The organism is Pseudomonas sp. Irchel s3f19 (genome assembly GCF_900187555.1).
GTDB classification, from domain to species: domain Bacteria; phylum Pseudomonadota; class Gammaproteobacteria; order Pseudomonadales; family Pseudomonadaceae; genus Aquipseudomonas; species Aquipseudomonas capeferrum.
In genome coordinates, this window is record NZ_FYDW01000010.1 from 60,162 (window position 1) to 117,832 (window position 57,671).

General features: G+C 63.2%; 46 protein-coding genes (1 of these 46 only partly in view). 20 read left to right on the forward strand and 26 right to left on the reverse strand.

The window, feature by feature from the left end; all coding sequences use genetic code 11:
- Positions 1-83 precede the first annotated feature (83 nt).
- Both CKW22_RS20515 and CKW22_RS20520 read right to left on the reverse strand, forming a co-directional pair.
- Complete coding sequence (locus CKW22_RS20515; protein WP_050506186.1) at positions 84-947, reverse strand: ABC transporter ATP-binding protein; 864 nt, start codon at positions 945-947, stop codon at positions 84-86.
- Positions 944-2,539, reverse strand: coding sequence for an ABC transporter permease (locus CKW22_RS20520; protein WP_256577326.1), 1,596 nt, complete (start codon positions 2,537-2,539; stop codon positions 944-946). The genes CKW22_RS20515 and CKW22_RS20520 overlap by 4 nt, the downstream gene beginning before the upstream one ends.
- 296 nt (positions 2,540-2,835) lie before the next feature.
- Here CKW22_RS20520 and CKW22_RS20525 point away from each other — a divergent pair, with 296 nt between their 5' ends.
- Positions 2,836-3,873 (forward strand): ABC transporter substrate-binding protein, encoded by a 1,038-nt coding sequence (locus CKW22_RS20525; protein WP_033703279.1) that lies wholly within the window; start codon positions 2,836-2,838, stop codon positions 3,871-3,873.
- Positions 3,874-3,909: 36 nt separating this feature from the next.
- Entirely contained in the window at positions 3,910-4,815 is a 906-nt protein-coding gene (locus CKW22_RS20530) for a TauD/TfdA family dioxygenase (RefSeq protein WP_095064941.1), read from the forward strand.
- Positions 4,816-4,892: 77 nt separating this feature from the next.
- Here the strand turns inward: CKW22_RS20530 and CKW22_RS20535 are convergent, their stop codons facing one another.
- Positions 4,893-5,807, reverse strand: a complete 915-nt coding sequence (locus CKW22_RS20535) for a LysR family transcriptional regulator (protein WP_095064943.1) — start codon at positions 5,805-5,807, stop codon at positions 4,893-4,895.
- 193 nt (positions 5,808-6,000) lie between these two features.
- Here CKW22_RS20535 and CKW22_RS20540 point away from each other — a divergent pair, with 193 nt between their 5' ends.
- From CKW22_RS20540 to CKW22_RS20560, 5 genes are all read left to right on the forward strand, one after another.
- Entirely contained in the window at positions 6,001-8,337 is a 2,337-nt protein-coding gene (locus CKW22_RS20540; protein ID WP_033703275.1) for a TonB-dependent receptor, read from the forward strand.
- A gap of 17 nt (positions 8,338-8,354) precedes the next feature.
- Positions 8,355-10,031, forward strand: a complete 1,677-nt coding sequence (locus CKW22_RS20545; RefSeq protein WP_047582885.1) for an aryl-sulfate sulfotransferase — start codon at positions 8,355-8,357, stop codon at positions 10,029-10,031.
- A gap of 340 nt (positions 10,032-10,371) precedes the next feature.
- A complete protein-coding gene (gabD, locus tag CKW22_RS20550; protein ID WP_027595154.1) occupies positions 10,372-11,814 on the forward strand; it encodes an NADP-dependent succinate-semialdehyde dehydrogenase in 1,443 nt (480 codons plus the stop codon).
- Between the two features lie 182 nt (positions 11,815-11,996).
- Positions 11,997-13,274, forward strand: coding sequence for a 4-aminobutyrate--2-oxoglutarate transaminase (gene gabT, locus CKW22_RS20555; protein ID WP_033703273.1), 1,278 nt, complete (start codon positions 11,997-11,999; stop codon positions 13,272-13,274).
- A gap of 136 nt (positions 13,275-13,410) precedes the next feature.
- Positions 13,411-14,673, forward strand: a complete 1,263-nt coding sequence (locus tag CKW22_RS20560) for a response regulator (RefSeq protein ID WP_095064945.1) — start codon at positions 13,411-13,413, stop codon at positions 14,671-14,673.
- Between the two features lie 174 nt (positions 14,674-14,847).
- Here CKW22_RS20560 and CKW22_RS20565 read toward each other — a convergent pair whose 3' ends face one another.
- From CKW22_RS20565 to desA, 3 genes are all read right to left on the reverse strand, one after another.
- On the reverse strand, positions 14,848-15,303 hold the full coding sequence (locus CKW22_RS20565; RefSeq protein WP_077068776.1) for a type II toxin-antitoxin system PemK/MazF family toxin: 456 nt from the start codon (positions 15,301-15,303) through the stop codon (positions 14,848-14,850).
- A 248-nt stretch (positions 15,304-15,551) separates the two neighbouring features.
- Positions 15,552-16,583, reverse strand: a complete 1,032-nt coding sequence (locus CKW22_RS20570) for a sensor domain-containing diguanylate cyclase (RefSeq protein ID WP_033703269.1) — start codon at positions 16,581-16,583, stop codon at positions 15,552-15,554.
- A gap of 100 nt (positions 16,584-16,683) precedes the next feature.
- Positions 16,684-17,868, reverse strand: coding sequence for a delta-9 fatty acid desaturase DesA (desA, locus tag CKW22_RS20575; protein ID WP_047582890.1), 1,185 nt, complete (start codon positions 17,866-17,868; stop codon positions 16,684-16,686).
- A 147-nt stretch (positions 17,869-18,015) separates the two neighbouring features.
- Here desA and dibA point away from each other — a divergent pair, with 147 nt between their 5' ends.
- Positions 18,016-19,911 carry a phosphodiesterase DibA gene (gene dibA / locus CKW22_RS20580; RefSeq protein ID WP_095064947.1) on the forward strand — a complete coding sequence of 632 codons (1,896 nt, stop codon included), beginning with the start codon at positions 18,016-18,018 and terminating at the stop codon, positions 19,909-19,911.
- Between the two features lie 4 nt (positions 19,912-19,915).
- Here the strand turns inward: dibA and CKW22_RS20585 are convergent, their stop codons facing one another.
- The 11 genes from CKW22_RS20585 to tcyJ form a co-directional block, all read right to left on the reverse strand.
- Positions 19,916-21,169 carry a HipA domain-containing protein gene (locus tag CKW22_RS20585; protein ID WP_095064949.1) on the reverse strand — a complete coding sequence of 418 codons (1,254 nt, stop codon included), beginning with the start codon at positions 21,167-21,169 and terminating at the stop codon, positions 19,916-19,918.
- A complete protein-coding gene (locus CKW22_RS20590; RefSeq protein WP_320327157.1) occupies positions 21,166-21,450 on the reverse strand; it encodes a helix-turn-helix domain-containing protein in 285 nt (94 codons plus the stop codon). Before CKW22_RS20590 ends, CKW22_RS20585 begins: the two co-directional genes overlap by 4 nt.
- A gap of 164 nt (positions 21,451-21,614) precedes the next feature.
- On the reverse strand, positions 21,615-22,259 hold the full coding sequence (locus CKW22_RS20595) for a methionine ABC transporter permease (RefSeq protein ID WP_033703266.1): 645 nt from the start codon (positions 22,257-22,259) through the stop codon (positions 21,615-21,617).
- Entirely contained in the window at positions 22,249-23,358 is a 1,110-nt protein-coding gene (locus tag CKW22_RS20600; RefSeq protein ID WP_095064953.1) for a methionine ABC transporter ATP-binding protein, read from the reverse strand. The genes CKW22_RS20595 and CKW22_RS20600 overlap by 11 nt, the downstream gene beginning before the upstream one ends.
- A 1-nt stretch (position 23,359) precedes the next feature.
- Positions 23,360-24,160 (reverse strand): MetQ/NlpA family ABC transporter substrate-binding protein, encoded by an 801-nt coding sequence (locus CKW22_RS20605; protein WP_033703264.1) that lies wholly within the window; start codon positions 24,158-24,160, stop codon positions 23,360-23,362.
- Complete coding sequence (locus tag CKW22_RS20610; RefSeq protein WP_033703263.1) at positions 24,153-25,544, reverse strand: LLM class flavin-dependent oxidoreductase; 1,392 nt, start codon at positions 25,542-25,544, stop codon at positions 24,153-24,155. The genes CKW22_RS20605 and CKW22_RS20610 overlap by 8 nt, the downstream gene beginning before the upstream one ends.
- Positions 25,544-26,725 carry an SfnB family sulfur acquisition oxidoreductase gene (locus tag CKW22_RS20615; protein WP_095064955.1) on the reverse strand — a complete coding sequence of 394 codons (1,182 nt, stop codon included), beginning with the start codon at positions 26,723-26,725 and terminating at the stop codon, positions 25,544-25,546. The genes CKW22_RS20610 and CKW22_RS20615 overlap by 1 nt, the downstream gene beginning before the upstream one ends.
- A 137-nt stretch (positions 26,726-26,862) precedes the next feature.
- Positions 26,863-28,104 (reverse strand): SfnB family sulfur acquisition oxidoreductase, encoded by a 1,242-nt coding sequence (locus CKW22_RS20620; RefSeq protein ID WP_095064957.1) that lies wholly within the window; start codon positions 28,102-28,104, stop codon positions 26,863-26,865.
- A 266-nt stretch (positions 28,105-28,370) separates the two neighbouring features.
- Positions 28,371-29,129 carry an L-cystine ABC transporter ATP-binding protein TcyN gene (tcyN, locus tag CKW22_RS20630; protein ID WP_095064961.1) on the reverse strand — a complete coding sequence of 253 codons (759 nt, stop codon included), beginning with the start codon at positions 29,127-29,129 and terminating at the stop codon, positions 28,371-28,373.
- Between the two features lie 2 nt (positions 29,130-29,131).
- Positions 29,132-29,800, reverse strand: a complete 669-nt coding sequence (gene tcyL / locus CKW22_RS20635) for a cystine ABC transporter permease (protein ID WP_033703258.1) — start codon at positions 29,798-29,800, stop codon at positions 29,132-29,134.
- Entirely contained in the window at positions 29,797-30,591 is a 795-nt protein-coding gene (gene tcyJ, locus CKW22_RS20640) for a cystine ABC transporter substrate-binding protein (RefSeq protein WP_095064963.1), read from the reverse strand. Before tcyJ ends, tcyL begins: the two co-directional genes overlap by 4 nt.
- A gap of 271 nt (positions 30,592-30,862) precedes the next feature.
- Here tcyJ and epsC point away from each other — a divergent pair, with 271 nt between their 5' ends.
- Complete coding sequence (gene epsC, locus CKW22_RS20645; protein ID WP_033703256.1) at positions 30,863-31,795, forward strand: serine O-acetyltransferase EpsC; 933 nt, start codon at positions 30,863-30,865, stop codon at positions 31,793-31,795.
- Positions 31,796-32,128: 333 nt separating this feature from the next.
- A complete protein-coding gene (betT, locus tag CKW22_RS20655; RefSeq protein WP_167334472.1) occupies positions 32,129-34,090 on the forward strand; it encodes a choline transporter BetT in 1,962 nt (653 codons plus the stop codon).
- A 121-nt stretch (positions 34,091-34,211) separates the two neighbouring features.
- Here the strand turns inward: betT and tauD are convergent, their stop codons facing one another.
- From tauD to tauA, 4 genes are read right to left on the reverse strand one after another with little or no spacing between them, the layout of a single operon-like run.
- Positions 34,212-35,045 carry a taurine dioxygenase gene (gene tauD / locus CKW22_RS20660; RefSeq protein WP_047582898.1) on the reverse strand — a complete coding sequence of 278 codons (834 nt, stop codon included), beginning with the start codon at positions 35,043-35,045 and terminating at the stop codon, positions 34,212-34,214.
- A gap of 43 nt (positions 35,046-35,088) precedes the next feature.
- A complete protein-coding gene (gene tauC / locus CKW22_RS20665) occupies positions 35,089-35,928 on the reverse strand; it encodes a taurine ABC transporter permease TauC (protein ID WP_033703249.1) in 840 nt (279 codons plus the stop codon).
- Positions 35,925-36,713, reverse strand: a complete 789-nt coding sequence (gene tauB, locus CKW22_RS20670) for a taurine ABC transporter ATP-binding subunit (RefSeq protein ID WP_033703248.1) — start codon at positions 36,711-36,713, stop codon at positions 35,925-35,927. The genes tauC and tauB overlap by 4 nt, the downstream gene beginning before the upstream one ends.
- A 13-nt stretch (positions 36,714-36,726) precedes the next feature.
- The gene (gene tauA / locus CKW22_RS20675; RefSeq protein ID WP_033703247.1) at positions 36,727-37,698 is read right to left on the reverse strand and encodes a taurine ABC transporter substrate-binding protein; all 972 of its coding nucleotides are present in this window, start codon (positions 37,696-37,698) and stop codon (positions 36,727-36,729) included.
- A 514-nt stretch (positions 37,699-38,212) separates the two neighbouring features.
- Here tauA and CKW22_RS20680 point away from each other — a divergent pair.
- The 8 genes from CKW22_RS20680 to CKW22_RS20715 all read left to right on the forward strand — a co-directional run bounded on the left by CKW22_RS20680 (position 38,213) and on the right by CKW22_RS20715 (position 45,295).
- The gene (locus CKW22_RS20680; protein WP_033703246.1) at positions 38,213-39,541 is read left to right on the forward strand and encodes an OprD family porin; all 1,329 of its coding nucleotides are present in this window, start codon (positions 38,213-38,215) and stop codon (positions 39,539-39,541) included.
- A 165-nt stretch (positions 39,542-39,706) separates the two neighbouring features.
- Positions 39,707-40,345, forward strand: a complete 639-nt coding sequence (locus CKW22_RS20685) for a peroxiredoxin (protein WP_033703245.1) — start codon at positions 39,707-39,709, stop codon at positions 40,343-40,345.
- 220 nt (positions 40,346-40,565) lie between these two features.
- The gene (ssuE, locus tag CKW22_RS20690) at positions 40,566-41,159 is read left to right on the forward strand and encodes an NADPH-dependent FMN reductase (RefSeq protein WP_033703244.1); all 594 of its coding nucleotides are present in this window, start codon (positions 40,566-40,568) and stop codon (positions 41,157-41,159) included.
- Positions 41,160-41,243: 84 nt separating this feature from the next.
- The gene (locus CKW22_RS20695) at positions 41,244-42,209 is read left to right on the forward strand and encodes a sulfonate ABC transporter substrate-binding protein (RefSeq protein ID WP_033703243.1); all 966 of its coding nucleotides are present in this window, start codon (positions 41,244-41,246) and stop codon (positions 42,207-42,209) included.
- Positions 42,210-42,269: 60 nt separating this feature from the next.
- Positions 42,270-43,418 (forward strand): FMNH2-dependent alkanesulfonate monooxygenase, encoded by a 1,149-nt coding sequence (gene ssuD, locus CKW22_RS20700; RefSeq protein ID WP_033703242.1) that lies wholly within the window; start codon positions 42,270-42,272, stop codon positions 43,416-43,418.
- A gap of 10 nt (positions 43,419-43,428) precedes the next feature.
- The gene (gene ssuC, locus CKW22_RS20705) at positions 43,429-44,226 is read left to right on the forward strand and encodes an aliphatic sulfonate ABC transporter permease SsuC (RefSeq protein WP_033703241.1); all 798 of its coding nucleotides are present in this window, start codon (positions 43,429-43,431) and stop codon (positions 44,224-44,226) included.
- Complete coding sequence (gene ssuB, locus CKW22_RS20710) at positions 44,223-45,035, forward strand: aliphatic sulfonates ABC transporter ATP-binding protein (protein ID WP_095064965.1); 813 nt, start codon at positions 44,223-44,225, stop codon at positions 45,033-45,035. Before ssuC ends, ssuB begins: the two co-directional genes overlap by 4 nt.
- 44 nt (positions 45,036-45,079) lie before the next feature.
- Positions 45,080-45,295 carry a molybdopterin-binding protein gene (locus tag CKW22_RS20715; protein WP_008095172.1) on the forward strand — a complete coding sequence of 72 codons (216 nt, stop codon included), beginning with the start codon at positions 45,080-45,082 and terminating at the stop codon, positions 45,293-45,295.
- Between the two features lie 78 nt (positions 45,296-45,373).
- On the opposite strand, the gene CKW22_RS20720 is transcribed toward CKW22_RS20715, so the two are convergent.
- The 5 genes from CKW22_RS20720 to CKW22_RS20740 all read right to left on the reverse strand — a co-directional run bounded on the left by CKW22_RS20720 (position 45,374) and on the right by CKW22_RS20740 (position 55,681).
- Positions 45,374-50,521, reverse strand: coding sequence for a dermonecrotic toxin domain-containing protein (locus tag CKW22_RS20720; RefSeq protein ID WP_095064967.1), 5,148 nt, complete (start codon positions 50,519-50,521; stop codon positions 45,374-45,376).
- Positions 50,522-50,607: 86 nt separating this feature from the next.
- Positions 50,608-51,243 (reverse strand): TetR/AcrR family transcriptional regulator, encoded by a 636-nt coding sequence (locus CKW22_RS20725; protein ID WP_095064969.1) that lies wholly within the window; start codon positions 51,241-51,243, stop codon positions 50,608-50,610.
- The gene (gene gshA / locus CKW22_RS20730; protein ID WP_077068775.1) at positions 51,243-52,820 is read right to left on the reverse strand and encodes a glutamate--cysteine ligase; all 1,578 of its coding nucleotides are present in this window, start codon (positions 52,818-52,820) and stop codon (positions 51,243-51,245) included. The genes CKW22_RS20725 and gshA overlap by 1 nt, the downstream gene beginning before the upstream one ends.
- 153 nt (positions 52,821-52,973) lie before the next feature.
- Positions 52,974-53,357, reverse strand: coding sequence for a PaaI family thioesterase (locus CKW22_RS20735; RefSeq protein WP_095064971.1), 384 nt, complete (start codon positions 53,355-53,357; stop codon positions 52,974-52,976).
- Complete coding sequence (locus CKW22_RS20740) at positions 53,357-55,681, reverse strand: Tex family protein (protein ID WP_033703236.1); 2,325 nt, start codon at positions 55,679-55,681, stop codon at positions 53,357-53,359. The genes CKW22_RS20735 and CKW22_RS20740 overlap by 1 nt, the downstream gene beginning before the upstream one ends.
- A 227-nt stretch (positions 55,682-55,908) precedes the next feature.
- Here CKW22_RS20740 and ompR point away from each other — a divergent pair, with 227 nt between their 5' ends.
- Complete coding sequence (ompR, locus tag CKW22_RS20745; protein ID WP_033703235.1) at positions 55,909-56,649, forward strand: two-component system response regulator OmpR; 741 nt, start codon at positions 55,909-55,911, stop codon at positions 56,647-56,649.
- A 13-nt stretch (positions 56,650-56,662) separates the two neighbouring features.
- Positions 56,663-57,671, forward strand: the 5' portion of a protein-coding gene (locus CKW22_RS20750) for an ATP-binding protein (protein WP_033703234.1). 305 nt of this gene lie beyond the right edge of the window; 1,009 of the gene's 1,314 nt are visible here — the first part of the coding sequence; its start codon is at positions 56,663-56,665; its stop codon lies off the right edge, out of view.

A 57,671-nucleotide genomic window follows, 5' to 3' on the forward strand; every position in this document is an offset into this window, starting at 1 on the left:
CCCATCTGTTTCGGTTGCGTCCATCGCCTTGATCTGTGGCTGTTTTTCCCCGGGGTGATCCTGTGGCAGCGCGCGCTAGCCATTCATAGCGCAATCAGTTCAGGCCGCAGCCCTTCGACCCGGCGCGCCGGTTGCGGCAGGTAACCACCGTCACCGGTGATCTGGTGCAGCACCTTTTCGCGCAGCCCATGCAATGCCACGCCCGTACGCAGCCGCGGGTGCGGCAGATCAATCTCGACCACCGACTTGATCCGCCCCGGCCGTGGTTCCAGCACCACCACCCGGTCAGCCAGGTACGTCGCCTCCTCGGCATCGTGCGTCACCAACAGGGTGGTGATGCCGGCGCGTTCACGAATCGCCAGCAGTTCATCCTGCAGTTGCTGGCGGGTCAGTGCATCGAGGGCACCGAAAGGCTCGTCGAGCAGCAGAATACGCGGGCTTGCCACCAACCCGCGGGCAATCGCGACGCGCTGGGCCATGCCACCGGAAAGCTGGTGTGGGTAAGCCGATTCGAACCCGCTGAGCCCGACCAGCAAAACGAACTCATGCACCCGCCTGGCGCGTTCGCCCTGGGTGAGCAACTCGTTGACCAGCCCCAGGGCGATGTTCTGCTCCACCGTCAGCCAAGGGAACAGGCGGTGTTCCTGAAACACGATGCCGCGCTCGCCACCGATGCCCCTGACCGGCTGCCCATCGACGCGGATGCTGCCGCTGTAGTCGGTGTCGAGCCCGACCAGCAGGCGCAGCAGGGTGGACTTGCCGCAGCCGGACGCACCCACGATGGCGATGAACTCGCCTTGGTTGATCGCCAGGTTGAAATCGCGGATGGCCTCGAACGGTTGGCCATCGACGCTGAAGACTTTACCGACCCCCTCGAAGCTGACCAGCGGCGGGGAGACGTCGGCCTGGTTGGCGGCGGGCAGGTGCGAGGTGTTGAAGGCGTTCATGCAGTTCTCCAGCGCGTGGCGCGCGATTCGAGGCGTTGTCCGAGGGTGCCGAGCAGGGCGCCGACCAGGCCGATCAAGACCATGGCAGCCATCACCTGGTCCATGCGAAACAGCTGTTGCGCACCGATCATCAGGCTGGCGATGCCGCCGTCTGAGGGCATGAAGTATTCCGCGCCGATGGTGCCCAGCCAGGCATAGATCAGCGACAGGCGCAGGCCGGCAAAAATCGCCGGTGCGGCGCCCGGCAGCACCAGCCGGTGTAGGCGTTCCAGCAGGCCCAGGCGCAAGGTGCGGGCCGCCTCACCCAGCTGTGGCGACAACCCGGCGATGCCACGCTGGGTAGCGATCAGCAGCGGGAAGAACGCAGCCAGGGCCACAAACACGGTCTTGGCGCCTTCGCCCAGGCCGAACCAGGCGGTGAGCAGCGGCACCCAGGCGAACAACGCCACCTGGCGCACGGCGGTCAGGCTTGGCCCGAACACGCGTTCGGCATGGTGTGAAAGCCCGAGCAGCACGCCCACCAGCAAGCCCGCGCCGCCGCCAAGGGCCAGGCCGCTCAGGGTACGTTGCAGGCTCAGCAGCAACGCCTCTGTCAGCGTGCCGTCCGCCAGCCCGCTGAACAGGGTCCGCAGCACGCCCAGGGGCGAGGTGAGAATGTTCTGGTCGATCCAGCCAAGGCTGCTGCTGGCCTGCCACAGGGCCAGCAGCGCGGCCGGCAGCAGCAGGCTCTGCCAACCCTTGGGGATGGGGCCGCGCTGTTGCTCGCCGGTGGCGGGTTGCGGCCAGAACAACAGGCGTTTCTCCAGGCGCGAGAAGCCTTGCTCCATCAGCGCTCCGACCAGGCCGATGACCAGGATGCAGAGCAACACCAGGTCGAGCATGAACAGTTGCCGGCCCCACACCATCAGGTAGCCGATGCCTTCGCTGGAGGCCAGCAGCTCCACGGCCAGCAACGACGTCCAGCCGGTGGCCAGGGCCAGGCGTACGCCAGTCAGAAAGGCGGGCAGGGCGGCAGGCAGCAGCAGGCGCAGGAACCACAAGTGGCGTGGCAGGCGCAGGGCCGCTGCGGCTTCACGCAGTTTGGGCTGGGCATCGCGCACGCCAACCAAGGTGTGCAGGGTGACAGGAACCACCACGGCTTTTACCAACACCACCAGCTTGAGCAACTCGCCGATGCCGAAGAACAGCATGAACAGCGGAATCCAGGCCAGGGTCGGGATTTGCGCCAGCGCCACGAAGGTCGGCAGCACCAGCGTCTGTGCCCGCCGCGACGACCCCAGCCAGGTGCCCAGCAGCAGCCCGCTGGCAATACCGACCGCCAACCCCCAGAACAGCCGCTGCAAACTTATCCACAGGTGCCCCCAAAGCTCCCCCGAACCAAACTCCACCGCGCTCTGCCACACCAGCGCCGGCGCCGGCAGTATCTGCTCGCTCATCCAGTGTTGCTGGCTGGCGACCCCCCACAACAGCGCGATCACCCCCGGCAATACCCACGAAAGGTATGCGCCCTTGTAGGAGCGGCCTTGCGTCGCGAAAGGGCTGCGCAGCGGCCCCCGACGCCGCCCCCGCCCCCAATTCAGAATTCCATTCATCGCCATCTCTCAAAGCGTTTTCACGTTATGCACTAATGGAATAAAAAATTAATCAGTGCGCATTTCAAGAGATAAGAACACGCACACCCCGCCTACGGAAGCCCTCTGCCGTTGCGTTTTCCTCATATTTTCCATGCGTTCTCCGCAAGCCCTCCGCGGCCCCGCACACCGCTTGGTTTATGCCTTCTGGTTACTAAAAAATGAAGTTTTGATCTTTGTATGTTCTAACCAGTCCCGCCTAGCTTCTGCCCAAAGCGCCGGCCATCGTCGGTGGCAGCCTGCCAAGGAGCCTTGCCATGAACACCCCCATCCGCCACCTGATCACCGCCCTTGGGCTGGTCTTCACCCTCAACGCTCACGCGCTTGAATCGGCCAAGCCAGAGAGCATCCGCATCGCCGTCCCCGACCTGAGCGCAGGCAGCAAGCACAGTGCCGGCGGCGTGGTCGATGTGTTGCGTGACCAGCAACTTCTAGAGAAGGAGTTCGCCAAGGATGGCATCCGCATCGACTGGCACTTCTTCAAGGGCGCGGGCCCGGTGGTGAATGAGGCGTTGGCCAACGGCCAGGCCGACTTCGCCTACCTGGGCGACCTGGCTGCGATCGTCGGCAAGGCCAATGGCCTGGATACCCGCGTGCTGTCGGCCGGTGTGCGTGGGGTGAAAAGCTACCTGGGTGTGGTGCCGGGGTCTGGCATCAACACCCTGCACGACCTCAAGGGCAAGCGCGTGGCGGTGTTCCGCGGTACCGCCAACCAGCTGTCGTTCGCCAGCGCGCTGGCCAGCCAGGGGTTGTCCGAGCGTGACCTGAAGGTGATCAACCTGGACTTCAACGCCGCCAACGCCGCACTGGCCGCCAAGCAGATCGACGCCACCTGGGGCCTGTCCAATCTGCTCTCGCTGCGTGAACGCGGCTTGGTCGAACTGCCCGTCAGTTCGCGTGACCTGCAAGGCGCCGGCAGCACCCAGGCGGTACTGCTGGGTACCGGCGCGTTCATCCGCCAGCACCCCGACCTGGTGCAGCGCCTGGTCAATGCCCAGGAACAGGCCACCGAGTGGCTGCGCGACGAACACAACCGTGATGCCTACGTCGACCTGGTGGCGAATAACGCCAGCTGGCCGCGCAGCATTCTCAGCGACGACCTGGCCCAGGAAAGCCTCGCGCATTACTTCGACCCACGCCTGGACGCCGACTTCCTGGCCCAGCTGCAGCAGGGCGTCGACCTGGCTGCCAAGGAGCGCCTGATCCGCCGCGGCTTCCAGGTTGCCGACTGGGTCGAACCACGTTTTCTCGACGCCGCACTGCAACAGCAACAGGCCGTGCAGGCCGCCCGCTGACCTTCTGAACCGACAACAACCGTAAGGACCACGACCATGAGCAATGCCGCCCTGGCCACCGCGCCACTCGCCCTTGAACTCGATATTCACCCGGTTGCCGGCCGTATCGGCGCCGAGATCCGCGGGTTGAAGCTTTCTGCCGACCTGGATGCCGCCACTGTAGAGGCCATTCAGGCCGCCTTGGTCCAGCACAAGGTGATCTTCTTCCGTGGCCAGACGCACCTGGACGACCAGAGCCAGGAAGGCTTCGCCAAGCTGCTTGGCGAGCCGGTCGCGCACCCCACGGTGCCGGTGGTAGATGGCACCAGCTACCTGCTGCAGCTTGACGGTGCCGAGGGCCAGCGGGCCAATTCCTGGCACACCGACGTGACTTTCGTCGATGCCTACCCCAAGGCTTCGGTCCTGCGCAGCGTGGTGGCGCCGACGTCCGGTGGCGATACCGTCTGGGCCAACACGGCGGCAGCCTACCAGGAACTGCCCGAGCCGCTGCGCGAGCTGGCTGACAAGCTGTGGGCGGTGCACAGCAACGAATACGACTACGCATCCATCAAACCTGACGTCGACCCGGCCAAGCTTGAGCGCTATCGCAAGGTGTTCACCTCGACGGTGTACGAGACCGAGCACCCGGTAGTGCGCGTGCACCCGATCAGCGGTGAGCGGGCGCTGCAGCTGGGGCACTTCGTGAAACGCATCAAAGGGTATTCGCTGGCCGACTCACAGCACCTGTTTGCGGTGCTGCAAGGGCATGTCACGCGTTTGGAAAATACCGTGCGCTGGCGCTGGCAAGCGGGGGATGTGGCGATTTGGGACAACCGCGCGACCCAGCATTATGCGGTGGATGACTACGGCACCCAGCCGCGGATCGTGCGGCGGGTCACCTTGGCGGGTGAGGTGCCGGTTGGGGTGGATGGGCAACTGAGCCGCACCACGCGGAAGGGGTGAGCCTGTTGGGGCCGCTTTGCGGCCCTTTCCGACCGGTCCGGCGCCCCGGCAAGGCCGCGCCTACAGGGGTATGCCGGTCATACCTCTGTATCACAGGCAATCAACTGCCTGACCAACCCCTGCGCCAACGGCGACAGCCCATACCCCACTCGGCTCACCACCCCATAGCGGGTATAGAACGCCTCTTCCTGCTCCGGCGCCAGGTCTGCAAGCTTCAGCGCCACCAGTCCCCCATCCCGCTGATACGGCCGCAGGTTGGCATTGCAGGCAATGCCGATGGTGTCCGAATGCATCACCACGTTGAGCAGCGCATAGCCGTGTTCGCATTCCACCGAGGGCAGAAAGTCCTGTCGCCCGCTGAGGTCGCTGAGGATCTTGCGAATGTTCGGTGGGCGCAAGGTGGTGGCCAGCGGGTACTCGAACAGGTCCCGTGCCTGCACGGCCGGGCGGGTGGTCAGCGGGTGCCCGGCGCGGCAGCAGAAGTGCCAGCGCTGCGGCGTCAGCTTGTGCACGCGGTAATCCGGGTCTGACTCGAACTGGCGCGTGTCGGCGACAAAGAATTCGATCTCTTCGGCAATCAGCCGACGGTTCAGCGCCTGCCAGTTATCCACCTGAAAACACGTGCGCGCCGCCGGGTATTCAGCCACGAAACGCGCCACCGCCCGCGGCACCAAGCCCCCGGCCGGCGCGGGGCCGGAGCCGAAGCGCACCACACCGGTGGTGGCACCGTTGAACTGGTGGATCTCGTTGACCAGGTTGTGCGCCCCGTGCACCAGCCGGCGCGAATGTTCCAGCACCAGCAAGCCTTGGCGGGTGGGGGCCAGCTCTTTGCTGGCGCGGTCTACCAGTCGGCAGCCGATGTTGTGCTCAAGGGTCTGGATGCTGCGGCTGAAGGCCGATTGCGAGAGGTTAACCGCGGCCGCCGCAGCCACGAAGCTGCGGTGCTCGACCAGGGCAATGTAGTGGCGCAGCTGACGGAGATCGATATGCATTTTCTACATTAAAACCTTCGGTCAAATGCAATTGCTGACAAGGGTGAGTCCCCTTATAAAGGGTCTTACTTATTCCACTAAATATGAATTACAAATATTTATATCACTTAAAAGAATATAAGCCCGACTGACCGCGATTCGGTTCCGCCAACGGAAATGCTCGCCCAGGGCCCATGCCTCAAGGAGCATCAGCATGTCCCGAGTTTCCCGTTGGCCTGCGCGCGCATCGCGGTTCACCCTGCAACCCCTGGCCGCCGGCGTGCTGCTGGCGGCATCCAGTGGCAGCTTCGCCGAAACGCCTGCCACTACCGCCCCCGCCGTGGAGCAGGAAGCCAAACTTGGCACTGTTACCGTCAACGCCCGCCGGCGTGAGGAAACCGCGCAAAGCGTGCCTACACCGATCAGCGTGCTGAACAGCGAAACCCTGGAAACCCAGCGCATCTACCGCGTGCAGGACCTGCAGCAGCTGGTGCCGAGCACCAACGTCGCTTATGTGCATGCGCGTCAGTCGAGCATCTCGATTCGTGGCCTGGGTAACAACCCGGCCAGCGATGGCCTGGAAGGCAGCGTTGGCATCTACCTGGACAACGTCTACCTCGGCCGCCCCGGCATGGCGGTATTCGACCTGCTGGATGTCGAGCAGCTTGAAGTGCTGCGCGGCCCGCAAGGCACGCTGTTCGGCAAGAACACCACCGCCGGCGTGCTCAACATCACCACGCGCAAGCCGACCTTCCACCGCGAGGGCAGCATTCAGCAGTCCATCGGTGAGGACGGTTACCTGCAGACCCAAGGCAGCTTCTCGGGGCCGATCAGCGACACCTTGGCCGGGCGCATCAGCGCTTACCGCAGCGAAGACGATGGCTATGTGAAAAACATCCACAACGGCGACGACCTCAACGGCGGCAAGCGCCAGGGCTTTCGCACTCAACTGCTGTTCAAGCCCAGCGAAACCTTCAACCTGCGCTGGATCGGCGAGTACAACGAAGAAGACTCCAACAACGGCATCCTCAGCCTGTACAGCACTGGCCCCACCCTCAATGGCGTCAACCGCTACGAGAGCCTGGCCGCCCAGGCCGGCGCGACACTGGTGTCGGGCAAGGACCGCAAGGTCAATTTCGACGCCGACCAGCAGGTAACGGTGTTCCAGGGGGGCACCTCGGTAGAGGCCAACTGGACCCTGCCCAATGATTTCACCCTGACGTCGATCACCGCCTACCGCTGGTGGGACTTCACCCCGCGCAACGACGATGGCCTGGACGTGCCGGTGTTCTACAGCGCCGGGGTGTCGGTGCGCGACAAGCAGTATTCGCAGGAAATTCGCCTGGCTTCGCCCACCGGTGGCGCCTTCGACTACGTGCTGGGCGCGTACTACTTCAAGCAGGACCTGGACAACACATCGTTCACTTACTACGGCCCCCAGGCAGATACCTGGAACCTCACTCCGGCTGGCGCCCTGAACAACGTCAACACCTTGGGTGACGGGCACATCGACACCGACAGCTATGCGCTGTTCGCCCAGGGCACCTGGCACGTCACCGACCGCCTCGACTTCACCGCCGGCATCCGCGGCACCTACGAAGAGAAGAGTGCCTGGGTGACCCGCGATGCACCAACCGGCGGCGCGGCGGTCACCGGCGCGGCAGCAGCGGCGCGTCAGGGCCGGGTGGGCGCCTATGACTCGGGCGACCTCAACCAGTACAGCTTCAGCCCCTCTGGCCTGCTTGGCCTGAGTTACCGCTTCAACGACCAAGTACTGGGCTACGCCACCCTGACCCACGGTGAGAAGTCCGGTGGTATCAACCTGACCGTCGGCGCTGCGCCGCGCCTGGGCACTGACTCGCTGCTGGTGGGGACCGAGCGGGTCAACAATGCCGAGGTCGGGGTCAAGAGCACGCTGTTCGACGATCGCCTGCAGCTCAACGCCAACCTGTTCTGGGCCGAAGTGCATGGCTACCAGGCCAACGTGTATGACCAGGTCAACCGCGTGCAGTACCTGGCCAACGCCGGGCGCGTGCGTTCGCGGGGCCTGGAGTTCGAGGCCACGGCGCTGCCGGTGCGCGGCCTCACGGTCAACTTCAACGGCTCATGGAACGACGTGCGCTACACCGAGTACGACGATGCGCCATGCCCGCCAGAGGTCAGCCTGGCCAATGCCACCGCTACCTGCGACCTGTCGGGCCACCAGGTGGTCGGCGCCTCCAAGTACATCGCCAACCTCAATGCCCAGTACAAGTGGCAGTTGGCCGAGCGCATCGAGCCCTATGTCACCGCCAGCTATGCCTTCCGCTCCAGGGCGGTGGGCACCATCGACGATTCCGATTTCGGCCAGATCCCCAGTTACGCGCTGGTCAACCTGTCCACCGGCGTGCGCCTGGACCAGGGCGACGGCGTGCTCGACCTGTCGCTGTGGGTGAAAAACGCCGGCGACAAGACCTACTTCACCAGCCTGTGGAACTCCGCCAACGGTGGCTATGCCGGGGTACTCGGCACGCCTCGCACCTTCGGCGCCACCGCCCGTTACGACTTCTGAGCACAAGGAGCTTTGCCATGAATGCCAAAACCGAAACCCCCGCACTGCCTGAAGGCGCCTGCCTCACCGCCAAGGTCCCTGCACCCGATGCGGCACTGTTGGGCGATGTGCTGGTCAACCCGTACCGCCTGGCCCCGCTGACGGCCATCATCCGCGACGGCGGGCGCGCACTGAGCGCGGCCCATGTGCGGGTGCTGGGCCGGGGCGAGCGGGGCGTGGATATCGCCTACGAGGTGTCCGACCGCTCGCTCTGGACCTATGGCGGCATCCCGGTGTTCGGCCTTTACCCCGACTACGTCAACCAGGTGGAAGTGACCTACAAGCTCGACGGCGAGCGCATCCGCGAGCGTTATCAGGTCTACGCGCCGGCGGTGCGTCTGCCGGTGGTGGCCAGGCAGACTGCGGCGTTGCCTGAGGTCGAGCCGGTCAAGGTCGCGCCAGGCTTCGAGCAGCGCCTGTACCTGTTCAACCACCTGCAGGGTGATATCCCCGGTGGCCGGGCCTTCAAGTGGAATGGCCTGGGGGGGGCGGCCGAGTGGGACCAGGTGGGCAACAACTGGATCGCTGACACTAATGGCGACGTGCGCTGGTACCTGGACATCGAGCAGATCCACGATTCCAACCGCCGTGACGGCCTGGGTGGCACCATGGGCTTCCAGCAGACCCGCGATGGCAAGTTGATCTGGGGCCAGGGCCAGACCTACTCCAAGTACGACCTGCTCGGCCGACGTATCTGGCAACGCAGCTTGCCGGACAAGTTTGCCGACTTCTCCCACGAAATCCGCGAGACCGCCAACGGCAGCTACCTGCTGCGGGTGGGCACCAGCGACTACCGCCGCCCGGACGGCAAGCGCGTGCGCTCGATCCGCGACCACATCATCGAGGTCAACGAGGCGGGGGATGTACTGGACTTCTGGGACCTGAACCAGATCCTCGACCCGTACCGTGGTGACCTGCTGGAAACCCTTGGCAAGGCTGCGATCCAGCTGCCCTACGGGGTGCAGAAGCAGGACGACCGGCTGGCCAACGAGCTGGCCGAAGGCGACCTGCCGTTCGGCGACACCCCTGGGGTGGGTACCGGGCGCAACTGGGCGCACGTCAATGCCATCGATTACGACGCAGATGACGACAGCATCATCGTTTCAGCACGCCATCAAGGGGTGGTGAAGATTGGCCGCGACAAGGCGGTGAAGTGGATCCTCGCCGCGCCCCAAGGCTGGCCGCAGCGGCTGCGGGACAAGGTGCTGACGCCGGTTGAAAGCGAGGGCTTTGACTGGTCGTGGACCCAGCACACGGCCTGGCTGACCGGCAAAGGCACCTTGACCGTGTTCGACAACGGCTGGGGGCGTGACTTTGCCCCGACCAAACTGACCGGCAACTACAGCCGCGCGGTGGAATACAAGGTCGACGAGGCCAAGGGCACGGTCGAGCAGGTGTGGGAGTACGGCAAGCAGCGCGGTGACGAGTGGTACAGCCCGGTGACGTCAGTGGTGGCGTACCGGCCCGAGACCGATACCCAGTTCATTTACTCGGCTTCGGTGAATTTCCTCACGCCAGAGAAACTGACCACTACGGTGCTGAACGAGGTACGGCGTGGGACGCAGGAGGTGCTGGTGGAGTTGAAGGTGCACAGCCGCCAGCCGGGGAGCGTGGGGTATCGGGCGTTGGTGATCGACTTGGCCACGGCGTTTTGAGGTTTGATCGTTTTGTGATCAGAGAGGTGTGGCTTTCGGGCGCTTGCCTTGGGTTTTGAGGTGGGGCGCAAATCGAGCGCCGCCCGCGCGGCGCTCGATCTCACAGGCGCTGAAAATCTCACGCCAAACACCCCCCTTTCACATTTCTCCCCGCCCGATCGTCTACCCTGTAGCGGCCGTTCTGCGGGCGATTTCAGATGGGCTGTTCAACCATTCGTTCTTTTTTTCGAACAGCCTATTGTCCTACACCCCAGCAGCCGCTTAGCATTCGTTTGAGATTTCAAACGCTCGATGCCCTGCTTTGGGCGCTTTTCAACAATCAACAATTCGGGAAGCCGACATGCAGCTCAAAGACGCTCAGTTGTTCCGCCAGCAAGCCTATATCAATGGTGAGTGGCTGGATGCGGACAATGGCCAGACCATCAAGGTGACCAACCCGGCCACCGGCGAAGTCATCGGTACCGTGCCGAAGATGGGCACCGCGGAAACCCGCCGCGCCATCGAAGCCGCCGACAAGGCCCTGCCGGCCTGGCGTGCCCTGACCGCCAAAGAGCGTTCGGCCAAGCTGCGTCGTTGGTTCGAACTGATGATCGAGAACCAGGATGACCTGGCTCGCCTGATGACCACCGAGCAAGGCAAGCCACTGGCCGAAGCCAAGGGCGAAATCGCCTACGCGGCCTCGTTCATCGAGTGGTTCGCCGAAGAAGCCAAGCGCGTCTACGGTGACACCATCCCGGGCCACCAGCCCGACAAGCGCCTGATCGTCATCAAGCAGCCAATCGGCGTTACCGCGGCCATTACCCCGTGGAACTTCCCGGCGGCGATGATCACCCGTAAAGCCGGCCCGGCCCTGGCCGCGGGCTGCACCATGGTGCTCAAGCCTGCTTCGCAGACCCCGTACTCCGCCCTGGCCCTGGTCGAGCTGGCTCACCGTGCCGGTATTCCGGCTGGCGTGCTGAGCGTCGTCACCGGCAGCGCTGGCGAAGTCGGCGGCGAGCTGACCGGCAACTCCCTGGTACGCAAACTGTCCTTCACCGGCTCGACCGAAATCGGTCGCCAGCTGATGCAAGAATGCGCCAAGGACATCAAGAAGGTTTCCCTGGAGCTGGGCGGCAACGCCCCGTTCATCGTGTTCGACGACGCCGACCTGGACAAGGCCGTCGAGGGCGCGATCATCTCCAAGTACCGCAACAACGGCCAGACCTGCGTCTGCGCCAACCGTATCTACGTGCAGGACGGCGTGTACGACGCGTTCGCCGAGAAGCTGGCCGCCGCAGTGGCCAAGCTGAAGATCGGTAACGGTCTGGAAGACGGCACCACCACCGGCCCGCTGATCGACGGCAAGGCTGTCGCCAAGGTCCAGGAGCACATCGAAGACGCGGTCGCCAAAGGCGCCAAGGTGCTGGCCGGTGGCAAGCTGATCGAAGGCAACTTCTTCGAGCCGACCATCCTGGTCAACGTGCCGAAGACTGCTGCTGTCGCCAAGGAAGAGACCTTCGGCCCGTTGGCGCCGCTGTTCCGCTTCCAGGACGAAGCCGAAGTCATCGCCATGTCCAACGACACCGAGTTCGGCCTGGCTTCGTACTTCTACGCCCGTGACATGAGCCGTGTGTTCCGTGTTGCCGAGGCCCTGGAATACGGCATGGTCGGCATCAACACCGGCCTGATCTCCAACGAAGTCGCGCCGTTCGGCGGCATCAAGGCTTCGGGCCTGGGCCGCGAAGGTTCCAAATACGGTATCGAGGACTACCTCGAAATCAAATACCTGTGCATCAGCGTCTGATCACCGGTTAAAAGGCTTTACCTCTGCCAGCGGGGCGCGAGAGCGACGTCTCGCTGGCCTTTTTTACATGCAATACCTGGTGGCCAGGGCGTTCACGGCAGTCGATCAACGAATACTGTGCGCGAGCACTCCCAGCCACCCCCGAATAAAAGCGCCATTCCGATCGGCGCAATGAGGGCATTATGAGCAAGACCAACGAATCCTTGATGCAACGCCGTGTAGCTGCCGTCCCACGTGGCGTCGGCCAAATTCACCCGATCTTCGTTGATACCGCGAAGAACTCGACCGTGATCGACGTTGAAGGCCGCGAACTGATCGACTTCGCCGGCGGCATCGCTGTACTGAACACCGGCCACCTGCACCCGAAAGTGGTTGCAGCTGTGCAAGAGCAGCTCACCAAAGTCAGCCACACCTGCTTCCAGGTGCTGGCCTACGAACCCTACGTAGAGCTGTGCGAGAAGATCAACAAGCTGGTCCCAGGCAACTTCGACAAGAAGACCCTGCTGGTCACCACCGGCTCCGAAGCCGTTGAAAACGCCGTCAAGATCGCCCGTGCCGCCACTGGCCGTGCTGGCGTGATCGCCTTCACCGGCGCCTACCACGGCCGTACCATGATGACCCTGGGCCTGACCGGCAAGGTTGTGCCGTACTCCGCTGGCATGGGCCTGATGCCAGGCGGCATCTTCCGCGCACTGTTCCCGAACGAACTGCACGGCGTGAGCGTCGACGACGCCATCGCTTCGGTCGAACGCATCTTCAAGAACGATGCCGAGCCTAAGGACATCGCCGCGATCATCCTGGAACCCGTTCAGGGTGAAGGTGGTTTCCTGCCGGCGCCGAAAGAGCTGATGCAGCGCCTGCGCGCCCTGTGCGACCAGCACGGCATCCTGCTGATCGCCGACGAAGTACAGACCGGCGCTGGCCGTACTGGCACCTTCTTCGCCATGGAGCAGATGGGCGTCGCGCCTGACCTGACCACCTTCGCCAAGTCGATCGCTGGCGGCTTCCCGCTGGCCGGTGTGTGCGGCAAGGCCGAGTACATGGACGCCATCGCCCCAGGTGGCCTGGGCGGCACCTACGCCGGTTCGCCGATCGCTTGCGCCGCGGCCCTGGCCGTGATCCAAGTGTTCGAAGAAGAAAAACTGCTGGACCGCAGCAAGGCCGTTGGCGAGCACCTGGTTGCCGGCCTGCGCAAGATCCAGGACAAAAACCCGATCATCGGTGACATCCGTGGTATGGGCTCGATGATTGCTGTCGAAGTCTTCGAGAAAGGCACTCACACCCCGAATGCCGCTGCCGTTGGCCAAGTAGTTGCCAAGGCACGTGACAAGGGTCTGATCCTGCTGTCGTGCGGCACCTACGGCAACGTCCTGCGTATCCTGGTCCCGCTGACCGCCGAAGACGCGCTGCTGGACAAAGGCCTGGCCATCATCGAAGAGTGCTTCGCTGAACTCGCCTAATGTGACGCGCTTCTGAAAAAACCCGCTTCGGCGGGTTTTTTTTGTGCCCAGAAAACCTGAGGGGCGCTATGGTTGACGCAGGACTTGCCGAGGAAGCTGCGACGGATTGCGTGTCAGGGATATTCAGGAGTTGGCCATGAGCGCTGTAGACCCCACCCCACCTTGCGTATTGATAGTCGAAGGCGACCCGTGGGTGCGTGACATGCTCAAGGAGATGCTGCTCAGCGTGCGTTGCGATGCCCGGCTGCAGGTCTGCGCCGACGGCTCGCAGGCACTGACCGCGCTATCGAGCAAGCCCGACCTGATCATCGCTGCGCGTGAGCTGGCCGGCGTCGATGGCCTCGACCTGCTGCGCAAGGTGCGCGCCAAGGGCCCTGGGTTGCCGTTCATTCTGATGAGCAACCGCAGCGACAGCGCCAGTGTGCGCGAGGCGTTGCCGTTGCACCCCACGGCTTATCTGAGCAAGCCACTGAACCTGGAAAACCTGCGCAAGCGTCTTGAAGAGCTGCTGCTGGCCGTGGGCGAGGAAATCGCCTGCCCGGTGCCGCACTTGCAGCCGGGTGCCAGCCTGCCTGGTTACCTGGAACAGCGCCGCGCTACCGCCGATGGTGGGCCGCTGCTGGCCGATGTGCAGGTGGCGATCAAGCGGGCGCTGAACCCCCAGGGCCTGAACCTGAAGGTGCTCGAGGAGGAAGTGCGCAACGACCCGCAGGTCACTGCGGTGCTGATCGCCGCCGCCAACAGCGCTGCCCTGCACCGCGATGCGCCCGTGCAGACCTTGCTGCAGGCGTTGAACAAGCTTGGCAGTACCCAGAGCATGAACCTGATCCTGGGCATGACGCTCAAGCGCAGCGCACGGCTGAGTGACCCGCTGCTGGCGCAGCATGCGGCCCACTACTGGAACCTCTCGCTGCACTGTGCCGAATACGGTCGCAGCCTGGCGCGCAGGCTCGAACTGGACGAAGGGCGTTGCTACTGCGCGGGGCTGCTGCACTGCCTGGGTGACCTGGCGGTGTTGCGTTGCCTGCAGGAGTGGCGCCTGGCCGGTGGGGAGCTGGACGAGGGCAGGGTGCAGCAGTCACTGGATGAATACGGCGCAGCGTTTGGTTCGGCATTGCGCACGCGCTGGCGCTTGCCACTGGCGCTGCGCGAATTGATCGCGGCGGTTTACCAACTGGGCGGTGGCGTGTATTCGCGGGAGATCCTGGCGATGAACCTGGCCGGGCAATTGTCGCGGCTGCCGGCGGGTCATGGGTTGGAGTCGGTTGCCAGTAACAAGACTGCGCGGCTGCTGAAGATCGGCTTGCCGGAGCTGAGCCGGTTGCGCAAGGTGGAAAACCCTGAGGTGAAGCCGCAGGGTGAAGAATCACCTGTGAACGAAAATGGGGCGGATACCTGAGATCATGAGAAAGCCGCATGAACCGCCCTCTGGGTTCACGCTTGCACCCGTTCGGGGTCTGCCTGAAATGACAAAACCCAGCCTAGGCTGGGTTTTGCAGGTCCCTCAAGGGGAATAAAACGCTAAGTGCCTCTAAGGGCTACGTGGGCACGATAATCGAGAAGGCTGTTGTTGTCAAATCTTGAGTAAGGATGCTGCATTCATGACTTTGATCACGGCGCGTTGTAGATGTTCCACAACTTCGCGAGTCAGTATCAGGTCAAGATGACCCCGCCCAATCTGTCTGGGTTTAAACAAGCGCTCTCTGCTCACTTGCGCCACCAAGTCAGATTTTGCCCAGCGGATTCGTTGTTTGAAGTAAGGCAGCTCTTCAATCAGGTGTGCAGGTATCTCTACATGCCACCCTCGACTCAGCTTTCCGGCATCTCTTGTGGACGAGAGCGGCACCACAATGCACGCGTTGGAATCGATTTTGCCATTAAGGACCACCACCAGTCGATTTTTTACCATTTCAGGTTTCAAGCGGAAATCGTAAAGGCAGGGGGGATCCGCTGCTGATCTACCGATCCTGTACTCCCCATAATTGCATTCCAGTATTTGCCCTACCCTCGGCTCGAATTTGATAGCCATGTGTCACCTAGAGACCTTTACGACAGGCTTGATGATGTCACATGGTATTAAGCAGTTGTTTGCTCAGTGGTGCTCAGGAATTAATTTTAGATTTTTCCCACGCGACACCGCTGAATCACTGTAAGAACTTTTGTTGTTATATTAATAGACTTGGTTTTTCAGAAGTTTCCTACAGCGATCTATGTATTGTTTTGTGGAATTTCAATCGCGACTCTGAGCGTGTCGCAGGCGAGAAAGATTTCACCTAACTACCCCCGCACGATCTGGTTCTTCCCCTGGCGTTTGGCCCGGTACATCGCCGCATCGGCGCGGGCGAACAGGCTGTCCAGGGACTCGTCCTCGTCGCTCAACGCCGTCAGCCCCTGGCTCACGGTCACGCCATATTCATGATCGCCATGGCTGAAGCTCAGCCGTTGGATCTCGCGTTGCAAACGCTCGGCAATCTGCTCTGCCACCTGCGCATTGCAGCCAGGGAACACTGCCGCAAACTCCTCGCCACCAATACGCCCGAACTGGTCGCCCCGGCGTAGCACGGCTTTGCCGCTGTCAGCGATGCGCTGCAGTACCTGGTCGCCTTCCTGGTGGCCGTAACTGTCATTGACCTGCTTGAAGTCGTCGATATCCAGCAGCAGGAATGCCAGGGGCGTGCCGTCCTCGCGGGCGCTTTCGAACGCCTGTTGGGCGCATTCGAAGAAGTGCCGGCGGTTGCTGCTTTGGGTCAGCACGTCGGTGGTGGCCAGGCGATGCAGTTCGCCTTCAAGCTGCTTCTTCTCGGTGATGTCCTCGGCGATGCCGACAACGATCACCCGCTGCTCGCCCTCGCGCTGCTGGTTGATGTAGCACTTGTCGCTCAGCCAGCGCACCTGGCCTTCGGCATTGAGGATGCGGTACTCGCGGTCTTCCACCGAACCTTTGAGCAGCACCTGGGCCAGGCTGCGCTCGGCGTATTCGAGGTCGTCGGGGTAGATGCTGTCGCGCCACTCGTTGTAGTCGGCCAGCACCAGGCTGGCCGGGCGGCCAAAGATGCGTTCGTAGGCAGGGCTGACGTACAGCACCTGGCGGGCTTCCCAGTCGAACGCCCAAAGCACGGCGTTGACGCTGTCGAGCAATGAACTGAACAGCTGTTCGCGCTCACTCAGGCGCGCGACTTCGCCTTGGGCGTGAAGCAGGGCCAGCAAGGTTTGGGCGGCTTCTGGACGTGGGGTGCCGGGCAGCGATGTTGGAAATTTTTTGGCCATGTGCACGGAGCGAGTCTCGACAAGGAAGCGTGCGGCCGGCATCAGGCCCGCCACGCGGGCGATGTGCCGGGTTGGAGTCGAAACCAGAGGGGGAAGTTCCGAGCGGCACACCCTGACAGCAGGGCGTGCCGATCAATGGCCTTCAGGCGCCGGTGGGGCGCAGGGAGTAGGTCTTGAGCTGTGCGGCGAAGTCGTGCAGGGCGTGAATACCGCTGGCTTCGGCCTCGTGCACCCAGTCCTTCATGGCGGCGAGCATGTCGTGGCCATTGGCGCTGGTGCGCGCCCAGATTTGCTGCAAGGCCAGGCGCTTTTCGTAGATGACCTTGAGCGCCTGGCTGTGTGCGAGCAGCGACTCGATGCGTACGTGGTGGCGGTCTTCCAGCAGGCTGGTCTCGCGCGACAGCAGGCGCTTGGCGCGGCGGAAGCGGTGGCGTACCGACGCATCGACTTTGGCCAGTTCCTGCTGGACCAGCGGGCCGATCACCAGCTTGCGGTACTGGGCCATGATCTGGAAGCGGTTGTTGAGGATGGCCATGGCGGTGTCCATGTCCAGGTTGGCCTTGCCTTCTACCCGGTGGGCGATCGGTGCCACGCGCTGCACCTTGGCCAGGCGCAACATGCAGAACAGGCGGATCCAGGCCCAGCCCATGTCGAACTCCCAGCGCTTGACCGAGAGCTTGGCCGAGTTGGGGTAGGTGTGGTGGTTGTTGTGCAGCTCTTCGCCACCGATGACGATGCCCCACGGCACCAGGTTGGTGGCGGCGTCACGGCATTCGAAATTGCGGTAGCCCACCGCATGGCCAAGGCCGTTGACCACACCGGCAGCCCAGAACGGAATCCACATCATCTGCACCGCCCAGACGGTGATGCCGAGGGTGCCGAACAGCAGCAGGTCGATCACTGCCAGCAGGGCAATGCCGCCCAGCTTGTAGCGCGAGTAGAGGTTGCGCTCGATCCAGTCGTCCGGGCAGTTCTTGCCGTAGATGCGCAAGGTTTCGGGGTTGCGCGCCTCTTCGCGGTAGAGTTCGGCGCCTTTGCGCAGGACCGTGCTCAAGCCCTTGTGAACCGGGCTGTGCGGGTCGTCCGGGGTTTCGCACTTGGCGTGGTGCTTGCGGTGGACGGCGGTCCACTCGCGGGTGTTCTGCGCCGTGGTCAGCCACAGCCAGAAGCGGAAGAAGTGCTTGAGCGCGCCATTGAGCTCCAAGGCCCGGTGCGCGGAGTAGCGATGCAGGTAAACCGTGACGCTGACGATGGTCACATGGGTCATCAGCAGTGTGATGCCGACCAGTTGCCAGGCCGACAAGTCGAGCAGGCCGTTGTACCACATAGGTGTTAAAACCCTCGAGAACACAGGGGAAGTGCATGATTATCCCTTGGCAGGGAAATAAAACCAGTCACCCATTCAGATAGGACGTCACGACATGTTTCAACCTTTATAATGCCTGATCTTCGTTCAAGGGCCACTCCCCCCGACATGTCTGTTTCCGTTCGCGACGCCTTGCGCATGGCAGCGCTCTATGTGGTGCTGTCGATCCTCTGGCTGGTGCTGGCCCAGGTACTGCTGCAGGGTATGACTGACGACCCGCTGGCGCTGACCGTGGGGCAGCAGATCAATGTGGTTATCTGGGTGTTGTTCAGCGCGGTGCTGATCTTCGTTTCGCGCGCGCGGCTGCTGAATTTCATCGGCATCGGCGTGCGTCTGCGCGGCGAGGACCGCGAGCGGCTGCGCATGGCGGCGGCGGTGTTCGACAGTACCCTCGAAGGCGTGCTGGTGACCGACCGCCAAGGCTTGATCGTGCACGTCAACCGCGCCTTCATGCGCATCACCGGCTACCAGCAGGACGAGGTCGTTGGCCAGCGCCCGAACAAGTTCAAGTCGGGCCGCCATGGCGTGGCGTTCTATCAGCAGATCTTCGCCACCCTGGCCGAGAAGGGTGAGTGGAGCGGCGAGATCTGGAACCGCCGCAAAAGTGGCGAGATCTACCCGCAATGGCAAACCATCCGTGCCATACACGATGACGCCGGCGAGCTGAGCCATTACGTGGCGGTGTTCAGCGACATCAGCGCGATCAAGCATACCGAGCAAGAGCTGGCCTACCTGGCGCATCACGACCCGCTGACCGGCCTGCCCAACCGCTTGCTGTTCACCGACCGCGTCGAACAGGCACTGGTGACGGCGCAAGCCAACAAGCGCGGTTGCGGCTTACTGCTGCTCGACCTGGACCATTTCCAGAGCATCAACGACGGGCTTGGCCACACCATTGGCGACCAGTTGCTCAAGCTGGTGGGCGAGCGCCTGGGTGAGGTGGTGGGCAGCGGTGTGACCCTGGCGCGCCTGGGCGGCGACGAGTTCGGTGTGCTGGCCGAGAACTGCCAGCAGGTCGGCCAGGCCGGCAAGCTGGCGCAGCGCATCATCGAGCGTATGCGCGAGCCGTTCGTGTTTGATGGGCATCGCCTGTTCATCAGTGTCAGCGTGGGCATCGGCCTGTTCCCCAGCGATGCCTTGAGCGCCGAGCAGCTGCTGCGTAACGCCGACTCGGCGCTGTTCAAGGCCAAGAGCAGCGGGCGCGCCTGCTATGCGCTGTACACCGAGGAGCTGACCGCGCACGCCCAGCACCGGGTAGAAACCGCGGGGGAGCTGCGCCGGGCGCTGGAGCAGGACGAATTGCGGGCGTACTTCCAGCCGGTGCACGACCTGGCCACGGCGAAGCGGGTTGGGGTCGAGACGCTGGTACGCTGGCAGCATCCGCAACGCGGCCTGGTGCCCCCGAGCGAATTCATCCCGATCGCCGAACGCACCGGGCTGATTGCCGAGATCGACGCCTGGGTGCTGCGCCAGGCGTGTCGGCAGATGGTGCAGTGGCAGCGTGAAGGCCGGCAAATGGCCTTTGTGGCGGTGAATATCTCAAGCCGTCTGTTTGGCCAGCACGCGCTGTATCGGCAGGTGGCCGAGGTGTTGCACGAAACCGGCCTTGACCCGGCGTTGCTCGAACTGGAAGTGACCGAAAGCGCAGTGATGGAAGACCCGGAAGTGGCGCTGGAGCAGCTGCATCGCTTGCGTGAGCTGGGGGTCACCTTGGCGATCGACGATTTCGGTACAGGCTATTCGTCGCTGCTGCGCCTCAAGCGCTTGCCGGTGCAGAAGTTGAAGATCGACCAGGGTTTTGTCGCCGGGTTGCCGCATGACGACGATGACATTGCGATTGTGCGGGTGATCATCGCCCTGGCCCGCAGCATGGGCATGCAGGTGCATGCCGAGGGCATCGAGCAGCAGGAACAGGCCAGCTTTATGCTGCAGGAACAGTGTCAGTTGGGGCAGGGGTACTGGTTTGGGCGGCCGGTGCCGGCTGGGGATTTGGATTGGGAGTGATGGGTCAACGCCGCAGCTTTTCCGTCATATCGCGAATCACGCCATGGACGATGCGCCTGATCAGCCTGCTTTCACCGGCACTCCAAGTATGAGCATGCTTTTCCAGAAGCGCTCTTGCCGCATCCTCCACGCTCGGTACCAGTCCATCAATGATCTTGTTGCCTAGAGGCGCACGAACTCCAATGGCCTCACCGAGGCTGAGAACACTGGCCCTGGTTACGTCGGCATGGGTGCGGATACCCTCGGGTTTCCACACCAGTTCTGCCTCAAGCCAAGGCGCAGCAGACTCCCCGTAGACGGCCGTGCACAAGAGATCATAGTGCGGCGCGAGGTAGTAAGCATCGGGGCGAACGAAGAACGAAAGGTTCTTTAAATGGGCATCGTTGTTGCCGACCAGTACGTTGAAAACCAGCCATTCGAATAGCTGAATGCGTGTCTGGGCCACATTTCGGACCAGCCCCAGAATCCTTTGCAAGGTTTCTGCAGTCGCTTGTTGATACTTGAAGCTTTTGTCGAGTGTGAGCAATTGGCAAGCATCGAGCGTATGCACGCGCTCGAGCCCATCATTCACCTGTGTCCGGTCGAAGCGCTCTATCAGATAGGTTGCCTCAGGCACGCGGCGAACCGTAACCTCTGGAACTTCCAGCCCTACCTCGCGTGCAACACTCATCACGAACCATTCATTTACTGCGGTCGCATCATAGAGATCACGGTCAGGGTGGTCGGGCTTGAGAATATGGGTCGACGGCGTGCTGCCGACGGGCTCAAACAGCGCATCTTTCGCCATGACGATCGGTAGCTTGTGCTGAGCGCCGGCGAGTGACATTCGCTTCGGGGCACCCGTCGTCAGTGCAACTCGAGGCAGGTTGCGAATCCTTTCACTCAACTGAGCATTCGAGAGGGGCTTCAGTCCGCTGGCCTGTTCGCACTGAGCCTCAGGTAGCAATGTGATCGCACCTGCAGACTCTGAGCCGTAGTAGCCTAGCAGGCCAAAAGCGTCTGCGAAGTCAAGCTTTGCATCGTTGGCCAGTAGTGACCGTGCTTGCTCTTCGGGAAGCAGGTTGTCAAAGAACCACTGCACGGGGCGCTCCGATGATCCGTCAACAAGCAATCCTTTGGCTCGAGGAAGTGCAGGCGACAGGTCGTAGCCATCGGCTCGGGCCATCCACTCTGGCGTATATTCAAGGCTCCAGACACCTGCATTGTCGGTGAGGGTTGCCACGTGGTGACTGTTGATCAGGATGTGGAGGGCTCTCATTTGCCAGGTACATCCACGTAGACCCGAATGCCGAGCTCCTGCATTACCTGCAGTACGCTTGCGAGCGAGACACTGCCTTTGCCTCGTTCAATGTCTCTGAGCAGAACGTGGCTCTTGCCGACAATGAGGGCTAGATCCGATTGGGTAATTGCCTGGCTTTTCCGTACCTGACGTATTGCGTTACCCAAATCGGTTGGCGTCTGGATCTGTTGAAGGATGCCCATGGAGTGTTCAACCGGGTCGAAGGAATAATTTCGATTATGGCTCCGAACAGGCATCATTCAAGGAAAACTAAGGTTTTATTTCGTTTTTCTTGTTTATGAAGATTTCAAGATAAAAACGAAAGTATTGTTTCGCTAGCCTGCTTTCAACATGCTCTGGCGACCTAGGCTAAAGGATAATTTAGTTCAGTTGTAATGGGGCCGCACAGCGGCCCCCAAATGGCTCACCGCTTGTTCAATCCCTTCGCCAACCGATCCCCACCCAGCTGAATCACCGCTACCAGCGCCACCAGCATGGCAATCACGGTCAGCATGATCTGGCTGTCAAAGCGCTGGTACCCATAGCGATAGGCAATATCCCCCAGCCCACCGGCGCCAATCGCCCCGGCCATGGCCGACGAGTTGATCAAGGTCACCAGGGTGATGGTGAACCCGCCGACGATGCCCGGCAGCGCTTCGGGCAACAGCACATGCCAGACGATGTGCCAGCGCCGGCAGCCCATGGCTTGCGCGGCTTCCACCAAGCCATGGTCGACTTCGCGCAAGCTCACTTCGGCAATGCGTGCAAAGAAGGGTGTGGCGGCGATGGTGAGCGGCACCACGGCCGCCCACACGCCGTAGGTAGTACCGACCAACAGGCGGGTGAACGGTATCAGCGCGACCATCAGGATCAGAAAGGGGATCGAGCGGAACAGGTTGACGAACGCGCCCAGCACCCGGTTAAGCAGGCGCGCCTCGAATATCCCGCCTTTGTCGCTGGTGACCAGCAGCACCGCCATCGGTACCCCGACCAACAGGGCGATCAGCGAAGACACGCCGACCATCAGCAGGGTATCGAGCAAGCCTTCAAGCAGGCGATCAAACCACATGGCCCAATACCTCCACGTCTTCGGCCCAACGGCGGGCGCGCGCCAGCAACTGGTGGGTTTCGTGTGGCGAGTGCTGCACCGACAGGATCAACTGCCCGAGCGCATGCTCACCGATGGTTTCAACACCCCCTTGCAGCAGGCGTACACGCCCGCCCAGGTCGTTGAACAGGGCCGACAGCTCCGGCTCGCCGAGCAGGGTCAGCTTGAGTACCACGGCGCTGTCGCGGCTCACCGGGCTGGCTTTGAGGCTGGCCTGCAAGCTAGCCGGCAGCTTGGCCTGCAACGGCGCGAGCAAGGTGCGGGTCACCTCGTGACGTGGCGCGCCGAATACCCGCCAGACCTCGCCCTGTTCGACCACTTCGCCACGCTCCAGTACCACCACGCGGTGGCAGATATCACGGATCACCGCCATCTCATGGGTGATCAGTACGATGGTCAGGCCCAGGCGCTGGTTGATGTCGCGCAGCAGCTCCAGGATCGAGGCCGTGGTTTCGGGGTCCAGTGCCGATGTGGCCTCGTCGCACAAGAGGATCTCGGGGTCGTGCACCAGCGCCCGGGCAATACCGACCCGCTGCTTCTGCCCGCCGGAAAGCTGCGCCGGGTAGACCTGGTGCTTTTCCTGCAGGCCAACCAGCTCCAGCAGTTCGCGGACCTTGCGTTGGCGTTCGGCCTTGGGCACCCCGGCCACCTTCAGCGGCAGCTCGACGTTCTGCCACACGGTCTTGGCCGACATCAGGTTGAAGTGCTGAAAGATCATGCCGATGCGACGGCGCAGCGTGACCAGGCGGTCCTCGTCGAATGGCGCGATGTCCACCTGGTCGATCAGCACGCGGCCTTGGCTGGGCTGCTCCAGGCGGTTGATGGTACGCAGCAGCGATGACTTGCCGGCGCCGCTGCGGCCGATGATGCCGAAGATCTCACCCCGGCGGATGTTCAGGTCGATGCCGTGCAAGGCGGGCTGCGCCTGGCCAGGGTAGGTCTTGCCCAGGCCGATGAAGCGCACATGGGCTTCATTGACCTCGGGGCGCAGGGCCTGTTCCTTGGCCGTTGGCGGCAATGGTTGTGGTGTCGGCGCCCTGAGTGCGCTGGCCTGGCTCATGTCAGCCCTCCCAACCGGCCTGGTAGAGGTTGCCGTGGGCTTTGTTCAACGCCGCGCGCACGGCGGGCGAGTGCTGGTAGATGTCGACGAACTTGGCCAGGCGGGGGTCGTCCTTGTTTTGCGGACGGATGACGAACTGGATCACGTACTCCTTGTTTTCCAGGCCGTCGAACAGCAGCGCCGAGGTGGCGTCGAAGGTGTTGGCCAGGCGGATATAGGCCGGGTAGCCCTGGACCAGGTCGGCGTCGTCATAGGCGCGCACCAGTTGCACCGCCTCGACCTGCAGAATCTTCAGTTTCTTGGGGTTGGCGACGATGTCGTCCTCGGTGGCCTTGTAGCCGACCCCCGGCTTGAGCGTGATCAGCCCGGCCTTGGCCAGCAGCTGCAGGCCACGGCCGCTGTTGATCGGGTCGTTGGCGATGGCCACGCTGGCGCCTTCGGGAAGCTCGGCGAAGCTTTTGTATCGCTTGGCGTACAAGCCGACGTTGTTGATGATGCCCGGCGCGTAAGGCACCAGGTTGAAGCCTGCGGCGGCCTTGGCGTTTTCCAGGAACGGGATGTGCTGGAAGTAGTTCACGTCGATGTCGCCGCTGTTGAGGCTGACATTGGGTGCGATCCAGTCGCTGAACTCGATCAGCTTGACCTCCAGGCCCTGCTTGTGAGCCTCTTCCACGGCGGTTTCCAGTGGGATGGCGAAGGCTGAGGTGGTACCGATCTTCAAGGGCTCGGCGGCGATCGCGCTGGCGCACAGGCCGAGGGTGAAGGCCATGGCCGCGACGGGCCGGAACAGTTTCTCAAGCATGGTGCAAGGCTCCAGTCGGGGCAGGGGTTGGGGTGAAGCGGTAGGCCGAGCCGGGGTGGCTGGCGGGCAGGTGCGGGTGGTCGGTGTCGAACAGCTTCGCGCGCAGGGTGCCTTCGGCGTAGGCGGTCTTGTAACGGCCACGCTGTTGCAGTTGCGGGATGACCAGGTCGATGAAGTCTTCAAAGCTTTCCGGGGTGACGGTGCGGGTCAGGTTGAAGCCGTCCAGCCCGGTTTCGTCGAGCCAGGCGATCAACGCATCGGCGACCTGCTCGGGTGTGCCGACCAAGGTCACGTAGCGGCCGCCCAGGGCGTGTTGCTCAAGCAGACGGCGGCGGGTCCAGGCGTTTTCCTGCAGCTGGCGGGTGGCCGACTGAATGGCGTTGCCCTTGCTGAAACCGATCGGCTCGTCCAGCCCATAGGCCGCAAAATCGATGCCGGTGGAGGCGGCGAAGTGCGCAACGCCAGCCTCTGGGCTGGCATGACGCAGGTACTCGGCATGCTTGGCCTGGGCCTGTTGCTCGGTGGCGGCGACGATCACCGTGATGCCCATGAACACCTTGATGGCCTGCGGATCGCGGCCGGCTGCCTGGGCGGCGGCGCGTACCTTGTCGACCTGGGCGCGGGTGGCGGTTTTGTCCTGGCCGCTGATGAACACGCATTCGGCATGGTTGCCGGCGAACGCCAGGCCACGCGTGGAGCTGCCCGCCTGGAACAGCACCGGTGTGCGCTGCGGTGACGGTTCGCTCAGGTGGTAGCCCTCGACGTTGTAGAACTCGCCGTGGTGGCTGACCTTGCGCACCTTGTCGGGCTGGGCGTAGATGCGCTGCTCGCGGTCGGCGACCACGGCATCGTCGGCCCAGCTACCTTCGAGCAGTTTGTACAGCACCTGCAGGTATTCGTCGGCCTGGTCGTAACGGCGGTCGTGCTCGGGTTGCTGCGCCAGGCCCATGGCGCGGGCAGCGCTGTCGAGGTAGCCGGTGACGATGTTCCAGCCGACCCGGCCATTACTCAGGTGGTCGAGGGTGGAGAGGCGGCGGGCGAACAGGTAGGGCGCTTCGTACGTGAGGTTGGCGGTAAGGCCGAAGCCCAGGTGGCGGGTGACTGCGGCCATGGCCGAGACCAGCAGCAAGGGGTCGTTGACCGGCAGCTGGATCGACTCCTTGAGGGTCACCTCCAGCGACTGGCCATAGATGTCGTAGGTGCCGACGATGTCGGCGATGAACAGCCCGTCGAACAGCCCCCGTTCCAGCAGGCGGGCCAGGTCGGTCCAGTAGGCGAGGGTCTTGTACTGGGTCGAGGTGTCCCGCGGGTGGGTCCACAGGCCATGGTTGATATGCCCGATGCAGTTCATGTTGAAGGCATTGAGCAGCATCTGCTTGGCCATCAGATGGTCCCCCGGCGCGGCGGGTTTTCGTTGTTGAGGTAGTAGTTGCCGATGGCGTGGTACTTCCAGCGCACCGGGTCGTGCAGGGTGTGCACCCGGGCGTTGCGCCAGTGGCGGTCGAGGTTGTGCTCGGCCAGGGTGGCCTGGCTGCCGGCCAGTTCGAACAGCGTGGTACCGGCGGCGAGGGAGATTTCGGTGCTGATGGCGCGTGCTTCGGCCACGGCGATGGAGGCGGCGGCGACGTTGTCGGCGCTGCTGTCCTGCTGGGCGCGGTCGAGGTATTCGCCCGCGCGTTCCAGCAGGGCTTCGGTGGCGTGCAGGCGGATTGCGAGCTGGCCGAAGCTCTTCAGGGTCAGTGGGTCTTCGCTGGCCTTGTCCAGGCCCGAGTCGACCCAGGGGCGGCTGCGGGTGCGCACGAAGTGCAGGGCATCCTCGTAGGCGGCGCGGGCGATGCCGGTGTCGATGGCAGCGTGGAGGATCTGTGCCAGTGGGCCGACCGGGGTCGGGCGGTCGAAGGCGCTCTGGAACGGCACGACGTCTTCGGTGCGCACCCACACGTTGTCGAATACCACCGAGCCACTGCCGGTGGTGCGCTGGCCAAAACCGCTCCAGTCGTCGATCACCTGCAGGCCCTGGCTGTCGGCGGGGACGAAGGCCAGTTGCTGCACGCCGTCTTCGTCGATCACCGAGGTGGGGATGCGCTGGGCGTAAAGGGCGCCGGTGGCGTAGAACTTGCGGCCATTGATACGAAAGCCGTCGCCATCTCGGGTCAGGCGGGTGGTGCGGTCGTTGGCGGTTTTCGTGCCCAGCTCGGCCAAGGCATTGCCGAAGCGCCGGCCCGCCAGCACTTCGGCGTACAGGCGCTGTTGCTGCTCGGGGCTGCCGTTTACGCGCAGCACTTCCAGGGCGTAGAAATGGTTTTGCGGTATTTGCCCGAGCGAGGCGTCGGCCTGGGCAATGCGGGCAATGACCTTGGCCAGGGTAACGTTGGAGACACCGGCGCCGCCGAAGGCCTTGGGTACGCTGATGGCCCACAGGCCAGAGCGGGTGAACAGGTCGAGTTCGGCGAGGGGCAGGCGGCGCTCGCGGTCGCGCAGGGCGCTGTCGCGGCGCAGTTGCTGGGCGATGTCTTCAGCGATGGCCAGGGCTTGGGTGTCGTGGGTGATGATGTTTGTGGTCATGGTGTTTCTCCGGGGCCTTTGGGGCCGCTTCGCGGCCCTTTCGCGACGCAAGGCCGCTCCTACAGGGATCGGGGGCTGTCTGTAGGAGCGGCCTTGCGTCGCGAAAGGGCTGCACAGCAGCCCCCAGGGCCAAAAAATCAGATCCAGGAATGCCGAGCAGGCAGGGTGCCGTTGAGGTGGTAGGCCCCCACCGCGTGGTACTTCCAGCGCACCGGGTCATGCAGGGTGTGCACCCGGGCATTGCGCCAGTGGCGGTCGAGGTTGAACTCGGCAAGGGTGGCGCGGCTGCCGGCCAGCTCGAACAGCTTCTCGCTGGCCTGCAGGCTGATTTCGGTGGTCAACACCTTGGCCTCGGCCACGGCGATCGAAGCGCGGGCCGCAGCGGTTGCGTCCACTGGCGCTGCATTGACCTCATCGAGTACCCGCGCCGCCTTGCGCAGCAGCGCCTCGGCAGCGTGCAGCTCAAGCTTGAGGCGGCCGATATCGGCAATCACATACGGGTCGTCGCTGGCGCGCTCGACCTTGGCCTCGATCCACGGCCGCGACTTCTCCCGCACAAAGCGGATGGCCTCTTCGATGGCTGCTTCGGCGATGCCGGCGTCGATGGCGGCCTGGATCAACTGCGAGGCTGCCCCCTGGATATTGGGGATGTCACGCTGGCGCCAGTTGTCGATCACCAGTTCCGCGTCCACCGGCACCTGGTCAAGCAGCACGGTGCCGCTGGCAGTGGTGCGTTGGCCGAAACCGGACCAGTCATCGACGATGCGCAGGCCCGGGCTGCCACGGCGGACGAAGGCCAGGCGCTGGCGGCCCTCGTCATCCAGCGCCTTGACCGCCACCCAGTGGGCGAACAGGGCACCGGTGGAGTAGAACTTTTCGCCACTGATGCGATAGCCGTCGCCCGTGAGGGTGATCTTCGCCTTCAGGGTCAGGGTGTCTTTGGTGCCGCGCTCGGGGCCGGCGTTGCCGATGCGCCAGCCGTCCAGCACGCTGCGGAAGATCACCGCCTGCTGTGCCTCGGTGGCCGTCAGGCGCAGCAACTGCAGCATGCCGAACTGATTCTGCGGGATCTGCCCCAGGGCCGGGTCGGCGGCACTGATCAGGCGGAATACTTCGGCGACGGTTTCGAACGAGACATCAGGTCCGCCGTGGGCCTTGGGTACGCTGATGCTGCCCAAGCCGCTGCGGGTGAACTGCTCGATCTCTGCCCATGGCAGCTTGCGTTGCTGGTCGCGGCGCGCGGCCTGCTCACGGGCCACATCGGCCAGCTCGCGAGCAGCTTGCAGGGCTTCGGCGTCGTTGCGCAGCACCTTGGCTGGCAGCAGCAGGGGCGAGCTGTCGAGGTCGCTGTGGAAAAGGGTATTTGGCTGGCTGGACATCAGTACCGCTCCTTGGCTGCACTCAATGCCCTGGCGATACGCACTGGGGTGATTGTGATCCTGACCATTCCTAACCTCACAAAAGTAGTTGTGTCGCTTCAGCTGATGGCGACAGACGTTTGCTGGTCCGGTGGTCCGGTGTATATACCCTAATGGCTTATTAAAAGATTATGAACTAACCTTTTGGAATATATATAGAAGTCGAGATGTGCAGCGGGTGTGCCGGCCCCTATCGCGGGCAAACCCGCGAAGAGGTCGGTGCAGGCTTACTCGGAAGCCGCAGTACCGAGAAACTTGCGCAAGAACTGCCGAGTACGTTCTTCCTTGGGCGCGGCAAACAACGCCTTGGCCTCGCCCTGCTCGACGATCACCCCCTTGTCGAAGAAGATCACTCGGTTCGCCACATCCCGCGCAAAGCCCATCTCGTGGGTGACGATGATCATGGTGCGCTTCTCTTCGGCGAGGCCGCGGATGGTGGCGAGCACTTCACCGACCAGCTCGGGGTCGAGCGCCGAGGTGGGTTCGTCGAACAGGATCACCTCAGGCTCCATGGCCAGGGCACGGGCAATGGCTACCCGCTGCTGCTGGCCACCGGACAGGCGCCGGGGGTAGGCATCTTCCTTGCCCGCCAGGCCGACCTTGGCCAACAGCTTACGCCCCAGCGCCACGGCTTGGTCGCGGGGCGTTTTCTTGACGATCACCGGCCCCTCGATCACGTTCTCCAGGGCAGTGCGGTGCGGGAACAGGTTGAAGTTCTGGAACACGAACCCGGCCTGCTGACGCAACCGGCGGATCGCACTTTGCTGACCGCCCAGCGGGCGATTGGCATCGATGCTGATGGCGCCGATCTGGATCTGCCCCGCGTCGGGGGTTTCCAGCAGGTTCAGGCAGCGCAGGAAGGTGGTCTTGCCAGAGCCGCTGGGGCCGATGATGGCGACCACTTCGCCTGGCTGCACGGTAAGGTCGATGCCGTTGAGCACGGTCTGGCCCTTGAACTGCTTGGACAGGCCATTGACTACGATCATGCTCAGTGCTCCTGGTCATGTTGGTTGACCCGCGCTTCCATGCGGTTCTGGAAGTGCGCGAGGATACTGCAGAGTATCCAGTAGATAACGGCCACAGCCAGGTACATGGTGAAGACTTCGAAGGTGCGCGCAGTAATCAGCTGGGCCTGGCGGAACAGCTCGGGCACCTGAATGGTCGCCGCCAGGGCGGTGTCCTTGACCAGCGAGATGAAGCTGTTGCCCAGCGGCGGCAAGGCTGTGCGCAAAGCCTGCGGCAAGATTGCCCGGCGCATGGCCTGGGTGCGGGTCATGCCAATGCTGGCGGCGGCCTCCCACTGGCCACGGTCGATCGAGGAAATCGCCGCCCGCAGGATTTCGCAGATATAGGCGGCCATGTTCAGCGACAGGCCGATCAGCGAGGCCGGGATCGGGTCGAGTTCGATACCGATCTGCGGCATGCCGAAGTAGATCACGAACAGCTGCACCAGCAGCGGCGTGCCTCGGAAGAACGACACGTAGATGCGTGCCAGCCAGTCCAGCGGCAGGATTTTCGACAGCCGCATCAGGGCCAGGGCAAAGCCCAGCACCAGGCCGAAGAACATGCCGCCGACACTGAGCAGCACCGTATAACCCGCGCCCTTCAGCAGGAAGGGCGTGGAATCGACAACGAGTTGCAGGCTTTCAGCGATCATTTGGTGACATCAGCACCGAAGTATTTTTCCGACAGCTTGGCCAACGTGCCGTCGGCTTTGAGCTTGTCGATGGCCTTGTTGATTGCCGCCAGCAGTTCAGGCTCGCCCTTGCGCAGGGCCACGCCGCTTTCCAGACGCGAGAAGGCGTCACCGGCCAGTTCCGTGTCCTTGGCTTTTTGCGCGTATTCCAACGCGGCCAGGCGGTCGATCAGGATGGCGTCGATGCGGCCGTTGCGCAGGTCGGCGAACTTGCTCGGGTCATCCTCGTAGGTGCGCACGTCCGCTTTCGGCACGTCCTGCTTCACCCATTGTTCGTAGTTGGTGCCCAGGCCCACGCCGACCTTCTTGCCTGCCAGGTCCTGCGCGGTCTTGATGTTCAGCTGTTCGGCCTTCTTCTTCAGGATCAGCGCCTGAATGCCAGAGACGGTGTAGGGCTCGGAGAAGTCGTACTTCTTCTTGCGCTCTTCGGAAATGGTCACCTGGTTGATCACCACATCCAGCCGCTTGGACTCCAGTGCCGCGAGGATGCCATCCCATTTGGTCGGTTGAACTTTAGCCTTGACCCCCAGCTCCTTGGCCAGCAGCTCGGAAAGCTCGACTTCGAAGCCGCTCAGCTTGCCGTTTTCGTCCTGGAAGCTGAAGGGCGGGTAGGTGCCTTCCAGGCCGACGTTGATCACGCCCTTTTCCTGGATGGTCTTCAACTGCTCGCCTGCGAACGCCTGGCTGAGCAGGCCGGCACCCAGCAGGATGGCCAGGCTGGCGTTGAGTAGCGGTTTGGCGAATTTCGACATGTCAGGCCCCGCGCTTGTTGTGGAAGTGGTGGGTGGCGACTATAGAGTTGGCCGCTTAGGCCAGGAAATAATAAAAAATTATCTTATTATTCCTTTTTTGTTTTTCTGTCGATGTAAGTCAGCTTTGAGGTTAGGCCAGGATGCTGGCGCCGTCATCGCGGCTTATGCCCTACTTAGCGCAGGATGGAATAAAGCGTTGTTTTTTCCAAGGGATGGATTTGCCGTAGAGTGGTTTGCATAACGACAGATTGGCCCCAGGCAGGAGAACACCGTGAGCGAACAACCAACATCCGCCCATTGGCAGCTGCACAGCATCGTCAGTGGTTTGCGCAGCGCCCGCGAGCAGTGGCGCAGCCGCAATGGCCGCAGCATTGGCGAGCAGGGTGGGCGCGAACTGCCTTCTCGCGAGGCCATGCGGCAAGTCCTCGAACAGTTGTGCGGGGCGCTGTTCCCCATGCGGCTGGGGCCGGTTGACCTGCGTGAAGAGAGCGAGGATTTCTACGTAGGCCACACCCTGGACGCCGCCTTGACCGCGTTACTGGCCCAGGCCCGCCTGGAGCTGCGCTACGCCGCCCGGCAAAGCCAGGGCGACCTGGCAGCCGTCGATGCCCAGGCCCTGCGCCTGATCCAGGCCTTTGCCGCGGCGTTGCCCAACTTGCGCGTGCTGCTCGACACCGACGTGCTGGCCGCCTACCACGGCGACCCGGCGGCGCGCAGTGTTGACGAAGTGCTGCTGTGCTACCCCGGCATTCTGGCGATCATCCATCACCGTTTGGCGCACCATCTGTACCAGGCGGGCCTGCCGCTGCTGGCCCGTATCAGTTCGGAGCTGGCGCATTCGGCAACCGGTATCGACATCCACCCCGGGGCGCAGATCGGGCCGAGCTTCTTCATCGACCATGGCACCGGGGTGGTGATTGGCGAGACGGCCATCATCGGCGAGCGAGTGCGTATCTACCAGGCAGTCACCCTGGGCGCCAAACGCTTCCCCAGCGATGAGTCGGGGACGCTGCACAAAGGCCTGCCGCGCCACCCCATCGTCGAGGACGATGTGGTGATCTATGCGGGGGCGACGATCCTGGGGCGCATTACCATCGGCAAGGGCTCGACCATTGGCGGCAACGTGTGGCTGACCCGCAGCGTGCCGGCCGAGAGCAACATTACCCAGGCGAACCTGCAGCTCGATTGCCAGGACAAGAACTGACCTAAGCTATCTACGGTCTTGGCCGTCCCTTTCGCGGGGCCAGCCCGCCCCCACATGAGCCCCCCAATCTCGGGTCTGGTGGGGCACCTGTGGGAGCGGGCTTGCCCCGCGAAAGGGACGGTACAGGCATAAACCGATCAGCACCCCGGTTCGCATCAAATCCCGATCCATGTTTAACTTGAACGCTTGTTCAATGATAAACGCTGGTCCGCTGCCGGTGTTCAACAGGAGGATTCCTTTGCTGAACCCGTTCATTCCGAACCTTTCGTCACTCGACGAGGTGCATGCCCGATGAGTGCACCGAACCCATCCCTTGCCAATGGCAAGATCCGCATGAACCCCCCGGTGTTCTATTTCGCGGCAAGCTTCATCCTTCTCTTCGGCCTGGTGGTCATCATCAACCCGCAAGCTGCCGGCGACTGGTTGCTGGCGGCGCAGAACTGGGCGGCCAACACGGTCGGCTGGTACTACATGCTGGCGATGACGCTGTACCTGGTCTTCGTGGTGGTCACCGCCTTGTCCGGCTACGGCAAGATCAAACTCGGTGCCGACCACGACGAACCCGAGTTCAGCTACCTGTCCTGGGCCGGCATGCTGTTTGCCGCCGGCATCAGCATCACGCTGTTCTTCTTCTGCGTGTCCGAACCCCTGACCCACATGCTGCAGCCGCCCCAGGGCGAAGCGGGCACGGCAGAGGCCGGGCGCCAGGCGATGCAGATCCTGTTCCTGCACTGGGGCCTGCACGGCTGGGGTGTGTTTGCCTTCGTCGGCATGGCACTGGCCTACTTCGCCTACCGGCATAACCTGCCACTGGCCCTGCGCTCGGCGCTGTACCCGCTGATCGGCAAACGTATCAACGGGCCGATCGGCTACGCGGTGGACGGCTTCGGCATCATTGCCACGGTGTTTGGCCTGGGCGCCGACATGGGCTTTGGCGTGTTGCACCTGAACGCCGGCCTCGACTACCTGTTCGGTATCAGCCACAGCCAGTGGGTGCAGGTGGCCCTGATCACCTTGATGATGGGTGCGGCGGTGGCCGTGGCGGTCGCCGGGGTGGAGAAGGGCGTGCGGGTGATGAGCGACATCAACCTGTTCCTGGCCTGCGCCCTGCTGCTGTTCGTGCTGTTCGCCGGCCCCACCCAGCACCTGTTCAATACGCTCATCCAGAACCTGGGTGATTACCTCGGCGCCTTGCCACGCAAGAGCTTCGACGTCTATGCCTACGGTGAAAACCGCGACTGGCTGGGCGGCTGGACGGTGTTCTACTGGGCCTGGTGGATTGCCTGGGCGCCCTTCGTGGGCTTGTTCATTGCGCGCATCTCGCGTGGCCGCACCATCCGCGAATTCGTCTTCGGCGTGTTGCTGATCCCCCTGGGCTTCACCCTGGCGTGGATGTCGATCTTCGGCAACAGCGCCCTGGACCAGGTCATCAACCACGGCATGACCGCGCTTGGCCAGTCTGCCCTGGATAACCCGTCGATGAGCCTGTACCTGCTGCTGGAAACGTATCCCTGGAGCAAGGCGGTGATCGCGACGACGGTGTTCATCAGTTTCGTGTTCTTCGTCACTTCGGCCGACTCGGGCACCGTGGTGTTGTCGACCTTGTCGGCCAAGGGCGGTGACCCGGATGAAGACGGGCCTAACTGGTTGCGGATCTTCTGGGGTGCGATGACCGCGCTGATCACCAGCGCACTGCTGTTTGCCGGCAGCATCGATTCGCTGAAGTCGGCGGTGGTGCTGACCTCGCTGCCGTTCTCGCTGATCTTGCTGTGCATGATGTGGGGGCTGCACAAGGCGTTCTACCTGGAGTCCCAGCGGCAGATCGCGCAGATGCATTCGCTGGCCCCGTTCGCCCAGTCACGCCGCGGGCGTGGTGGCTGGCGTCAGCGCCTGAGCCAGGCGGTGCACTTTCCGTCGCGTGATGAGGTGTACCGCTTCATGGACGACGTGGTGCGCCCGGCGATTGCCGATGTGCGTGAAGTGTTCGAGCAGAAGGGCCTGGTGCTGATTACCCAGGACGACCCCAGCCATGACAACGTCAGCCTGAAGATCGGCCATGGTGAAGAGCAACCGTTCATCTACCAGGTGCAGATGCGTGGCTATTTCACGCCGTCGTTTGCATTGGGTGGGCTGGGTACGCAAGAGTTGAAAAACCGCCGCTATTACCGGGCGGAGGTGCACCTGAGCGAGGGCAGCCAGAACTACGACCTGGTGGGCTACAGCAAGGAGCAGATCATCAACGACATCCTCGACCAGTACGAGCGGCACATGCAGTACCTGCACCTGGTCCGCTAGACCCCAAGGGCCGCTCCCACAGATTCCGCACAATGCCTGAGAGCAGCGGGGTACTTGTGGGAGCGGCGGTGCGGCGAGCCGACTTGCCCCGCGAAGAGGCCGGTGCAGGCCCCATCAATTTTCAGAACGGCGCATCCCCCAGGATCGTCGCCCGGTGCATCACCCGCCGCTCAGGCCGGTAATCATCCACCGCAAAATGCTGGGTCACGCGGTTGTCCCAGAACGCCACATCATTTTCCTGCCAGCGCCAGCGAATGCTGAACTCCGGCCGTGTCGCATGGGCGAACAGCAGCTTGAGCAACGCTTCGCTTTCATACTCGTTCAACTCGTTGATGCGCGTGGTGAACCCCTCGTTGACGAACAGCGCCTTGCGCCCGCTCACCGGGTGGGTGCGTATCACCGGGTGCGACAGCGGCGGGTTGTTGCGCCGTGTCGCCTCCCAGCGCGCCAGGTCTTCGGGCGTTGTGCCAAACCGTTCGAGCGGGAATGACTTGGTGAAGTCGTGGGTAGCGGTGAGCCCGTCGAGCATCGCGCGCAACGGCGCCGACAAGGCTTCCAGCGCGGCAATACCACTGGCCCACAGGGTGTCGCCGCCATACGCCGGCAGCTGCTTGGCGCTGAGTACCGCGCCCAGGGCCGGGGTCGGCAGAAAGGTCACGTCGGTGTGCCATACCGCATTGTCGCGCACGTCGGTGACCGCCGTGTCGAGTACCAGCACCTGCGGGGTTTCGGGCACGTTGGGGTAGATCGGGTGGATGTGCAGGTCACCAAAGCGGGCAGCGAAGCTGGCCTGCTGCTCCGGGTTGAGCGGTTGCTCGCGGAAAAACAGCACCTGATGCTTGAGCAACGCCTGTTCGATGGCATCGCGCTGCTCGGCGGTGATAGCGCGGCTGATGTCCACGCCGCTGATCTGCGCGCCGAGCGCCGGGCTGAGAGGGGTGATGGTCAGGCTCATGTCGGTCTCGATCTGTTCTATGGGCGCCGAAATGCCGGCGTGGTCAGTGGCTTTGCCCGTGCCAGGGCACCAGTTTGCGTTGCAGGGCGCGCAGGCTCATCTCCAGGGCAAAGGCGATCAGGGCGATCAGCAGGATGCCCAGCACCACCACGTCGGTGACCAGGAACTGCGCCGCCGACTGCACCATGAAGCCCAGGCCGCTGGTGGCGGCGATCAGTTCTGCGGCCACCAGGGTCGACCAGCCCACGCCCAGGCCGATACGGATGCCGGTGAGGATGTCGGGCAATGCGCTGGGCAGGATCACGTGACGGATCAACTGCGCCTTGCTGGCGCCCAGCGACTGCGCGGCGCGCAGCTTGGTCGGGTCGACAGTGCGCACGCCGGTAGCGGTGGCGATGGCAATCGGGGCGAAGATCGCCAGGTAGATCAGCAGCACTTTCGACAGCTCGCCAATGCCGCACCAGATGACGATGAGCGGCAGATAGGCCAGCGGCGGGATAGGGCGGTAGAACTCGATCAGCGGGTCGAGAATGCCCCGCGCCACGCGGTTGTAACCGATGGCGATACCGACCGGAATGGCGGTCAGGGTCGCGGCCACCAGGGCCAGGCCGATGCGGCCCAGGCTGGCGCCCAGGTGCTGCCACAGGCTGGCATCCATGTAGCCTTGGGTTAGCAGGGTCCAGGCCCTGGCCAGGATGTCGCCGGGCGAGGGCAGGAACAGCGGCTCGATCCAGCCAGCTGCCGTCACCAGCCACCAGACCAGCAGCAGGCTGGCCAGGGTCAGGGTGCTGATCCAGCGGGTGGAAAGCGGGCGGCGTGTCTTTTCGGCAGGCCGGGTGTGGCTATCGTGCTTGCCGTTGACCGGCAGATCCAAGCTGCTCATGCGCGCTCCTGCAGGCTTTGGCGTTGGGAGAAGACCCGCGCCAGCACATGCTCGCGGGTTTCGATGAAGCGTGGGTCGGACTTGATCGCCCGGGCCGACTCGCCAGCGGCATAGCGCTGGCCGAAGTCCAGTTGCAGGCGCTCGACCACACGGCCGGGATTGGGGGCAAGCAACACCAGCTCGCTGGCGAGGAATACGGCTTCTTCGATGTCGTGAGTAATCAGGAACACCGGCTTGGCGGTGCGCTGCCAGACCTGCAGCAGCAGCTCTTGCATCTGCTCGCGGGTGAACGCGTCGAGTGCGCCGAACGGTTCGTCCATCAGCAGTACCCGTGGGTCGGCCGCCAGCGCGCGGGCAAGGCCCACACGCTGCTTCTGGCCACCGGACAATTGCCAGATGCGCCGCTCGGCGAACCCTTCCAGGTCGACCAGGGCCAGCATCTCGCGGGCCTTGGCTTCACGTTGCGCGCGCGGCACGCCGGCCAGCTCAAGGCCGAAGGCGACGTTGCCCAGCACGTTCTGCCAGGGCAGCAAGGCGTCGTCCTGGAACACCACGCCGCGTTCGGCGCCTGGGCCTTTGACCGGCACGCCGTCCAGGCTGATGCGCCCACCGCTGGGGGCCACGAAGCCGGCGATCAGGTTGAGCAGCGAAGTCTTGCCGCTGCCGGACGGCCCCAAGGCCACCAGCAGTTGGCGTGGCCCCAGGCTCAGGTTGATGTCGGCCAGTACCGGGGTGCTGGCGCCGGGGTACTGTGCGCTGATGCGCTCCAGTTCAAGCAAGGCCATGGCTGGCTCCGGGTCAATTAGGCAGGAACTTGGCGCTGACGTACGGCGAGTAGTCCGGCAGCACGGCGTCGACCTTGCCTTGCTGCTTGAGGAAGTTAGCCGTGTCGGTCAGTGCTTTGGTGGTTGGCGCACCCAGGGCGTTGGCCTGGTCTGCGGCCAAGGGGTAGACGTTGCCTTCCAGCAGTACCGGGATATCGCTGGCCTTGGCGCCGGACAGCTTGACCAGCTTGGCCACGTTGTCTTTGTCGGCCAGCCAGGCTTGCGGGTCTTTGCGGTAGTCGGCGTAGGCGTCGAGCGTGACCTTGGCGAAGGCCTTGACCACGTCGGGGTGCTTGTCGGCGAAGTCCTTGCGCACGATCCAGGCGTCGAAGGTAGGTGCGCCTTTTGCGGCCAGTTCACCCGAGGTGATCAGCACTTTGCCGTTTTCCTTGGCCACGCCCAGGGCCGGGTCCCAGACGTAGGTGGCGTCGATGTCACCGCGCTTCCAGGCCGCAATGATGGCCGGTGGTGCGAGGTTGAGGATCTGCACCTTGGTGGGGTCGATGTTCCACGCCTTGAGCGCCGCCAACAGGCTGTAGTGGCCGGTGGAGACGAAGGGCACGGCGACTTTCTTGCCGATCAGGTCTTGTGGCGTCTTGATGGTGTCGCGCGCCACCAGCGCTTCGCCAGCACCAATCTGGGTGGCGATCAGGAAGGTTTCGACCGGCAGCTTGCGGGTGGCGGCGGCGGCCAGGGGGCTGGAGCCGAGGTAGCCAATTTGCACGTCACCGCTGGCCACGGCGGTGATCACATCGGCGCCGTTATCGAATTTGCGCCAGTCGATGCTGGCCTTGCTGGCTTTTTCGTAGTCGCCATCGACCTGGGCCACTTTGGCCGGGTCGACTGTGGTCTGGTAAGCCACGGTCAGGTCAGCAGCCTGGGCCAACCAGCTGGTGCTGGCGAGAGTCAGGGCGGCGAACAGGCGCAGCGGAGCGTGCGGGATCATGGTGAACCTCTCGTCAGGCAATCGATGTGATGGATGGCGAGAAGACTAGATGATCTAAGAAATCGAAAATAAATAACTTTTTAGAATTAGCTTAGGAGCCAATTGCTGTAAGGCAGGTGCGGCCCGAGCGGGGAATGGAAGGTAACCTGTCGCCATGGCGAAAACCGAGAGCACTGCTAGGCTCTTTGGCCCTTAGACCATGATGGAATTAGGTTATGAGCAAACGTTTGCAAATAACTGAAAGTTATGAATGATGCACCTGGCTACAACAAATGGCAGTAAAGGTTCCTAATATATTCCGGAATAATCTTACAAATTCATAAAACGGTCATTTTGGATTTATAGGATTGTCATTATCCTGTAGCGCAGGTGGCCTTAGACCAAAGTCGCGAAACGTTTAGAAATGATTGACTTCATGGTCACGCTTTGGGACTAAATCGCCAATCCACGGTGAGCAGGGCAGCAGATCCCGCCGCCAGAGATACACAAGAATTAGAACGTAGAGGAGCAAAACATGTACAAGTCCAGCCTGGCTCTGGCCGTGGCACTGGGGGTTCTCGCCCAACAAGCAGGCGCTGCCGGTTTCGTTGAAGACAGCAAACTGTCGCTCAGCTCGCGCACCATGTACTTCAACAACGACAACCGTGACGGCGGTGCTGACAACCGCGAGTCTGGTCAGGGCTTCAAGCTCGACTACCTGTCCGGTTTCACCGAAGGCACCGTTGGTTTCGGCGTCGATGTCCAGGCCCTGTGGGGTATTCACCTGGATGGCGGCCGCGGCAAGCACCCTGACAACAGCAGCTTCTTCCCCAGCGATACCGACGGCTCTGCTGTGAGCCAGTGGGCGCGCGTGGGCGGTAACGCCAAGGCTCGCTTCTCCAAGACCGAGGTTCACTACGGTAGCGCCCTGGCGCCGAACCTGCCGATCCTGGTTGCCAACGATGGTCGTCTGCTGCCGCAGACCTTCGAGGGTGGCACCATCCAGTCGAAGGAAATCGACAACCTGACCGTCAACGCCGGTCAGCTGACCCACGCCATGGGCCGTGCTTCGAGCAACCGTACCGGCCTGTCCGTGGCGGGCGCTACCCAGGACAGCAACAAGTTCCGCTACGGCGGCCTGGACTACAAGCTCACTCCAGACCTGACCCTGCAGTACTACTACTCGAACCTGGAAGACTTCTACAAGCAGCACTTCCTGGGCGCGACCCACGTGTTCAAGATCGCTGACGACCAGTCGTTCAAGACCGACCTGCGCTATTTCGACAGCAGCAGCGACGGCAAAAACGGTGAAGCCGGCTACCGCTTCAGCAACAACGGCGGTTATGCCAAGAACGCTGGCGAGGTCGACAACAAGACCTGGACCGCCATGTTCACCTACACCCTGGGTGGCCATGCGTTGATGCTGGGCCACCAGCGCGTCAATGACGACGGTGGCTTCGTCTGGCTGAACCAAGGCAACGTGGTTGACGGCAATGGCCGCAACGAAGGCGCCGGTGGTTCGAGCTTCTACCTGTTCACCGACAGCATGATCAACCAGTTCGCCAAGGCCGGTGAAAACACCACCTTCGGTCAGTACTCGTATGACTTCGCGCGTCTGGGCGTGCCAGGCCTGAAAGCCTCGGTCTCCTACCTGAAAGGTGAAGACGGCAAGAACGCCAACGGCAACGGTACCTTCAGCGAATGGGAACGTGACGCCCGCGTCGACTACGTCATCCAGGAAGGCACCTTCAAGGGCCTGGGCGCCAGCCTGCGTCACGGTGTCTACCGTGGTACTGGCACCAGCTCCCTGGCTGACCAGGATCAGACCCGTCTGATCTTCAACTACACTTACAACTTCCTGTAAGCCGTAGCTGAACAAGGAGCCTCGCCTAGTGCGAGGCTTTTTTGTGCCTGCAATTTCGTATGCTATTAGGTTATAAATAAATCAGTATTTATTCTTTTTGTTTTTAACCGAATGCAGGCACATTGAACGTCACAAGGCCAGAACACAGCACAGGAGCCGCACCCCATGAGCCTCAAACTCGGCGATATCGCCCCCGATTTCGAACAGGATTCCAGTGAAGGCAAGATCCGTTTTCATGAGTGGCTCGGCAACAGTTGGGGTGTGCTGTTCTCTCACCCGGCCGACTTCACCCCGGTGTGCACCACCGAACTGGGCCTGACCGCCAAGCTCAAGGACGACTTCGCCAAGCGTGGGGTCAAGGCCATCGCGCTGTCGGTGGACCCGGTCGACTCGCACCACAAGTGGATCGATGACATCAACGAGACCCAGAACACCGTGGTCAACTTCCCGATCATCGCCGACGCCGACCGCAAGGTTTCCGACCTGTACGATTTGATCCACCCGAATGCGAACGACACCCTGACCGTGCGCTCGCTGTTCGTCATCGACCCGAACAAGAAGGTGCGCCTGACCATTACCTACCCGGCCAGTACCGGGCGCAACTTCAACGAAATCTTGCGGGTGATCGATTCGCTGCAGCTGACCGACAACTACAAGGTCGCCACGCCAGGTAACTGGCAGGACGGTGATGAGGTGGTGATCGTGCCTTCGCTCAAAGACGAGGAAGAGATCAAGCAGCGCTTCCCCAAAGGGTATCGAGCGGTGAAGCCCTACCTGCGCCTGACGCCGCAGCCTAATCGTTAAAGGATCCTCGTTGTATTGCTCTTAGCCATGCAGGGTTTTTCGGGCCGTTTCGACGGCCCTTTTTTTTGCCTGGGATTTGTGCAGCTTGGGGCCGCAGAGCAGCCTCAAAACCGCAAACCATCTAAATAACAATAAGGAATAAACAAATGAAAAAATATGATTTCTAGATATATAAACAGGCTGTTAATGTCACTCCAACAGAACACAAGGAAGCGCTGCAATGCTGGTCGTCTCAATCGGTGGTAGCCCTGGTACCCGTTCACGCTCTGGCGTGCTGCTCGAGCGCTCGCGCCAGTGGCTGCAGGACCGCGGCGTTGAAGTGGTGACGTTCCAGGTCCGTGACTTCCCCGCCGAAGACCTGCTGCATGCACGCTTCGACAGCCCGCAGGTGCAGCACTTTCAGCAACTGGTGGCTCAAGCCGACGGCCTGATCGTCGCCACCCCGGTGTACAAGGCCTCGTTTGCCGGTGCGCTGAAGACGTTGCTCGACCTGCTGCCCGAACGCGCCCTGGAGCACAAGATCGTGCTGCCAATTGCCACCGGCGGCAGCATCGCCCACATGCTGGCGGTGGATTACGCGTTGAAACCGGTGCTGTCGGCACTCAAGGCGCAAGAGACCCTGCAAGGGATCTTCGCCGACGACAGCCAGGTCGTCTACGCAGAAGGCAGCAAGCCAGCCCAACTGGCGAGCGCCCTGCAAGAACGTCTGCATGACTCGCTGGAAACGTTCCATGTTGCCCTGGCCCGTCGGCCGCGGCCGGTAGCGCCCGGTGTATTGAATGAACGGCTGATCAGCGCCCGCTGGAGCATCTGACCCGCCTTACTGCTGTACCACCTTACTCGCCCGTCAACGAGGCAAGCAGGTGCAACCCGAACCCTATTCGCACAGGAGAGCGCCATGCGCACAGTCTTCTTGCGTCGTGGTCTGGTCGCCCTGTTTGCGGCGGCTGTGTCCTTCGGCGCCATCACCCAAGCCCAGGCGGAGAGCCTGCGCATCGGTTACCAGAAATACGGCACCCTGGTGCTGCTCAAGGCCAAGGGCACGCTGGAGAAGCGCCTGGCCGAACAGGGCGTGCAAGTGCAATGGACCGAATTCCCCGGTGGCCCGCAGCTGCTCGAAGGGCTGAACGTCGGCTCCATCGACTTCGGCGTCACCGGCGAAACACCGCCCGTGTTCGCCCAGGCCGCCGGTGCCGACCTGCTCTATGTCGCCTACGAGCCGCCTGCGCCGCACAGCGAAGCGATCCTGGTAGCCAAGGGTTCGCCGATCCAGTCGGTGAAAGAACTCAAAGGCAAGAAGGTCGCGCTTAACAAGGGCTCGAACGTTCACTACCTGCTGGTGCGTGCGCTGGAAGACGCCGGCCTCAAGTACAGCGACATCCAACCGGTCTACCTGCCTCCAGCCGATGCCCGTGCTGCGTTCGAGCGCGGCAGCGTCGATGCCTGGGTGATCTGGGACCCTTACCAGGCTGCCGCCGAGCAGCAGCTGCAGGCACGCACCCTGCGTGACGGCAAGGGCCTGGTCGACAACCATCAGTTCTACCTCGCCACCCGTGACTACGCCACTCAGCACCCGGCTGTGATCAGCACCTTGATCGAGCAAGTGCGCGCTGTGGGCGAGTGGTCCCAGGCCAACCCGCAGGAAGTCACCGACCAGGTCGCACCGCTGCTGGGGCTGCCTGCCGACATCACCCTGACCTCGGTCAAGCGCCAAGGCTACGGCGCCGCGCCGCTCACCCCTGAGGTGGTGGCCGCACAACAGAAGATCGCCGACACATTCCAGGCACTCAAGCTTATTCCCAAGCCGCTGAGCATCAAGGACGTGATCTGGACACCCCCGGCCAAGGTCGCCAGTGCGCCTTGATTGATTTGCCTGCGCCGGGGCGCCGCTCCGGCTTGAGCCACCCTTGAGGAGACAACTCCAATGAGCCTTAACATTTTCTGGTTCCTCCCGACCCATGGTGACGGCAAGTACCTGGGCACGTCCGACGGCGCGCGCGCAGTCGACCATGGCTACCTGCAGCAGATTGCCCAAGCTGCCGACCGCCTTGGTTTTGGTGGGGTGCTGATCCCTACCGGGCGTTCTTGCGAGGATTCCTGGCTGGTGGCGGCGTCGCTGATTCCAGTGACCCAGCATCTGAAATTCCTGGTTGCCCTGCGCCCCGGCATCATTTCGCCGACCGTGGCGGCGCGCCAGGCCGCGACCCTGGACCGCTTGTCCAATGGCCGTGCACTGTTCAACCTGGTGACCGGGGGCGACCCGGACGAACTGGCCGGTGACGGCCTGCACCTGAGCCATGAAGAACGCTACGAAGCCTCGGTCGAGTTCACTCGCATCTGGCGCAAGGTGCTGGAAGGCGAAAGCGTCGATTACGACGGCAAGCACATTCAGGTAAAGGGTGCCAAGCTGCTGTACCCGCCAATTCAGCAACCACGCCCGCCGCTGTATTTCGGCGGTTCGTCCGAAGCGGCCCAGGACCTGGCTGCCGAGCAGGTCGAGCTGTACCTGACCTGGGGCGAGCCACCTGCCGCCGTGGCCGAAAAAATCGCCCAGGTGCGCGAAAAGGCTGCCGGCCAAGGCCGTGAAGTACGCTTTGGCATCCGCTTGCACGTGATCGTGCGTGAAACCAACGAAGAAGCCTGGGCCGCAGCCGACCGCCTGATTTCGCACCTGGACGATGACACCATCGCCCGTGCCCAGGCCTCGCTGGCGCGCTTCGACTCGGTTGGCCAGCAGCGCATGGCTGCCCTGCATGGCGGCAATCGCGACAACCTGGAAGTCAGCCCCAACCTGTGGGCGGGTGTCGGCCTGGTGCGTGGTGGTGCCGGTACTGCGTTGGTCGGTGATGGCCCGACCGTGGCGGCCCGGGTCAAGGAATACGCCGAGCTGGGCATCGATACGTTCATCTTCTCGGGTTACCCACACCTGGAAGAGTCCTACCGCGTGGCCGAGCTGTTGTTCCCGCATCTCGACGTTCAGCGCCCGGAGCAACCGAAAGCCGGTGGTTACGTGAGCCCGTTCGGCGAGATGGTGGCCAACGACATCCTGCCCAAGTCCGTGTCGCAGAGCTGAGGGCCGGACCATGAGTCGTGCAACTTCTTCCACGCTGGCTCAGCGCCTGGCGCCGTGGGCCCTGCCGGTACTGCTGCTGGCAGCCTGGCAGTTGGCGGTCAGCGCGGGCTGGCTGTCGACCCGCATCCTGCCGGCACCCAGCGCGGTGGTCAGCGCGGGTGTCGAGCTGGTGCGCAGCGGCGAGATCTGGACCCACCTGGCTATCAGTGGCTGGCGTGCCGGGCTTGGTTTCGTCATTGGCGGCAGCATCGGCCTGGTGCTGGGCTTTATCACTGGCCTGTCGAACTGGGGCGAACGCCTGCTCGACAGCTCGGTGCAGATGATCCGCAACGTGCCGCACCTGGCGCTGATCCCACTGGTGATCCTGTGGTTCGGTATCGACGAGTCGGCAAAGATCTTCCTGGTCGCCCTGGGCACGCTGTTCCCGATCTACCTCAACACCTACCACGGTATCCGCAACGTTGACCCGGCGCTGGTGGAGATGGCGCGCAGCTATGGCCTGTCCGGTTTCGGCCTGTTCCGCCAGGTGATCTTGCCCGGTGCGCTGCCCTCGATTCTGGTCGGCGTGCGCTTTGCCCTGGGCTTCATGTGGCTGACCCTGATCGTGGCAGAAACCATTTCGGCCAATGCCGGCATCGGTTACCTGGCGATGAACGCCCGTGAGTTCCTGCAGACCGACGTGGTGGTTTTGGCCATCGTTCTGTACGCCGTGCTTGGCAAGTTGGCCGACCTCGCCGCCCGCGGCCTGGAGCGTGTCTGGCTGCGCTGGCACCCGGCTTATCAAGTTGCCAGGAAGGAGGGCGCATGACCGTGCTCAAGGAACAGCCGCCACGCCTGCTGCGTGGCATCCCCCTGGCATCCAACGGCCTGCGCAAGACCTTTGGCCAGCGTGAAGTGCTCAAAGGCATCGACCTGCACATCCCGGCCGGCCAGTTCGTCGCCATCGTCGGCCGCAGCGGTTGCGGCAAGAGCACCTTGCTGCGCTTGCTGGCCGGGCTCGACCAGCCAAGCGCCGGTGAGCTGCTGGCCGGCGCCGCGCCGTTGGCCGAAGCCCGCGAGGAAACGCGGCTGATGTTCCAGGACGCTCGGTTGCTGCCGTGGAAGAAGGTGATCGACAACGTCGGCCTGGGCCTGTCTGGCAACTGGCGCCCGCGTGCGCTGGACGCATTGGAGGCGGTTGGCCTGGCTGACCGCGCCAATGAATGGCCGGCGGCACTTTCCGGCGGCCAGAAGCAGCGTGTAGCGCTGGCCCGGGCACTGATCCACCAGCCTCGCCTGTTGCTGCTCGATGAGCCGCTGGGTGCCCTGGATGCGCTGACCCGTATCGAGATGCAGCAACTGATCGAACGCCTCTGGCGTCAGCACGGTTTTACCGTGTTGCTGGTTACCCACGATGTCAGCGAAGCGGTTGCCGTGGCTGACCGGGTGATTTTGATCGAAGACGGCGAGGTCGGGCTCGACCTCACTGTTGACCTGGCCCGGCCAAGAGCGCGGGGTTCGCACCGCCTGGCGGTGCTGGAAAGCGAAGTGCTCAACCGTGTTCTGTCGGTACCGGGCACTGCGCCCGAGCCGGACCCTGTAGCCCCTTTACCCACGCAACTGCGTTGGGCGCACTGAATGACCCACTTACCTCACTGAAGCCAAAGAGAAGGAATCAAGCCATGACTATCAAAGCCATCAACGTCCGCAACCAGTTCAAAGGCACCGTGAAAGAAATCCTCGAAGGCCCGGTACTGTCGGAAATCGACGTACAGACTGCCTCCGGCATCGTCACTTCGGTGATCACCACCCGCTCGGTCAAAGAGTTGGAGCTGCAGGTGGGCAGTGAAGTGATCGCGTTCGTCAAATCCACCGAAGTGTCCATCGCCAAGCTGTAATGGCAGTGGCGGCGCTGTGCGACCCAGTCGCGGGCTTGATCCGCGAATGGGCCGCCAGGCGGCCCGTACCCTTCAGCCCTAAGCGGGTCGCAATCCGCCAAACAGTTTGTTGGCCTGGCTTTCCGTGAGGGCGCCGCGCCAGGCGCCCGCGCCCAGATTGCGTTCGTGGGCAAGCTTGATGTGACCGGCCTCGAGCCGTGCAAAGCCTTGTGCTGGCCTGCGCTTGAAGTGGAAGTGCGCATACCACAGAGGGCTGCTAGTGGCCGCATCGTCGATGCGGTACTCCTCCAGATACTCGATAGGTTGGCCCTGCCTGTTCTTGGCCGGCTCCAGCACGCGTGACCAACCGATCCGCACCTCACCTTGGCTTTGCAGGTAATCCAGATGACCAGGCTCAGGGCGCTGTGTGGCTTTGGTCTGGTCGATGCGCAATTGCCGACCCACCCTGCGCAGTTCGCCTGCAGCCTGTTCGACACTGCCTGTAAGCTGGCGCTGAGCCTCGGTCAGCGCGCTCCCTCTCCGGCGGGCGATGTCCCGCGCCAGATCCTCCAGCGTCGTGGCATAACCAATGGCCAGGTCTTGCAGGCTGGCAGGGGCCATGTTCAGGGCCTTGTACTGCTGTAGCTTGGCTTGCTGCGCGGCGACATTGCCCAATCGTTTGCGCGCGGCGGCCACCAGTACCATCAGGTCGGCTGCGGCCGCGGCAGGCTGCACACTTCTGGGTTGCCACAAGTTATCGGCGGTACGGGTGAAGGTGATGTGTGTTTCCTGGTTCAGTCTGTTGCTGACCTGCATCTGCGGCTGGCCGTCGATGGTGATCTCACTGCCTATCAACAACTGTTGGTCCACGGTTTCGAACAGACGGGGCCTGCTCGGCCCGCGATGACGGTTTGGCTTTCGCGTGATGGGGGCTGAGGCGTCGATGCCTGCCTCGACTTCGGCGATCAGTTGGGCCAGCGAATGGCGCATTCGCTGGGTGCTTTGCGGTGTGATGTAATCAGGGAAGTCGTCCTGCCAACTGGTCATGTAGTTGCCAAAGCGCTGATAGCGGTCTTTGAGCTGGCGCAGGAAACGGTGCTCCTGGGTGCGGCTCAGGCCCGCAGTCGCCAGATCTTGATGGCTGAACAACAGGCTCCTCAGGTCGGTGATTTCCTGCCTCACCTGACGTTGCATCAACAGGTAGTCATAGCTTGCCCGGCTTGGCAGCGGGACGATGTGGCTCAGTTCGATGGCCAGTCTTACGGTTCGGTACTCATGAGGGTGCATCGGCATCTGCAGTCTATCGAGTGTTTGTTGGTAAACGGTGAGCTCATTGCCGCGCAGTTTTTGGGTGACCCTTGCCACTCGATGGAATTCGTCTTCCAGCTTGCCGAGTGTGTGGCAGAAGCGCTCCTGAGCACCCCTCATCTGCCGCAGGAGCTCAAAGGAGTTGTCGCTGGCTTGTTCGAGCTGTTTGATCCGGGTGTATTCATCCTGCATCCGCAGATTGAGTTGTACGATCAAGCTGGGGTGCTGCCTGCCCAGGTTATAGGCCATTTGGTTGTGCATGCCTTGGTAGTGGCGACCCAGCTGTGGCTTGATTCTGTGCAGTCGCTCCAGGCTTTGCTCATGAAATGTCACGAAGGCTTCCAATTGCTCGATGGACTCCTGTAGCGCCTGCCTGATGGCGGGCAACGGCGCCGGTGTGCCTTGAGGGCCATTGGGGCCAACTCCGCGTGCGGTGTTCCAGGCCGAGACTTTTTCGGTGAGACGGGCTTGGTGTGCAACGCGGCCATTTTCGATGTCTTGCACCACCTGCCTAGGCGATAGCAACGCGGGCTGCCGGCCAAGGTAGCCGCGCAGGTGCTGCCAGCCCTGCTGGTACAGCCTGCCGAGGTAGGCGCCACCGCCTGCCAGCCCACCGTCGACGATACGCCCACTCAGGCTGCCGTGGGGCTGCCAGGAGCCCAGCTCGTCGAGCTTCACAGGCTGCTTGTAGCTGCGTGCTGCGCTGCCCTTGAGGCGCCAGGTGCGATAGGTCGCGTCCCACTCGACCTGATAGTGCAGCCCCTGGCTGACGATGAAGTCGTTGCCGGTCTCGGCATGCCGGTTGACACCCTTGCCGTGAACCTCGGGGTGGTCGCGCCAGTGGCCCGAGGGCGCTTCGGTTTCATAACCGCTGAAGGGGTCGGTGCGCCCCCGGCGGGTCACGGTGGTGGGCCGCAACCCTTCGAGGCGCTGGCGCAAGTGGGTGCGGGTGCGTGCAAGTGCAGTGGACGAGCGCGACACAGAGGCGGCAGGCACCACATCGAAGAGCGCATCGACCAACGACAGGAACACGCTGTTCAGGTGCTCGACCCCCTCGCCAGGGTCACCCCGCAGAAATGCCTCGACGCTGGCATTGGCGGCGCTCCAGCCATCGTAGAGGGCAATCGCGGTACCTACGCCGGGCACGAAGCCCAGCGCCAGTTTGAGGTAGTCGTATACCCGCCCGTGGCGCATCGCCTCGCTTTCCAGGTACAGGTCGACCTGGCTGCGCGACGAGGCGCGGTGTTCGAGGATCAGCCGGCCCATCTGCAGGTTGGCTCGCACCTGGGCGATCGGCTCTGAACGGGCATTACCCACGCCGATGAAACCGGTGAACCGCTTGAGCAGCGCCTGGTTGATATAGGACAGGTGCGTGCGTGTGTCGCCTTCCAGCGGGCGGCTGGCGAGGTAGGTGCGCATGGCCTCGTCGATGGCCATGTCCTCCAGCGCCTGGCATGCCTGCTCGCTGTTTTCGTACTGGCTGATGACCTTGCCGTTGGGGGCGTCGGGTAGCAACAGCAGGCACGGCCCGCTCGCTGGTTTGAGCAGGAAGATGCCGGAAAGCGTCACGCGGTCGCTGCTACCGTCCGCAGCTACGCCAGGCCGCAGGTCGAGTGCGTGGTGATCGATGGTGCGGGTAAGCGTGGTGCCCTGCTGTTCGCGGCAGAACCGCTCGAATACCTCCATGCCGTATGCATCCAGGGTATCGGGCCGGCTCAACAGCAGGATCTTCAACTGGTGCTCGAAGGGCCTGCGGAGCGTTTCCTGGCGCCATTGTGCCTGCCAGTCGGATTGCTCCGCGTTGCCCTTGAAGGTATCGCGTATCTGCTGCTCGTAGGCGCCAGCCACATCCAGTGTCTGCACCAAGTTGGCAATGTAGCTGTGGTTGAGCTTTTGTTGCAGGTCAGGCGTCGCCGTCGTGTCTTCGATTACGATGTTGGCGTTGGCCAGGCGCAAGGTCAGGTCGTCGTCCAATGCCCACAGCAGAAATTGCTCAAGGGGCACGTGGCTACGTTCGGCACTGAACGTCGTGACCTCTTTGTAGGCATTGGCGAAGCCGGACTCCGGCAGCGGAATACGCTGCTTGCCTGTGCGGTCGGCGATGTCCAGGGTGACTTGGGGCAGCGTCGTCAGGCCGAGTGACTGGCGCAGGTGCCCGTTCATCAGGTTGCGTGAAAACGCCCCGCGCTCAGGCAGGTCCCTCGCCAGTAAACCGCTGGCAGCCAGCATGCTGACGCGCAATGCGTCGAACTGCGCCGCCAGTGTCTCGCGCTGGGGCGCATCAAGGTGGCTCAGTGAATGCAGGCGGGTGTGCAGGTTGGCAGTGCGGTTACGCTCGGCCAGCCGTTCGAACGCCTGGATCCTGGCGGCGTTGTTGCTGGCGCCCAGTTTCCAGCGCAGTTGCAGGCGCGAGGAGGGGGCGGCCTGGGTCAGCAGGGCCAGGTGGGTCGAGGCCAGGTAATCGAAAGCGTGGGTGGTGATGGGTTCGCTGATCAGGGCTGGAGTGTGCTCGCCGCTGTCGATCAGCTCAAGGAGCGCATCGATGTCCTGCGGCCAGACGCTTTCCAGCAGCACTTCTGGCCAGGCGCCCTGCAACGTGTTCAGCAGTCGTTCGGCCAGCTGGGCCTGGTCCGGGTAACAGGCCAGGCCACCGTCGTGCCCGGGTTTGTAGAGCAGCAAGGCGCTGTCTGCTTCACCCGTGGCGTCCTGGGGTATCGCCCGGAGGGTGATGAAGCCCGTCAGGGCCCAACTGCGAGGGCCCACCACCAGTTTCAGAGCGCTGGGCACGACCTGCCGTTGCAGGCTGGGGTTTGGCCGCTCCACCAGTTGGCGAACCCATTGCAGGCGCGATTCGCTCAGGTCCCCCAAGTGTTGTTGGAACTCGGCCTCCAGCAGCAAGGCCTTTGCAAAGTGCTGGCTGAGATGTTCGAACCTGCTGTTTTCGCCGTACATTTGCCCCCAGCTTTCCGGCGTGGGCGACTCGGGAAGCGCAGCCAGCACTTGTTGCAGTATGGCGTCCTGGGCATCGAGCTTCGCTTGCTGGGCCTGCAGCTCCGCCAGGCGTGCAGAGCCTGGCCCGGTATCGCTCCCCAGGTAGGCGGCCAGCAGCTGTTCCTGGCGGTCGATGCGCTGCTTGCGCCAGCCGAGCGGCAAGCGTTCGTCGAGTGAATCGAAATGCACCTCGTCCTCCGCCAACGCTTCATCGGCACTGACCAGCCGAGCCAGCTCCTCGCTCAATGCGTCGGGCAGCTCGACCTGCAGTTGCAGGCCCTGGCCGGTCAGCAGGCTGTTCAGCAGGCCGGCGAAGCCATCACCCGGGAGCGCGATGACGGCGATGAACGTGCTGTCGCTGTCGCTGGCCAGCGCGGTGGGCGGGGTGCGCCACAGGCGGTCCCGATGCTCGTGGGCCCACTGCAGCAGGGCCGCTTCGCTGTGGAAGGCGCGTACCGGGTTGTGGCCGTCGGGCCGGTACAGCAGCCAGGGCTCGTCATCGCCAGGGGGCGTGATCAGTAGCGCAGTGGGGCAGGCCCCTACGGGGATGCCTGGCTGATGCCAGTGCAGTTGCGCATACCGGCTGTTGCTGTCCAGCTGGCCCAGCTTCCAGGCCTTCGTTGCGATTCGGTCAAGCCCGTAGTTGAGCTCCAGCGCGCTCTGGAAATGCGCGTGCAACTGCTGCTCGGCAAAGGCCCTGCGTGCTATCGACTGCCCGGGCATACGTGCGTCCCAGTAGCTGGTGTGCCCAGGCGAAGGCTGCAACTGCGCCTGGTTGAACACGCTATTCAGTGCCTTGACCGCCTGGCGTCGTCGCAGGTCGGCCTTGCCGAGGGCATTACCGCGTCCGGCGATAATCCAGGGGGTGGTGGGCAGGGGCAGGGGGCTGGCGAAGTCGTCCAGGCCGATGGGCGTGGTGTCGGCTGACAAGTCGAAAGATTGAGGCATGGTCGTGATCCACGTTGGCTGAGTGCTGGAGAGGAGCGCCCATTTCAACGTTCGATCGGAGGCGAACTGCGTTACATGTTGCTCGTTCAGTGTGTGTGGCGTTTTCCCAGGAACGGCGGCAGGTAGAGCCCCAGATACGCTTCGAATACCCGCATGCCTTCCTCGGCCATACGCGGGGTGATCTGTTCATGCAGCTGCATGGAGCGGGCATACACCCGGTCGCTCAATTCCATGGCCAAGGCAAACACATCCACATCGGTCGGCATTGTCGGCAGCTGGAAGTGCTGGTCGAACAGCCTGTGCATCAGCTCGCCCAGCTCCATGTCATGCTGGCGGTCAGCCTGCACCACTTCGCTCAGGCCATGCTGGGCAAGGATCAGTTGGCGCGCTGCGGCGTCTTCGTTGTAGATGTCGAGCATGCGCTGCTCGATCAGCCGTGACAGTTGGTGCCAGGTATTGAACGCAGCGCTGTCGATGGGGGCGCTGAGGGCTTCGCGAAAGGCCCGATGCACATCGGCGGTCAACGCCTCGAGCAAGGCGGGCACGCTGGCGAAGAAGTGATACACCGACGAAGGCGGGATTTGTGCCCGTTCGGCAACGCTGTAGATCGACAGCCCCGCGACCCCTTGCTCTGCCAGAAGCTCGCGAGCCGCCGCCAGGATCGCTTCGATCCTGGCCTGGCTGCTGGCGCGCGGCTTGCGAAGGGAGGCGGTGCGGCTCATCAGTTGCTGATCGCCAGGATGCTGGCCTGGTAGGCACCGACGAACAGGTCGAAGTCGCCGACTTCGGTCTGTTCAAGCTCGCTCTGCTTGGCCAGGGACTCGCGGGCGAGCGTTTCGAAGGCCTGCTGGCGTGCGCTGCTCAACGGTTGTTCGCGCAAGCTCTCGGCATGGACACGGCTCTGGCGCAGCGAGAACTGGATAAAGCTCTCGTCGTGTTCGGTCATGCGCGCCAGTACTTGGGCCGATGGGGTCAGCGAAGCGTCGTCGACCTTGGCCTGTTGGGCATCCAGTGCCTTGGCGTGCTCGTCACTGCCGTGTGCCTGGTCGAGCAGGTCGGCCAGCGCGCGAATGCGCGTGATCAGTTCGCCGGCCCACGCCTGCAGACCGATCGGTTGGCCATCGCGCTGCAGTTGCAGGCCAGGACGGCGACCTTCCTTGACCACGGTCAGGAAGTTGCTGGTGCACTGGCCGCACTCGCCGTTGTCCAGTTGCGGGCTTTCTTCAAGCGCGCAGAACAGCAGGAATGCATCGAGGAAACGCGCCTCGGGCAGGTCGATGCCGACGGGCAGGAACGGGTTGATGTCCAGGCAGCGCACTTCGACGTACTGCACGCCACGAGAGGTCAGGGCCTGGATCGGCCGCTCGCCGGTGTAGGTGACGCGCTTGGGGCGGATGTTCGAGTAGTACTCGTTCTCGATCTGCAGGATGTTGGTGTTCAGTTGCACCCACTCGCCATCCACGTGGGTACCGACCTCGACGTAGGGCGGGTAGGGCGTGCCCACCGCCTTGCGCAGGCTGTCGGTGTAGCTGGCCAGGTTGTTGTAGCAGGGTGTGAGGCCGGCCTGGGCGTTGCTCTGGTAACCCAGGTCACTCATGCGCAGGCTGGTGGCGTAGGGCAGGAACAGGGTGTCGGCGTCCAGCTCTTCGAGTTGGTGCGGGCGGCCACGCAGGAAGCCTTTGTCCAGTGTCGGCGAGGCGCCGAACAGGTACATCAGCAGCCAGCTGTAGCGGCGGAAGTTGCGGATCAGCGCGATGTAGGCCGACGACTGATAGTCGCGCGCGTCTTCTTCGCTGCCTTCACTTGCGCGCAGCAAGGGCCACAGCGCCTCTGGCAACGAGAAGTTGTAATGGATACCCGCGATGCACTGCATGGTGCGGCCGTAGCGCAGGGCCAGGCCTTTGCGGTACACGTGCTTGAGCTTGCCGATGTTGGAGCTGCCGTATTCGGCGATCGGGATGTCTTCCTCGGCCGGCAACGCACAGGGCATCGACGGGCTCCACAGGTATTCGTCACCCAGCTTGGTGTAGACGAAGCGGTGGATCTCTTCGAGGTTCTCCAACACCTGGGCCGGGTCTGCGAGGGCCGGGGTGATGAACTCCAGCAACGACTCGGAATAATCGGTAGTGATCTGCTCATTGGTCAGCGCCGAACCCAACGCTTCCGGGTGCGGGGTCTGGGCCAGGCGACCTTCATCGGTCACGCGCAGGCATTCTCGCTCAATACCGTGCAGGCACTGCTTGAGCAGGGGAAGATTGGCGCCGAGCAGGCTCAGGCGGCGGTTGAGGAGGTCGCTCAAGATGGATTCCTTCACGCGTCAGTCGCCCCAATATGGGGGTGGAGATAACGGTCTACAAGGGTAGGGAGAAAGGAACTGGCGTTGTCGCCTGGTTTACGCGGTTCCAGCAGTGCCAGCGCACTGCTGAAAATACCGCAGATAGTGCTTGGTGAGCTAGAGAACCGCGAAGGTTCCTTGCGCTTTGGCCACCAGCTTGTCGCCTTGGACTACGTCGGCGTCGACCACCAGTGTGCGCCGCCCGGCGTGCAATACGCGGGCGCTGCACAGGACCTCGCCGTCGCTGACGGCGCGCATGTAGTTGATCTTGCATTCGATGGTGACGCTTTGCTGGTCGAAGCCATGGCTGGCCGAGCAGGCCAGGCCCATGGCGATGTCCACCAGGCTGAAGATCGCCCCACCGTGCAGTTTCTGCCCCCTGTTGCGCAATTGCGGCGCAAGCGCCAGGGCCACTTCGGCAACGCCGGTGTCCAGGCGTTGCAGGCGGCAGCCGAGCAACTGGCTGAAGGCGCTTTCGACGTATTCGCGCGGGACGTCCATCACTTCTTCTTCAGTTGCTTGGCGTTGGCGAACAACGAGGCCATGGCATTGTTGGCCGGGGCTGCGGTGGTGGTTTCACGCGGGCGTGGCGCCTGCTGCTGGCGATTGCCACCGTTGCCACGGCCGCCACCCCGGTTGCCTTCGACCTTCTCGCCCGGGGTATCGCCCATGCGCATGGACAGGCCGACACGCTTGCGCGGGATGTCCACTTCCATGACCTTGACCTTGACCACGTCGCCGGCCTTGACCGCTTCACGCGGGTCCTTGACGAACTTTTCCGACAGCGCCGAGATGTGCACCAGGCCGTCCTGATGCACGCCAATGTCGACGAAGGCGCCGAAGTTGGTGACGTTGGTGACCACGCCTTCGAGGATCATGCCGGGCTCCAGGTCCTTGAGGTCTTCGACGCCGTCCTGGAAGGTCGCGGTCTTGAACTCAGGGCGTGGGTCGCGGCCGGGCTTGTCCAGCTCCTGGAGAATGTCGGTGACGGTCGGCAGGCCGAAGGTCTCGTCGGTGAACTTCTTCGGGTCGAGGCGCTTGAGGAAGCTGCTGTCGCCGATCAGCGAGCGGATATCGCGGTCGGTGCCGGCGGCGATGCGCTGCACCAGCGGGTAGGCTTCCGGGTGCACGGCAGAGGCGTCGAGCGGGTTGTCACCGTTCATTACACGAAGGAAGCCGGCGGCCTGTTCGAAGGTTTTTTCACCCAGGCGGCTGACCTTTTTCAGCGCTGCGCGGGTGGCGAACGGGCCGTTGGCGTCTCGGTGCGCCACGATGTTCTGCGCCAAGGTTGCGTTGAGGCCCGAGATACGGGTCAGCAGCGCCACCGAGGCGGTATTGACGTCCACCCCCACGGCGTTCACGCAGTCCTCGACCACCGCGTCCAGGCCGCGGGCCAACTTGAGCTGGGACACGTCATGCTGGTACTGGCCGACGCCGATGGATTTCGGGTCGATCTTCACCAGTTCGGCCAACGGGTCCTGCAGGCGGCGGGCGATGGAAACAGCGCCGCGGATCGACACGTCCAGGTCCGGGAATTCGCGGGCGGCCAGTTCCGAGGCCGAGTACACCGAAGCGCCAGCCTCGGAGACCATGACCTTGGTGACCTTCAGGGCCGGGTATTTCTTGACCAGTTCGGCCACCAGCTTGTCGCTCTCGCGGCTGGCGGTGCCGTTGCCGATTGCCACCAGCTCCACCGAGTGCTTGGCGCACAGGGCGGCCAGCACGGAGAGGGTGCGGTCCCAGTCGTTTCGCGGTGCGTGCGGGTAGACGGTGGCGGTGTCCAGCAGCTTGCCGGTGGCATCGACCACGGCGATCTTGCAGCCGGTGCGCAGGCCCGGGTCCAGGCCCAGGGTGGCGCGCGGCCCGGCCGGGGCGGCCAGCAACAGGTCGTGCAGGTTGTGGGCGAAGACGTTGATCGCCTCACCCTCGGCGTTGTCGCGCAGCTCACCGAACAGGTCGGTTTCCAGGTGGGTGTACAGCTTGACCTTCCAGGTCCAGCGCACCACCTCGGCCAGCCACTTGTCGGCCGGGCGGCTGCGGTTTTCCAGGCCGAAGTGGCCGCCGATCATGACTTCGCACGGGTGCAGGGTGCCGGGCAGTTCTTCGCCGACCTTCAACGAGGCACTGAGGATGCCTTCGTTGCGCCCGCGGAAAATCGCCAGGGCACGGTGCGACGGGGCGCTGCGCAGCAGTTCGTCATGGGCGAAGTAGTCGCGGAACTTGGCGCCTTCTTCTTCCTTGCCGGCCACCACGCGGGCGCTGAGCACCGCCTCCTGCTTGAGGAAGTTGCGCAGCTTGTCGAGCAGGGCGGCGTCTTCGGCGAAGCGCTCCATGAGGATGTATTTGGCGCCCTCCAGGGCCGCCTTGACATCGGCCACGCCTTTTTCGGCGTCGACGAAGCGTGCCGCTTCGGTTTCCGGGGCCAGCTGCGGGTCGTTGAACAGGCCGTCGGCCAGCTCGCCAAGGCCGGCTTCCAGGGCGATCTGGCCCTTGGTGCGGCGCTTTTGCTTGTACGGCAGGTAGAGGTCTTCGAGGCGGGTCTTGGTGTCGGCCAACTTGATCTCGCGGGCCAGCTCCGGGGTCAGTTTGCCCTGTTCCTCGATGCTGGACAGGATGCTGGCGCGGCGCTCGTCGAGTTCGCGCAGGTAGCGCAGGCGCTCTTCCAGGTGGCGCAGCTGGGTATCGTCCAGGCTGCCGGTCACTTCCTTGCGGTAACGGGCGATGAAGGGCACGGTCGAGCCTTCGTCCAACAGGCCCACGGCCGCTTCGACCTGTTGTGGGCGTACGCCCAGTTCCTCGGCGATACGGCTGTTGATGCTGTCCATGTAAACCACCTGACAATTGTGAATACGGGGGCCGCGCGCGGGCTCGGAGCCTGACGGCGCTGGATGAAAGCCGCGCATTATACCCATCGTGATCGGCTTGCGGTGATGGCGCCAAGCCAGCCCGAGAGGCCCGGAACTGGCGCTGGGGGAAAAATCTGCTAACAATGCTCACGGCACGCGTTGCAATGGCTACGCCATAATGCGCGGCGATACCAGAGGAGTTATTCATGACCGGCACTGCAAACACCGCTGAAGGTGACAAGATTCTCATCGTCGACGACGATCCCGGGCTGAGCAGCCTGCTGGAACGTTTCTTCACCAGCAAGGGCTACCGTGCCCGCGCGGTGCCCAATACCGAGCAGATGGACCGCCTGCTGTCGCGTGAGGTCTTCAACCTGGTCGTGCTCGACCTGATGCTGCCTGGCGAGGACGGCCTGACCGCGTGCAGGCGCCTGCGCCAGTCGAACAACCAGATCCCGATCATCATGCTCACCGCCAAGGGCGACGAGCTCAGCCGCATCAAGGGGCTGGAGCTGGGCGCCGACGATTACCTGGGTAAGCCGTTCAACCCCGACGAGCTGATGGCCCGGGTCAAGGCCGTGCTGCGCCGCCAGGCGCCGAGTGTGCCCGGCGCCCCGGGCAGCGAGGACGAATCGGTCACCTTCGGTGATTACGAGCTGTCCCTGGCTACCCGCGAGCTCAAACGCGGCGACGAAGTGCACATGCTCACCACCGGTGAGTTCGCCGTGCTCAAGGCGCTGGTCATGCATGCGCGTGAACCGCTGACCCGCGACAAGCTGATGAACCTGGCCCGTGGCCGTGAATGGGACGCCCTGGAGCGCTCCATCGACGTACAGATCTCGCGCCTGCGCCGCATGATCGAGCCGGACCCGTCCAAGCCACGTTATATCCAGACGGTCTGGGGCGTGGGCTACGTCTTCGTACCAGACGGAAACGCCGGCAAATGATGCCTTGCCGTCGATGAAAACACCGCTGTGGTTTCCGCAAAGCTTCTTCGCCCGCACGCTGTGGCTGGTGCTGATCGTCGTCCTGTTTTCCAAGGCGCTGACCCTCGTTTATCTGCTGATGAACGAGGATGTGCTGGTCGACCGTCAGTACAGCCATGGTGTGGCACTGACCTTGCGCGCCTATTGGGCTGCCGATGAAGAGAACCGCGACAAGATCGCCGAAGCCGCAGGGCTGATCCGGGTGACCGGCTCTGGGGTACCCGAAGGCGAGCAACACTGGCCTTACAGCGAGATTTACCAGCGGCAGATGCAGGCCGAGCTGGGCGAAGACACCGAGGTACGTCTGCGCATCCACGCGCCACCGGCGTTGTGGGTCAATGCGCCGAGCCTCGGCCCTGGCTGGCTCAAGGTGCCGTTGTACCCGCATCCGCTGCGTGGGCAGAAGATCTGGAACGTGCTCGGCTGGTTCCTGGCCATCGGCCTGCTGTCCACCGCGTCGGCCTGGATTTTCGTACGCCAGCTGAACCAGCCGCTCAAGCGCTTGGTGTTCGCCGCCCGGCAACTGGGCCAGGGGCGTAGCGTGCGCTTGCCGATCAGCGACACTCCCAGCGAAATGACCGAGGTGTACCGCGCGTTCAACCAGATGGCCGAGGATGTCGAGCAGGCAGGGCGTGAGCGTGAGTTGATGCTGGCAGGGGTTTCCCACGACCTGCGTACACCGCTGACGCGGCTGCGCCTGTCGCTTTCGCTGTTGGACAGCGACAACGACTTGAGCGATGACATGGTTCGCGACATCGAGGACATGGACGCGATTCTCGACCAGTTCCTGGCGTTCATCCGCGATGGCCGTGACGAGCCGGTGGAGGAGGTCGACCTGGCCGACCTGGTGCGCGAAGTGGTGGCGCCGTACAACCAGCCGCACGAGCGGGTACGCCTGTGCCTTGAGCCGATACCGCCGTTCCCGCTGCGCCGGGTTTCGCTCAAGCGCATGCTGGGCAACCTGATCGGCAACGCCTTGCACC

What these genes read in the sequence shown, in the direction of transcription:
- ompR (WP_033703235.1), top strand. Translation starts at nt 55,909, where the DNA reads ATGACCGGCACTGCAAACACCGCTGAAGGTGACAAGATTCTCATCGTC.
- CKW22_RS20720 (WP_095064967.1), bottom strand. Translation starts at nt 50,521, where the DNA reads ATGCCTCAATCTTTCGACTTGTCAGCCGACACCACGCCCATCGGCCTG.
- dibA (WP_095064947.1), top strand. Translation starts at nt 18,016, where the DNA reads ATGTCTGTTTCCGTTCGCGACGCCTTGCGCATGGCAGCGCTCTATGTG.
- CKW22_RS20695 (WP_033703243.1), top strand. Translation starts at nt 41,244, where the DNA reads ATGCGCACAGTCTTCTTGCGTCGTGGTCTGGTCGCCCTGTTTGCGGCG.
- ssuD (WP_033703242.1), top strand. Translation starts at nt 42,270, where the DNA reads ATGAGCCTTAACATTTTCTGGTTCCTCCCGACCCATGGTGACGGCAAG.
- CKW22_RS20595 (WP_033703266.1), bottom strand. Translation starts at nt 22,259, where the DNA reads ATGTGGTTTGATCGCCTGCTTGAAGGCTTGCTCGATACCCTGCTGATG.
- tauB (WP_033703248.1), bottom strand. Translation starts at nt 36,713, where the DNA reads ATGGCCTTGCTTGAACTGGAGCGCATCAGCGCACAGTACCCCGGCGCC.
- CKW22_RS20540 (WP_033703275.1), top strand. Translation starts at nt 6,001, where the DNA reads ATGTCCCGAGTTTCCCGTTGGCCTGCGCGCGCATCGCGGTTCACCCTG.
- CKW22_RS20545 (WP_047582885.1), top strand. Translation starts at nt 8,355, where the DNA reads ATGAATGCCAAAACCGAAACCCCCGCACTGCCTGAAGGCGCCTGCCTC.
- ssuE (WP_033703244.1), top strand. Translation starts at nt 40,566, where the DNA reads ATGCTGGTCGTCTCAATCGGTGGTAGCCCTGGTACCCGTTCACGCTCT.
- CKW22_RS20615 (WP_095064955.1), bottom strand. Translation starts at nt 26,725, where the DNA reads ATGACCACAAACATCATCACCCACGACACCCAAGCCCTGGCCATCGCT.
- CKW22_RS20590 (WP_320327157.1), bottom strand. Translation starts at nt 21,450, where the DNA reads ATGATGCCTGTTCGGAGCCATAATCGAAATTATTCCTTCGACCCGGTT.
- CKW22_RS20605 (WP_033703264.1), bottom strand. Translation starts at nt 24,160, where the DNA reads ATGCTTGAGAAACTGTTCCGGCCCGTCGCGGCCATGGCCTTCACCCTC.
- tauC (WP_033703249.1), bottom strand. Translation starts at nt 35,928, where the DNA reads ATGAGCAGCTTGGATCTGCCGGTCAACGGCAAGCACGATAGCCACACC.
- betT (WP_167334472.1), top strand. Translation starts at nt 32,129, where the DNA reads ATGAACCCCCCGGTGTTCTATTTCGCGGCAAGCTTCATCCTTCTCTTC.
- CKW22_RS20525 (WP_033703279.1), top strand. Translation starts at nt 2,836, where the DNA reads ATGAACACCCCCATCCGCCACCTGATCACCGCCCTTGGGCTGGTCTTC.
- tcyJ (WP_095064963.1), bottom strand. Translation starts at nt 30,591, where the DNA reads ATGTCGAAATTCGCCAAACCGCTACTCAACGCCAGCCTGGCCATCCTG.
- CKW22_RS20585 (WP_095064949.1), bottom strand. Translation starts at nt 21,169, where the DNA reads ATGAGAGCCCTCCACATCCTGATCAACAGTCACCACGTGGCAACCCTC.
- CKW22_RS20620 (WP_095064957.1), bottom strand. Translation starts at nt 28,104, where the DNA reads ATGTCCAGCCAGCCAAATACCCTTTTCCACAGCGACCTCGACAGCTCG.
- CKW22_RS20685 (WP_033703245.1), top strand. Translation starts at nt 39,707, where the DNA reads ATGAGCCTCAAACTCGGCGATATCGCCCCCGATTTCGAACAGGATTCC.
- ssuC (WP_033703241.1), top strand. Translation starts at nt 43,429, where the DNA reads ATGAGTCGTGCAACTTCTTCCACGCTGGCTCAGCGCCTGGCGCCGTGG.
- CKW22_RS20570 (WP_033703269.1), bottom strand. Translation starts at nt 16,583, where the DNA reads ATGCCGGCCGCACGCTTCCTTGTCGAGACTCGCTCCGTGCACATGGCC.
- CKW22_RS20565 (WP_077068776.1), bottom strand. Translation starts at nt 15,303, where the DNA reads ATGGCTATCAAATTCGAGCCGAGGGTAGGGCAAATACTGGAATGCAAT.
- CKW22_RS20725 (WP_095064969.1), bottom strand. Translation starts at nt 51,243, where the DNA reads ATGAGCCGCACCGCCTCCCTTCGCAAGCCGCGCGCCAGCAGCCAGGCC.
- gabD (WP_027595154.1), top strand. Translation starts at nt 10,372, where the DNA reads ATGCAGCTCAAAGACGCTCAGTTGTTCCGCCAGCAAGCCTATATCAAT.
- desA (WP_047582890.1), bottom strand. Translation starts at nt 17,868, where the DNA reads ATGTGGTACAACGGCCTGCTCGACTTGTCGGCCTGGCAACTGGTCGGC.
- tcyL (WP_033703258.1), bottom strand. Translation starts at nt 29,800, where the DNA reads ATGATCGCTGAAAGCCTGCAACTCGTTGTCGATTCCACGCCCTTCCTG.
- CKW22_RS20680 (WP_033703246.1), top strand. Translation starts at nt 38,213, where the DNA reads ATGTACAAGTCCAGCCTGGCTCTGGCCGTGGCACTGGGGGTTCTCGCC.
- tcyN (WP_095064961.1), bottom strand. Translation starts at nt 29,129, where the DNA reads ATGATCGTAGTCAATGGCCTGTCCAAGCAGTTCAAGGGCCAGACCGTG.
- CKW22_RS20520 (WP_256577326.1), bottom strand. Translation starts at nt 2,539, where the DNA reads ATGAATGGAATTCTGAATTGGGGGCGGGGGCGGCGTCGGGGGCCGCTG.
- CKW22_RS20600 (WP_095064953.1), bottom strand. Translation starts at nt 23,358, where the DNA reads ATGAGCCAGGCCAGCGCACTCAGGGCGCCGACACCACAACCATTGCCG.
- CKW22_RS20535 (WP_095064943.1), bottom strand. Translation starts at nt 5,807, where the DNA reads ATGCATATCGATCTCCGTCAGCTGCGCCACTACATTGCCCTGGTCGAG.
- CKW22_RS20735 (WP_095064971.1), bottom strand. Translation starts at nt 53,357, where the DNA reads ATGGACGTCCCGCGCGAATACGTCGAAAGCGCCTTCAGCCAGTTGCTC.
- CKW22_RS20610 (WP_033703263.1), bottom strand. Translation starts at nt 25,544, where the DNA reads ATGGCCAAGCAGATGCTGCTCAATGCCTTCAACATGAACTGCATCGGG.
- CKW22_RS20715 (WP_008095172.1), top strand. Translation starts at nt 45,080, where the DNA reads ATGACTATCAAAGCCATCAACGTCCGCAACCAGTTCAAAGGCACCGTG.
- CKW22_RS20560 (WP_095064945.1), top strand. Translation starts at nt 13,411, where the DNA reads ATGAGCGCTGTAGACCCCACCCCACCTTGCGTATTGATAGTCGAAGGC.
- CKW22_RS20530 (WP_095064941.1), top strand. Translation starts at nt 3,910, where the DNA reads ATGAGCAATGCCGCCCTGGCCACCGCGCCACTCGCCCTTGAACTCGAT.
- CKW22_RS20740 (WP_033703236.1), bottom strand. Translation starts at nt 55,681, where the DNA reads ATGGACAGCATCAACAGCCGTATCGCCGAGGAACTGGGCGTACGCCCA.
- gabT (WP_033703273.1), top strand. Translation starts at nt 11,997, where the DNA reads ATGAGCAAGACCAACGAATCCTTGATGCAACGCCGTGTAGCTGCCGTC.
- tauA (WP_033703247.1), bottom strand. Translation starts at nt 37,698, where the DNA reads ATGATCCCGCACGCTCCGCTGCGCCTGTTCGCCGCCCTGACTCTCGCC.
- ssuB (WP_095064965.1), top strand. Translation starts at nt 44,223, where the DNA reads ATGACCGTGCTCAAGGAACAGCCGCCACGCCTGCTGCGTGGCATCCCC.
- tauD (WP_047582898.1), bottom strand. Translation starts at nt 35,045, where the DNA reads ATGAGCCTGACCATCACCCCTCTCAGCCCGGCGCTCGGCGCGCAGATC.
- CKW22_RS20515 (WP_050506186.1), bottom strand. Translation starts at nt 947, where the DNA reads ATGAACGCCTTCAACACCTCGCACCTGCCCGCCGCCAACCAGGCCGAC.